The organism is Streptococcus oralis, assembly GCF_001578705.1.
In the GTDB taxonomy this organism is placed as follows: Bacteria; Bacillota; Bacilli; order Lactobacillales; family Streptococcaceae; genus Streptococcus; species Streptococcus oralis_J.
Map to the genome: position 1 here is coordinate 303690 of NZ_KQ969038.1, position 57671 is coordinate 361360.

Consider the following 57671-nt stretch of genomic DNA (forward strand, 5'->3'; position numbering starts at 1 on the left):
TACCTCCGCCTCCCCAAATCGGTAAAGCAATTCCACCACCATTGCCTGGATTAACCACAAGGTTTCCTCCATAAACTGTCTCCAACTCCACTTCTGTTAGTTCCATTGTTTCTGCAAATTGTAAATTCAACATCATTTACACTCCTTCAATTATTTTTATTTGTAAACCACTTCTGCGACCTAGGATTTGCTTCAAATGTCTTACAAGGACAGTATAACACGAAAACTACCCTATCTTAGAAAATCGCATATTTGACATTTTTTCTCATAGAAATCTCTCATTTGCGATTGTGGACTAATCGATCAGGTCTTTGTATTGCTGTAATCGTAGTTCAAAAAGGGCTGTTAATTGGGGATTCTCTAATATTTGTAGAGATTGGATAAAGTGTTCAATCTCTTTTTGATTGCTCCCCTTAGTTTGAAGGAAAATGCTCATCTTCTTTAAAAACTGCCACAATAATTTCTCAAAAACATCGTATGGTCGAAGCATACTCTCCAACTCGGCTTCAAAGATTGGGATATAAGAAAAAAGTTTGCGCTCCATGAGCTCTGATGCGATATTCAGAAAGCCACTTTTCATATACAGTCTATTGTGTGCCAATTCTTTAAATTCCTTGGATTTTTCGAGTAAAGAGGTAGATAAAAAGATCAAATCTTGATTACTCAAGAAGGGCATGGTGTTGCAAAAAAGATAGAGTTCAAACCAGGTCCAAGACTCGATAGCATAGAGATAGCTAGTCAAAAACTCTCGATCCTCCTCTTCGAGCAGATAGCTTTTATCCAAGGAATGAATAGCATTTTTAATCACGACGGCATTCAAACGACGATAAGTCTGCGCCATCTGTTCCTGTTCGACTTCCTTCAACAATTGCTCTAAACCCGCTATATCCTGATGGGCAAAACGATCCACAACCCTTCTACCAAATTTCATATGCGGAGATTCTTGATAGTTGTTGAGCTTATGTCCAAACTCATCGAAGGTCACATTTATACCTTGGATAGCTAGAATCAACTTATCCGCAGACAGCATAGACTGACCTAGTTCAAACTTGGATAGCTGGGACGCTGTCAGTCCATCACAAGCCACATCTGACTGCTTGAGTTTTCTCGCCAGACGCAATTCCTTGTAAAATTCTCCCAATTCTTGCTTTTCAATCATGGCCAAACTCCCTTTACTATTCTATTCGTAAAAACTTTTCATTTTTTAACATATTATAAAATATTTTAGCAAAAAAGCCAGCCTCAAGCTGACTTTCTATTCCATAGTATCAAAGGCGAGACTTGGTTTGGCATTGAGGTCCAAGCTTGCAAAGTTTTCTTTGTTCCACTCGCTGACGCTGGCATAAGCAATCATACCTGCATTGTCTCCACAAAGACGCAGGGGTGGAATGATGACCTTGACATCTGTGATTTCGGCTGCCAGGCGTTCTCTGAGACCTTTATTGGCTGCTACACCACCTGCGACAACTAGAGTTTTAACAGGGTATTTTTCTAGAGCCTTCCTGGTTTTTGCCATGAGAATGTCCATAACTGCAGCTTGGAAGGAAGCTGACAGATCTTCCTTGGACAAGCTTTCTCCCTTTTGCTCGGCATTGTGGTGAAGATTGATAAAGGCAGACTTCAAACCTGAGAAGGAGAACTCCAGATTATCTTCCTTGATCATGGCACGAGGAAAATCATAAATATCCTGTCCCTGATGAGCCAACTCGTCAATCTCACGACCTGCTGGATAGGTCAATCCCATGACACGGCCGACCTTATCATAGGCCTCACCAACCGCATCATCTCGCGTTTCCCCAACAATCTTGTAATCTCCAGCCTCAGAAACATAGACCAACTCCGTGTGCCCACCGCTGACCAAGAGGGCTAGCAAGGGAAACTCCAAAGGCTCCACGCTCTGAGCTGCCATGAGGTGGCCAGCCATGTGGTTAACGGGAATCAGCGGAAGTCCATGAGCCCAAGCAAAGGCCTTAGCAGCTGACAAACCAACTAGTAAGGCTCCAACCAAGCCCGGTCCATAGGTAACCGCCACAGCTGTCACGTCCTCTTCGGTAATCCCTGCTTCTGCTAGCGCCTCCTCAATACAGGCTGTAATAACCTCGACATGATGACGACTGGCTACTTCTGGCACTACGCCTCCAAAACGTTTGTGACTCTCAATTTGACTAGCAATGACATTGGACAAGAGCTCATCGTCGTTTTTCAGGACGGCGGCACTGGTCTCATCACAGGATGTCTCAAATGCTAAAATATATCTATCCTTCATCTACTTCTCTCTTCATGATGATGGCGTCCTCGACTGGATCATGGTAATAGGTCTTTCGCTCAGCGATGACTGCCATCTGTTCTTTCTTGTAAAATGCTTGCGCTCGGTGATTTGACTTTCTAACTTCGAGGAAAAGCTCCTTATCTGTCGGCAATTGAGCAAACAAGGCTGACGCAATTCCCTGACCCTGATAGGCGTTTTTGACAGCGATTTGTAGGACTTCTGCTTCAAATGGATTCTCCTGAACAGCTAGAAATCCTATCACTTCTGCTCCACCATAAGCTACTGCATACCAAGTTTGGTCTTGGGACAGGTCTGCTTGGATTTGTTCCAGCGTCCAAGGACTGACTGGGTAAACAGCTGCCATGACGGCGTAGATGGCTTGAGCTAGGTCAGGCTGTCTTTGGATTCTTTCGATTTCTATCATAGGCGTTTGATGTAAGATTCGCCAGACTCGATGTGGTTCTTGAGCCAGTTTTCCTCAGCCTCAACTCGTTTGAGGTAATTTGGCACAAAGTCGTGCAAGGAGTCTGCTTCCTTGTCCCATGCCCACAAAGCTAGATTAGCTGCATTTGGCAAGGTTTCTTGGTAGCTAGCTTGTGGTAGCTGTTCTTGGATCTGCTCCACAAAGGGGCCAACTTCTCCAACAAAGGTCACTTGTTCAGCATCCTTGACTTTTTCTAGCACTTCCGCAAAGGATAGGTGCGCTTCTGACATGACAGGTTTGGTATTTTCATAAAATCCTGCATAAACATTGTTGCGACGCGCATCCATTAGGGGAACAAATAAGCCTTCTTGTTGGCGTGGCACCAGAGCCAAGAGACTCGACATGCCAACTAACTCAATGTTCAGAGTGTGAGCCAAGGTCTTAGCAGTTGCTACCGCAATTCGCAAACCTGTGTAGCTACCTGGTCCTTCCGCCACCACGATTCGATCCAAATCCTTTGGCGTCAAATCTAGACTGGCCATCAAAAAATCGATGGCAGGCATGAGGGTAATACTGTGATTTTTCTTGATATTAATCATCGTCTCGGCAAGAACCTGCTTGTCCTCCAAAATGGCTAGAGATAGAGCCTTGCTGGACGTATCAAAAGCTAATACTTTCATAACACATTCCTATCTTTTTGTCTGTTTACTATTATACTACAAAAGCCAGCGCATGGGAATTTTCTTTATTTTGAAACAAAAGGGCCTGCCACTTAGACAAGCAACTCTACACAAAAAATTCAAAAAAGTTGTAGCTTTTTTGAATAGAAAAGTGAACAAGGAAATTGAAAGGATCTTCGTAAAAAATTTGGATCAGGCATTTATGTTTCAACTCGATTTTCGATGCGAGAAATCATCATCGAAAACATAAGGATATCACCTGAAAATAGAAAAATCCGCCCCATCTATCAAGACGAGGTGGTTTTTCTGTATATTTAGATGAATAATTGCGCTCAAACATTTAAACCAAAATTAAAAACGAGCCAGACAACATAGGTGACAAGAAGGAGAAAAATTGAATAGAGTGTCACAAAAGCAAGCTTCCAAAGGAATTTTGTTTTGCGGTGTTCTAGATACGTAAAAATAAGATTTCCACCGTATACACAGGCTACAAAAACTATAAACATCAAGAGGCGAACCCCTACTGCAAATTCAAACAAACTAAACATTCTTAATCCTCCTTGTTTAAAAGCTATAGGAAATATTCCCATCCATAAACTTCTCTTTCCATTATAACACCTAAGCGCTCTCCGACCAAATCCTACCTGTCTTTTTGCTCCTTCTTTCCCTCTCGACTTTCTCATTTTCCGTCTTTTACTAATTTTTCATTTTGTGGTATAATTGAAATAATTGTAACGAATCAAGGTCAATCTAGACACAAAATGGAATGAAATCAAGCAAATCTCTGCTAAAAGTTTGGAATAAGCTGACCTGTAAATAGAAAGGAACTATATGATTTACAAAGTTTTTTATCAAGAAACAAAAGAACGTAGCCCACGTCGTGAAACAACACGCTCACTTTACCTAGACATCGATGCCAGCTCAGAGCTTGAGGGCCGTATCGCTGCTCGCCAACTTGTCGAAGAAAACCGCCCAGAGTACAACATCGAGTTCATCGAACTCTTGTCTGACAAATTGCTAGATTACGAAAAAGAAACTGGCGCTTTCGAGATTACGGAGTTCTAATATGGCCTACACTCTTAAACCTGAAGAAGTCGGCGTTTTTGCCATCGGTGGTCTGGGAGAAATCGGGAAAAACACTTACGGAATTGAATACCAAGACGAGATTATCATCGTCGATGCTGGGATTAAATTCCCAGAAGATGACTTGCTGGGTATCGACTACGTCATTCCTGATTATTCTTACATCGTGGACAATATTGACCGCGTCAAGGCTGTTTTGATTACACACGGACACGAGGACCACATCGGTGGGATTCCTTTCCTGCTCAAGCAAGCAAATGTCCCTATCTACGCTGGACCACTTGCCCTGGCTTTGATCCGTGGAAAACTCGAAGAACACGGTCTCTTGCGCAACGCCAAACTTTACGAAATCAACCACAACACTGAGTTGACCTTTAAAAATCTTAAGGCAACTTTCTTTAGAACCACTCACTCTATTCCAGAACCTTTGGGGATTGTCATTCATACTCCTCAAGGAAAAATCGTCTGTACGGGTGACTTCAAGTTCGACTTTACTCCAGTTGGGGAACCTGCGGACTTGCACCGGATGGCAGCCCTTGGTGAAGAAGGCGTACTCTGCCTCCTCTCTGACTCGACCAATGCAGAAGTGCCAACCTTTACCAACTCTGAAAAAGTCGTTGGCCAGTCCATCATGAAGATTATCCAAGGCATCGAAGGACGTATCATCTTTGCATCCTTTGCCTCAAATATCTTCCGTCTCCAGCAAGCAACAGATGCTGCTGTTAAGACTGGACGCAAGATTGCGGTCTTTGGTCGTTCTATGGAAAAGGCCATTGTCAACGGAATCGAGCTTGGCTACATCAAAGCTCCTAAGGGAACCTTTATCGAGCCAAATGAAATCAAAGACTACCCTGCAGGCGAGGTTCTTATCCTCTGTACAGGTAGTCAGGGGGAGCCTATGGCGGCCCTCTCTCGTATCGCTAACGGAACCCACCGTCAGGTGCAACTTCAACCCGGTGATACCGTTATCTTCTCTTCAAGTCCAATCCCTGGAAATACCACTAGCGTCAACAAGTTGATCAACATCATCTCAGAAGCTGGTGTCGAGGTTATCCACGGTAAGATTAACAATATCCACACCTCTGGACACGGTGGTCAGCAAGAGCAAAAACTCATGCTCCGCTTGATCAAGCCCAAATACTTCATGCCTGTTCACGGTGAATATCGTATGCAGAAAGTCCACGCTGGACTAGCGGTGGATACGGGTGTCGAGAAGGACAATATCTTTATCATGAGCAATGGTGATGTGCTTGCTCTTACTGCTAACTCAGCCCGTATCGCAGGTCATTTCAACGCTCAAGACATCTATGTCGATGGAAATCGTATCGGTGAAATCGGCGCTGCTGTCCTCAAAGATCGTCGTGATCTATCTGAAGACGGTGTCGTTCTAGCAGTCGCAACTGTTGACTTCAAGTCTAAAATGATCTTGTCTGGTCCAGATATTCTCAGCCGAGGCTTTGTCTACATGAGAGAATCTGGAGACTTGATTCGCCAAAGCCAGCGCATCCTCTTCAATGCTATTCGTATCGCACTGAAGAACAAAGATGCCAGCGTGCAATCTGTCAATGGTGCCATTGTCAACGCTATTCGCCCCTTCCTCTATGAAAATACAGAACGTGAACCGATTATTATCCCTATGATCCTCACACCAGATGAAGAAGAATAAATCAACAAAACAGCCCCGTCTTCGGAGCTGTTTTTTCTATGCTTTCTTTTCTTGATTCTTAGAAATACTACGGTTTTTACCTTCAAGATACACCATCAAAATAGAAATATCTGCTGGGTTTACTCCCGAAATACGGCTAGCTTGGCCGATTGTTTCTGGATTGATGAGTTTGAACTTCTGACGGGCTTCTGTTGCAATGGAGTCAATATCATCCCAATCGATATTGGCTGGAATGCGTTTTTCTTCCATGCGTTTCATCTTGGCAACCTGATCCATGGCTTTGGAAATATAGCCTTCGTACTTGATTTCTGTTTCAATCAATTCGATAATCTTGTCATCCAAGTCCTCAGCAGCTGGTCCGATGAAGGCCACCACATCTTGGTAAGACACTTCTGGTCGACGGAGAAATTCTTTGGCTGTCACTGCATCTGTCAATGGCTTGAAGCCCATCTCCTCAACCTTAGCATTGGTTTCCTTAACTGGCTTAAGTTTGATGCTGTCGAGACGCTTCATCTCATTGTCAAATTGATTTTTCTTGATTTCAAAACGAGCCCAGCGTTCATCGTCAACAAGCCCAATCTCGCGTCCCATCTCTGTCAAACGCATATCGGCATTGTCATGACGGAGGATGAGACGGTATTCAGCACGACTGGTCAAGAGACGGTAAGGTTCAATGGTGCCCTTGGTCACCAAGTCGTCAATCATCACCCCGATATAACCGTCACTGCGCTTCAAAATCAATTCAGGCTTGCCTTGGATTTTCAGAGCCGCATTGATACCCGCGATAATCCCTTGGCCAGCAGCTTCTTCGTAACCTGACGTTCCATTTGTCTGACCAGCAGTGAAGAGACCTGAGATTTTCTTGGTTTCCAAAGTCGCACGCAACTGGTGAGGCAAGACCATGTCATACTCAATGGCATAACCTGTTCGCATCATCTCAGCATTTTCCAAACCTTTGATGGAATGAACCAGCTCACGCTGGACGTCCTCAGGCAGACTGGTTGAAAGACCTTGGACATAGACTTCCTCTGTATTGCGCCCTTCTGGCTCAAGGAAGAGTTGGTGGCGTTCCTTGTCCGCAAAGCGCACAATCTTGTCCTCAATCGATGGACAGTAGCGAGGTCCCACTCCCTTGACCACACCTGTAAACATAGGCGCACGGTGGAGGTTGTTTTGGATAATCTCATGACTGGTACCGTTGGTATAGGTCAACCAGCATGGCACTTGGTCCTTGACATAGTCCTCATCACGTGAAGTGTAGGAGAAGTGATTAGGCGCTTCGTCTCCTGGCTGAATCTCTGTCACATCGTAGTTGATAGAGGAAGCCTTGACGCGTGGAGGGGTTCCTGTCTTGAAACGACCGATTTCGAGACCCAGTTCCTTGAGGTTGTCAGCGAGGTTAATCGAAGCTAGGCTGTGGTTAGGACCTGACGAATACTTGAGGTCTCCGATAATGATTTCCCCACGGAGGGCAGTCCCTGTTGTCACGATAACAGCCTTGGCAGCATACTCTTGATGGGTGGCTGTACGCACACCGACAACCTTTCCATCTTCCACCAAAATCTCATCAATCATGGTTTGACGAAGGGTGAGATTTTCTTGATTTTCAACTGTCTTGCGCATCTCCTTAGAGTAAAGCTCCTTGTCAGCCTGCGCACGAAGGGCACGGACAGCTGGCCCCTTCCCTGTGTTGAGCATCTTCATCTGGATGTAAGTCTTGTCAATGGTTTTGGCCATCTCGCCACCGAGGGCATCGACTTCGCGCACGACAATCCCCTTGGCAGAACCACCGATAGAAGGGTTACAAGGCATGAAAGCCAGCATTTCAATGTTGATGGTCGCAAGCAAGACCTTACAACCCATACGACTTGCAGCCAAGGAAGCCTCGACCCCCGCGTGCCCCGCACCGATTACAATAATATCGTATTCTTCCGTAAAATTATAAGTCATTTTCTCTCCTATTCTTCAATATGAATGTGTTTTAGTTGGCCGTCCCATTCTGGTAGGGCTGTTTTTAAAAAGGCTGGAACTAGCTGGAACTCCTCAAGCTTATCCAAATCAATCCACTCACAAGGCTGCTTTTTCTCGTCTTCCTGCATGGTCAATGGTGCATCCTCAAGCAAGTTCACCAGATAATGAAACTCGATGTTGTGATAGGAAACACCGTCTTGTTCAAAACAATTTTCGACCACAAAAGCTAGCTGCCCAGCCTGAGCTTTGACACCCAGCTCTTCCCTCACTTCACGGACTACCGCTTCTTCCGTACTTTCATTGACTTGGATCGCACCACCAATAGTGTAAAAGTAATCGCCTTCTTTTGTAACCAAAAGCTGATTATTTTGAACAATCAAGGCTGTCGCCCGAACACCAAAAACCGTATTTCCTACTTTTGTCCGAAAGTCTTGTTGAGTCATTTTTCTCCTTTCCCTTAAACGACACAAAAACAGTCAAAACTCGTAAGGAGTGCAGGACAAAAAAGCCTGCAACATCCATGAGCTTTGACCATCATTTCTATTGCTTTTATTATTGTAGCAAATTAAGAAAATTTGTCAATCTAAATGTACTGACAAACTTGTCCATCGCGGTAGGCATTGTCAATCAAACCGCCACCTAGACACTCTTCGCCATCGTAAAAGACAACTGCCTGTCCTGGTGTGATGGCGCGTTGTGGCTCTGCAAAAACGACCTCTGCCTTGTCTCCTTTGACATGTACTGTCACCTTAGAATCAGGCTGACGATAGCGGAATTTAGCCGTACATTCAAGCGTAAATTCCTCTGGCATCTCACGAGTAAAGTGAACTTGACTGGCCTCTAGGCTTGTTGACATGAGCGAATCATGGTAGAAGCCTTGACCGACATAGAGGATATTCTTGCTCAGATCTTTTCCGACAACAAACCAAGGGGCATTGTCACCGCCGTGTTGGCCACCGATACCGAGACCGCCACGCTGACCAATCGTATAATACATCAGACCTGCATGCTCACCCATATCGCGACCATCCACAGTCATCATGCGACCAGGCTGAGCTGGCAGATAGTTGCTGAGAAAGTTTTTAAAGTTCTTTTCTCCGATAAAGCAAATCCCTGTCGAATCTTTCTTCTTAGCCGTCGCAAGGCCTGCTTCTTCTGCTAGTCTGCGAACTTCAGGCTTTTCCAAATGTCCAAGCGGAAACATAGTCTTTTGCAACTGTTCCTGTGAAAGTTGGCTGAGGAAATAGGTCTGATCCTTGCCATTGTCCACGCCACGAAGCATGTGAACGATGCCACCCTCATCACGCGCCACTCGGGCATAGTGCCCAGTCGCCACATAGTCTGCCCCTAAGGTCATGGCATAGTCCAAAAAGGCCTTGAACTTGATTTCCTTGTTACACATAACGTCTGGATTTGGCGTGCGTCCCGCACGGTATTCCGCTAGGAAATACTCAAAAACGCGGTCCCAATACTCTTTTTCAAAGTTGACAGAGTAGTAGGGAATGCCGATCTGATCTGCCACCGCAGCCACATCCTTGTAATCTTCGGTCGCCGTACAAACGCCGTTTTCATCTGTGTCATCCCAGTTCTTCATGAAGATACCGATCACATCGTAGCCCTGCTCCTTGAGCAAGAGAGCCGTCACCGACGAATCAACACCACCACTCATCCCCACGACAACACGTGTTTTAGAGTTATCACTCATGATAAGTCTCCCATCTATTCGTTTATTCACGATTGAAGGTCGTGTGTGCTTAACGATTGAAGGTCGCTTGAGCAGTATTCATTATAACACGCTTGGTTGGAGAAGACAAGAAAGAGGCTGATAAATCATCTCAACCTCTCTTCCTTACTTTGAAAACGAATCAATTTTCCCCTTTAAGTTCTTTCTTCGCTTGTTCTATCTGGCATTTCACTTGCTCAAAGCCGGTTCCTCCTAAGGAATTCCGTCTCTGAACAGCGGTTTCTGGGCGCAAGTAGATATAAATATCCTCTTCAATCAAGGGATGGTAGACTTGCAACTCCTCCAAATCCCAATCTTGGATATTTTTACCATTCTTGATAGAGTCTAGAACCAATTTCCCTACTATTTCATGCGCTTCTCTAAAGGGGAGGCCTTTTTCAGCCAAATAATCTGCCAGTTCGGTCGCATTCGAAAAATCATTCTCTGTGGATTGCTGCATTTTGATCTTATTAACCTGCATGCTAGATAGCATACCTGCCAACACATCCAGAGAATTTAAAATCGTTTCTACTGTATCAAACAGGCCTTCCTTGTCCTCTTGCAAATCCTTATTGTAAGCCAAAGGCAAAGACTTCATGACGGTCAATAGTCCAAGCAAGTTCCCGTAAACCCGTCCTGTCTTCCCTCGAATCAATTCGGCCATATCAGGATTTTTCTTCTGGGGCATGATAGATGAACCCGTTGAGAAGCTATCAGACAAGCTAATGTACTGATACTCAAAACTGCACCAATTGATGATTTCCTCACAAAAACGGCTCATATGCATCATCAAAATGCTGGCATTTGATAGAAATTCCAAGATAAAATCACGGTCACTCACTGCGTCCAAGGAATTGGTATAGGGTTGTTGGAAACCCAATAAATCACTCGATAATTGACGATCGATTGGAAAAGTTGTCCCCGCCAAAGCAGCCGCACCCAGTGGAGATAGGTCCGTATGTTTCAGGTTAAATGCAAAACGCTCGCTGTCCCTTTGAAACATATTGTAATAAGCCATGAGATGGTGGGCAAAACTAATCGGTTGGGCGTGTTGCAAATGGGTATAGCCTGGCATGATGGTTTCCACATATTTTTCAGCCAAATCCAGCAAAACACTGTTCAGATTCGCCAACTTATCCAAAACATGGCCAAGCTGCTCCTTTAGATATAAGTGCATATCCGTTGCGACTTGGTCATTCCGAGAACGAGCCGTGTGTAGTTTCCCAGCCAGAGGACCGATTTTCTCTGTCAGCAACACTTCCATATTCATATGAATATCTTCATTTGCAATATCAAAATGAAGCTCTCCTGACTCTAAATCTCGCAACAAAGCTTTCAGACCATCTTGGATCTGCTCCGCCTCTTCCAAGCTCAAAATGCCAGTCTGTCCTAGCATTTGAACATGAGCTAAGGAGCCCATCAAATCAAATTTTGCCAGCTGGTGGTCAAAGGAAATGCTCGCACCGAACTGTTCTACCCAATCTTCCACAGTGCCTTCAAATCGACCGCCCCATAATTTTGTATTTTTCGACATATCCTGTCGTCCCTTTCTATCGCGTCACTACTCTACATTTTTCTGAACTTCTGAATAAACCTTAGTCGGAAGCCCCCAAAGCTTGATAAATCCAACAGCCGCATCTTGGTCAAAAGTATCCGCACTAGTATAAGTCGCCAAATTTTCATCGTAAAGAGAATTTGGTGATTTCCGAGCCACTACCTGAGCGTTCCCCTTATAGAGTTTAACTTTTGCAGTTCCATTGACAACTTTCTGTGTCTCCTTGATATAGGCAATCAAAGCCTGAGTTGCTGGGCTAAACCACAAGGCATTATAGATGAGATTGGACAACTCATTTTCGATAATAGGTTTGAAATGAGCCACTTCTCTCACGAGAGTCAAGTCCTCAATCTCCTTATGAGCTGCCAATAAAGTCACAGCGCCTGGGCACTCATAAATCTCTCTTGACTTAATACCGACTAGGCGATTTTCCACATGGTCAATACGACCAACACCGTGTTTACCCGCAATTTCATTTAGCTTTTGAATCAAAGCAGCTACTTTCATCTTCTCTCCATTAAGGGAGATGGGCACCCCGCAGCTAAACTCAATGTCAATAAATTCAGGACTGTCTGGCGCCTCTTCTGGAGAAGATGTGATTCCAAATGCTTCTTCTGGCGCTTGGTTCCAAGGGTTTTCCAAAACACCACATTCATTTGCACGTCCCCAAAGATTTTGATCGACAGAGTAAGGATTGTCAAGGTCAGCAGGAACTGGGACGCCGTTTTCTTTGGCATATTGGATTTCTTCTTCACGAGACCATTTCCACTCACGAACAGGCGCAACTACCTTTAGATTGGGATCCAAAGCTGCAATAGAGACTTCAAACCGAACTTGGTCGTTTCCCTTGCCTGTACAACCATGGGCAATTGTGGTTGCCCCCGTCTGATGAGCTATTTCAACAAGTTTTTTTGAAATAAGAGGGCGACTCAGAGCAGATACCAAGGGATACTTCTGTTCGTAGTAGGCATGAGCCTGAAGGGCCACTAAAACATAGTCATTAGCAAATTCGTCCTTAACATCAATGACATAAGACTCAACAGCCCCAACCTTGAGAGCTTTGTCGTGGATGAACTCCAAATCTTTTCCTTCCCCCACATCCATACAAACAGCAATCACATCATAGTCTTTTTTTAACCACGTAATAGCAACTGATGTATCCAATCCACCTGAATAGGCTAAAATAACTTTTTCCTTACTCATTTCTCTTCCTTCTTTCTATTTTTCGATAGAGGCTTTAAAAGCATCGTCAATCAATTTGTCCAATTCCCCAGAATCCTTCAACTTCTGGATGGTTTTGTCAACCGCCTCTTTCAATTCTTTACTGTCTTTTTTCATCGCAACAGCGTAGGAATCTTCTTTATCATTGTCAACATCAAACTCAACGATGGCCAGGTCTGGATTATTCTCTACATATCCTTTCGCCACTGGTTCCTCAAAGATAACCGCATCCAGTTGCCCTGATTTCAAGTCTGTTATCAAATTTCCATTTTTAGGAAGTGAAACGAGAGAAGAATTCTGCAGGGTTTCTTTGACCAAAGTTTCCTGGATAGAACCTTTCTGCGCTCCAACCTTTTTCTGAGCCAAATCCTTGACTGATTGGTAATTCGTTAATTCAGATTTTCTTACGATAACCTTATTTTCCGAAGTGTAGTAGGGAATTGAAAAATCGTAAACTTGACTTCTCTCCTCCGTTTTAGAAACACCTGATATGGCAAGATCAGCCTTGCCCGAATCAAGACTAGCCAGTACATTGTCAAAACTCATTGGAGAAAACTCCACTTCCACACCTAGTTCCTTTGCGATGGCTTTGGCTAGCTCAACATCTGAACCTACAATCTGATTTTTCCCATCAACCAATTTCTGGTATTCAAATGGAGCAAACTCTGGATTTAGAGCTACCACCAATTTTCCTTTCGCTTTAATGGCTTCAACACCTTGAGACTGACTGTTACTGCAAGCAAATAATAAGGGGAACATGAGCAAACCAAACATCGCCATCAGCACCTTCTTTACTTTATTCATAGAAAACCTCCTCTTATTTTTATACTTTTGAATTGTATAAATAATACACTTCTCGCCCTCGTTTGTCAAGAGAAAACTGTATTTTATCTCATTTTATTCAAGAAAAAAGCTTATTATTTGATGTATTTTTACATATAATAAGTTTATTTATACTATTTGAGTTTTAAAACAATTCAAAACATTGCATTGAATTCATACAAAAAGAGTATTCCTGAAAAGATATTTACACTTTTTGTTCTAGCGAAACAAAAAAGAGTCCTAAAGGACTCTCAGAACGTAGACAAACCCTATCAGAGTTGCAAAATTGCTCTTTTGAAGGTTGGCTATTATATAGTAGAAACTCTTAGGAATGCTGATATAATGCTATTTTTAAGAGTTTTCTACTTTCTCTAGCAAAGAAAAAGATTGAAGAAAATTGTCCAAAATGGACTTTTTCTTCAATCTGGACACTTTTCAAATCCAAACTATTCTTTATAGAAAAAATTCCTATAAATTCGAGCAATAGTTAAAATACAAACAAATATAATACCCAAAATAGATAATACTATTTTCACAAAGCTCATTTCAGAGCCTATGATATATATATGAAAAAGAGGGGCTAGTCCTACACATAGAGACAATAGATAACTAATAAATCTTATCTCACCAATTCCTGCAAAAAAATGTTTCATGTAACGATTCTCCATTTGCTCCATTAAATCAGTTTTATTTTAGAGTAGCATAAAATAAGCAATCCTTCAATAAAATCCATTGGCAAAATACTATTCTAAAGCATTGATAGCTCAGATTTCTCAGAATAGAGCTGTCCAAACTATCGAACAGCTTAAATACATATATATCCATGCAATTCTAAGCTTAGCACTGCTATAAAATAAATGTTTTATGAGTATTCTAGGTCTTTGACTGCTTAAAATTTTGCGTTCTGAAGGATTCTAAAGCTAGAATAGCTCAAAAATCACGAGAACTAAGGTATTTAAATCTTAAGAGTCAAACTATTTCCATAGGAATTATCTTTTTTAATAAGTGTGGTTAGGAGGTAATTTTAGGGAATCTCCTAAAAACAACCGATTTTCTATTTTTATCAATCAAAAAATGTTGATAAATGAGTGTTTTAAAATTAAATTTTAAAGGTGTCCTTAAGTTTAAAGATTTTTGATAAGATTTCTGTATTTTTTACAATTCAATAACTCGATGGCATTGTTGAGCCACATAGGCATCGTGGGTAACGATAATGACCGTTTTCCCTTCCTTGTTCATATCTAAGAGAAAGTTTAAAACCAAATCTCGATTTTCAGGATCTAAAGAACCGGTTGGTTCATCTGCTAAAAGGAGCTGGCTGGGTTTTAAAATGGCTCTAGCAACTGCGATTCGCTGCTGTTCCCCTCCAGATAACTCTGAAACCTTTTGATGTAGAGTTGATGGCAACCCCACTCTCTCTAAAATTTCTTCTATCTTTTTGACTTTGTCTTTCTTGGACAATTTCACATACTTTAGAGCAAGCATGAGATTATACTCTACCGTTTCATTGTCAATCAGAGCAAAGTTTTGAAATAGATAAGAGATATGTTCGCGGATAATCGCTTGCGACTTAACAGAGTTGACAGGTACATTTTGCTGACCGAAAATTTCATAATGTCCACTGTAATCGCCATCTATCAAACCCAATAGATTTAACAAGGTTGACTTGCCACTACCACTCTTTCCAACTATCGCAACTAAATCCCCTTGGTTAATTTTTAGAGATAAGTTCTCCAAAATAACTTTTTTCCCAATGGTTTTCGTAACATTTTCCAACTTTATCATAAGTGATCCCCTTTCAATAACTGCACTACATTTCGTTTTTCCATCTTAGAACCCAAGAAAAGCACAAACAGGATATCTAAGCCTGTAAATCCTGCAAAAAGTAGGAGCGGGAAAAGTGCCTGTGTAAAGAATAGCAAAACCATAAAAGGAAGGCTATAAACAGCTAATAGAAGACCCAGCAAGGAGCGATACCGATCTATCAATTTCCAGCCCATAAACTTCTTGGTGATAATATCTGTTCGCTTCAATAAGAAAGTTGTTACTAGTAAGAAGTAGGAAATCATCATACTAAGAAGAGCAACCAAAGCAAAGAGTATATTGAAATTCCGAACAGCATCTCGATAAGAATCTACTTTATCTTGTTGAATGACTTGAATAGATGAAAATTTTAAATAATTCCCATCTGATAATTTCTCAACTAACGCTGTCACCTCTTTTTGATGTTGAGCCGTATTTTCGATTTTAATCGGATTATTTAAACCTGTTGTAGACAGGGAGGCTTTTTCATCCCACATCATATCGGAATCATTGACCAAGCTAATAATTGGATTGTAGAGATTTTCCTTTCGTTTCTCGTTATAAGGGAAGAATGACCAATCACCTTCATAGTAAGCAATCTCGATATCCATCTCCTCTATCGTTCGTTTTTGCTGCTCTTCATACTTCATAGAAAGATAGGCAATTAATTTCCCCAAGAGCTGATTTTTCTCCTCTTCACCTTTCGTACTTGCTGGCATCAAAATAACTTTTTTAGTGCCGGTATCTGGTAGCTTGAATCCCTGACTTTCTAAAAAATGACGGTTTGCATAGTAAACATCCATCGTATCTGTTAACTGATATTGCTGAATCTGTTCTGATTTGACAAAATTTTTTACAGGAAGACTGCTACTTTGCACATAGCCCGCCTGCGTTTTTTCTACCAAGTCTTGATAAAATCGATAGAAATAATCCACAGCCTGCCCTGAGCCCGCCAACTGCTCTTGCCACAGGTTATCATTGAGTTGGAAAGTTTCCAAGGTCAGATAATTTCCCTGACTGATCCACTGTTTCTGGTAGTCCAACTCCTTGTTTTCTTGTTCCAAACTTTTTCCCACCCCAATCAGCAAGACCGTCAGCAAAATCGTTGTCCCAATTTTCATCAAATAATTAAAGAGCAAGACAAATTTGAAAGATGAAAAACCTTTCAACAGAGAACTGATTGTCATTTTTTGGATTAAGAGATAGGTCAACCAACTGATAAAGAGATAAAGCTGCAAAAGCAAAAAATGAGACAACCATAGCATAGGAAACAAATCTTTCGGCTTGTAATCAAGCAAGAAAAACACTCCTAGATTGATCACAAGCGCCCCACCTAGGAGGAGGTAGAGGTTGCCTTTGACAACATCAGCTAAAACAGCCCGATCTTGAAAACCAAGTAACTTTTGTACCCCCACTCTTTTCATCTCCATCATCGGCTGATATACCGTCACTAAGACAAGAAGCAAAATAGCCATGACAAAAATAATAGCAGATAAGAGCAAATCACGATTGATAACTTCCACTGCACTTTTGTAGGTCGGCTCTAGCAAGGTAGTCTGGTCTATCTTGAAAAAATCGCTCCATTTCTGTACAATCCTATCCTTGTCGATCTCTTGTGTAGAAGTTATCGTATAACGACCATTTAAACTACGAGATGTATCCTTGATATAGGTTTGAAAAGTCATAAGCTGAATAGGCTTGGCTTTTAGAAAGGTCGGAATCGTACCAAGTTTATCGGGAGTCTCTTTATTACTATAGACTCCCTCGCCATCTGTGCTAAAATCAAGGGAAGAAAGCCCAAACTCTTGGTAGGGGAAGGTCTCTTTATCAAAAACACCAGCCTTGATCACCTCATCACCGCTGTCTGTTTTGATGATGGAGACTTTGTACTCCTTTGATACATCCTCAAAAAATCGAAGAACAGATGCTGCTGGTTCATTAACATCTTTCAAATATACATCCAAAGAACCCGCTGTCTTTCCCATTTCCTGAATCCGAACCACTTCTCGTGTGTAGTTTACATTAAAAACAAAAAAAGTGGTACACAGCAACAGCAGAAACATACAAAGATGACTGATTTTTTTCATAAAGATACCCCCTTAGTACTTCATCATCTTTATTATAAAATACAATATACCTTGTCGTAAAATTTGTTAACCTTTTTCACAAATTTATTTTAGATTTCTTTTTTACTTTTTATATTACTATGATACAATATTTTTAATCAATTTCTATTTTTTGTTAACTTTTTTCACAAATAAGGAGGAAATCATGCGCTACGATTTTGGCAATGTTTATAAAGAAATCCGTGAGTCAAAAGGGTTAACCCAAGAGGAGGTCTGTGGAGATATTCTCTCAAGAACCAGTCTATCAAAGATTGAAAGTGGCAAGACAACCCCAAAATATGAGAATATGGAGTTTCTTCTCCGACAAATCAATATGAGCTTTGAAGAGTTTGACTATATCTGCCATCTCTACCACCCAAGTGAGCGATCAACTATCATGCAGACTTTTTTAAAAATGGCTTCTATTAGTGGTACGAGTGACTTAAGTCAATTGCTCAAAAAATGCCAGGATTATCTCAAAATACACCATGACTTCCCCATCCAGCAGTTACAAGATATGCTCGAAATCGTTATCTACATCCGTGAAAATGGAATAGATAAATTGTCAAGTAAAGTTGACAACATTGTAAACAGACTGTGGGATAAAATAGAGAAACAAGATACTTGGTATGAGTACGACCTAAAAGTCCTTAATACCATTCTCTTTGCCTTTCCTATGGAGTATATCCATCTGATTACCGAAAAAATCCTCGAACGACTAGAGGTTTATAAATACTATAGTCCTGTCTTTCGACTTCGTATGATGTTGCTTTTGAACCTCTCAACTCTTTATCTTTACAATGGGGAAAAGCTGATTTGTAAACAACTTTGCTATACTCTCTTGGAGGAGGCAAAAGTAAGCAAACAGTATGATACACTTGCATATTCCTATATTCGTATCGGCATTTGTACCGATGATGCTCAGCTGATACAAAATGGACTCTCCTTAGCTAAACTAGTCGAAGATGAACACTTACTAACAGAGCTAGAGCGAGAAGTTGACATCTTTGTAAACAAAAAAGAAAGTCATTAAGACTTCCTTTTCTATATTATCTTAATACCAACCGTTGTTAAGCCAGAAGTTCTTGGCGGCCGTCCATGATCCGTAACGTCCTGCAACGTAGGCATCTGCTACACGTTCTTGGTTTTCAGCCGAGTAGTCACCGTTCAAGTACGAATCTGTCAATTGGTAACGCCCAATGTAACGTCCGTTTGTCGCTGTGTAGCTACCACCTGATTCTTTTTGAGCGATCCATTCTTTGGCTTCTGCTTCAGAACCACTTACAGTTGAAGCTGTGTAGCTTTCTTCTTCATAAGAAGTGCTTGTTGTAGCAGCTGGCGCTTCGTAAGTTGTTGTTTCAGTTATTTCTTCGTAAGTCGTAGTCTCTTCGATTGTTTCTCCTGCTGCAGCTGGTGCTTCATAAGTTGTCGCAACTGGAGCTGTCCCTTCGATGACCAAAACTTGGTTCACAAAGATCAGATGAATATCCTCTATCTTGTTTTTTTCAGCCAATTTTTCAACAGTGGTGTTGTACTTCTCAGCGATTTCTGAAAGAGTGTCACCTGGTTTAACTGTATAAGTGATTGTTTCATCTGCAAAAGCAAGTGATGGTGCAAGGAAAGCAAGGAAAGTTGCTGCTCCTGCAAGAGTTAATTTAATTTGTTTAGTTGTTAATGTCATTTCTAAAAATTCTCCTTTTTACTATGCTTCTATCATACCGTTTGAATATTACCGTTTCTTGACGGTTTCGTGTAGAAATATTACAAAAATATTTTATATTTACTGAAACATTGATATTTTTGTCATAAAAGACAAGATTTTATACTCTTTTTATCCATTTTTCCAGTTTTATAAGGAAAATAAGCACAGAACTTCATTCTTTGATATAATAGAAACAAGAATCTTTGTAAGGGGAAACAGATGCACTCACTTCGTTTTCAATCTGTCTTTGATATTATCGGACCAGTTATGATTGGCCCATCAAGTAGCCATACTGCTGGAGCTGTTCGTATTGGGAAAATCGTCTCTTCCATCTTTGATGATACGCCGACAGAAGTCGAATTCCAATTATTTAACTCATTTGCCAAAACCTACCGTGGTCATGGAACCGACCTTGCTCTCGTCGCTGGTATATTAGGTATGGATACGGACGATCCCGACATTCCAAATAGCCTAGAGATTGCCCATAAACGTGGCATCAAGATTGTCTGGACCATTCAGAAAGACAGCAACGCGCCTCATCCTAATACCACTAAAATTACTGTGAAGAATGAACACAAGTCCATCAGTGTGACAGGAATTTCCATTGGTGGGGGAAATATCCAAGTTACGGAGCTTAACGGCTTTGCTGTCTCTCTCAACATGAACACACCAACCATTATCATCGTGCATCAGGATGTTCCAGGTATGATTGCCCATGTTACTGAAGCCCTCTCTCGTTTCGATATCAACATCGCTCAGATGAATGTGACTAGAGAAAAAGCTGGAGAAAAAGCCATTATGATTATCGAAGTCGATAGTCGAAGTTGCGAAGAGGCGATTGAAGAAATCCGAAAAATCCCTCATCTCCACAATGTCAATTTCTTTAAGTAGGAGGAAACATGTTTTATTCTATCAAAGAATTGGTCGAGCAGGCAGATCTAGACTTCCAAGGAAATGTCGCAGAACTCATGATTGCGACAGAATATCAATTAACCGGTCGAGAGCGCCCAGAAGTTCTCCTCCTCATGGAACGCAATCTAGAAGTCATGAAAGCCTCTGTCGAGCTCGGTCTCAGTGAAAATAAATCCCGTAGTGGCCTAACGGGTGGAGACGCAGCCAAACTAGACCGCCATCTCAAAAGTGGCAAGGCCTTGTCTGACTTTACCATCCTATCAGCAGCCCGTAATGCCATCGCGGTCAATGAACACAATGCGAAAATGGGCTTGGTCTGCGCTACTCCAACCGCAGGAAGTGCTGGCTGTCTGCCAGCTGTTCTCACCGCTGCTATCCAAAAATTAGACCTTAGCCACGAAAAACAGCTAGATTTCCTCTTTGCTGCAGGTGCCTTTGGACTAGTCATCGCAAACAACGCCTCTATCTCAGGTGCTGAAGGTGGCTGTCAAGCCGAAGTCGGCTCTGCCTCTGCAATGAGTGCTGCAGCCTTGACCTTGGCTGCAGGTGGAACCCCCTATCAGGCCAGTCAAGCCATTGCCTTTGTCATTAAAAATATGCTGGGCCTCATCTGCGACCCCGTCGCTGGTTTGGTTGAAGTTCCCTGTGTCAAACGAAATGCCATGGGAGCTAGCTTTGCCTTTATCGCGGCTGATATGGCCTTGGCAGGTATCGAGTCTAAGATCCCTGTTGACGAAGTCATCGATGCCATGTACCAAGTCGGATCGAGCCTCCCAACTGCCTTTCGTGAAACGGCCGAGGGGGGACTCGCAGCCACCCCGACTGGTCGTCGCCTACAAAAAGAAATCTTCGGAGAATAAGCTTATCTATATCTATTAGGAGAAACTATGTCCTCTATCTCAGCAATCTTTTTTGATCTAGACGGAACTTTGGTTGACAGTTCCCTCGGGATCCACAATGCTTTTACCCATACCTTTAAAGAGCTAGGAGTTCCAAGCCCTGATGCCAAAACCATTCGTGGTTTTATGGGACCGCCACTTGAAAGTAGTTTTGCAACGTGTCTTCCCAAGGAGCAAATCTCGGAAGCTGTGCAGATCTATCGTTCTTACTACAAGAAAAAAGGGATCCACGAAGCCCAACTCTTCCCCCGAATAACGGAATTGCTTCAAGAACTTTCACAAAACTACCCTCTCTATATCACCACAACAAAGAATACCCCTACTGCTCATGATATGACTAAAAATCTGGGAATCCATCATTTCTTTGATGGCATTTACGGTTCTAGTCCTGAAACGCCACACAAGGCAGATGTCATCCGTTTTGCCTTGCAAACGCATCAACTCCCTACAGACCAAGTCCTCATCATCGGAGATACTAAGTTTGATATGATCGGAGCCCAAGAAACTGGCATTAAAAAGTTTGCTGTTACTTGGGGATTTGGAGAAGAGGCTGATTTGCTCAGCTATCAACCTGACTGGATTGCCCGTACCATTGATGATATCATTAAGCAACTATAAATAATACAACAATTTGAAATTACAGAGTAAAAAGGCCAAGGTCCTGTACAAACAGAACCTTGGCCTTTTATTTATAATTAATTTGTTAGACACTCTTACTCAGCATGGGTTGTTTCATTTGCAAAGGAAATGATGGCTTCTTTGAGCTCATCTCCACTGAGTGAACGGAACTCTTCAATCTTTTGATCAATAGCTTCTAGAGGCATGACGTTTACCTTACCAACGAAAATCTTGTCCATGACTTGATTATCAACCAATTCGGTCGAAACCAAGAGTTCTTCATAGAGTTTTTCACCCGGACGAATACCGACTTCAACGATTGGAATTTCACTTTCCGTGTGCCCACTTAGAAGAACCATTTTCTTAGCCAAGTCATAGATCTTAACCGGTTTGCCCATATCGAGGATAAAGACTTCTCCGTCCTTGGCATAAGCGCCAGCATGGATTACTAGACGGCTAGCCTCTGGAATGGTCATGAAGTAACGTGTCATACGGAAGTCTGTCACCGTTACAGGGCCACCTTCAGCAATCTGACGTTCAAAGACAGGAATCACACTACCACGGCTCCCGAGAACGTTCCCAAAACGAACTGCACAGTAGGTTGATTTGCTACGTTGGTTAAAGCCAGTAACAATCAACTCCGCCACGCGCTTAGTCGCCCCCATAACATTCGGTGGATTGACCGCCTTGTCTGTCGAAATCATAACCATCTTAGGTACTTTGGCTACATCAACAGCCTTGGCAACATTGTAGGTTCCGAGGATATTGTTCTTGAAGGCTTCTTTTGGATTGCGCTCCATCATCGGAACGTGTTTGTGGGCTGCAGCATGGTAGACGATGGCTGGTTTGTACTGTTCAAACACTTGTAAAAGACGATCATAATCCTGAATATCTGCAATAACAGGAACATAATCAATTCCTTGGAATGTACGGATCAATTCATGATAAACGAGGTAGATGGAGTTTTCACCATGTCCAAGCAAGACGATGCGCTCTGGATTGAAGCGGCTGACCTGACGACAAATCTCCGAACCAATCGAACCACCTGCTCCTGTCACCAAGATAGTCTTACCTGTAAGCTCTGCACCAAGACGCGATTCGTCAAGACGAATTTCTTGACGGCCCAAAAGGTCTGTGATATCAATCTTCTGGAAACCACTACCTGGTTGATGAAGTCCCTGAACAACGGTCTCAACCTTGGGCATCTTATAACATTTGATACCTAGTTTATTACACATCTGCAAGATGCGTTCGTACTCTGATGGGTCAAGCGAAGGGATGGCTACGATGACACGCTCGATTTGGTGACGTTTAGCCAAGTCAGGCAGATTGTCATAAGAACCCAAAACTGGGATTCCACCAAGCTTTTGCCCCTTTTTCTTTTCATCATTATCCAAAACTCCCACTAGCTCAAGGTCGCTAGTCGGATGTTGGTAGCTGTTCATAAAGAGGGCACCACCATCACCAGCACCGATCAAGAAGGTACGACGATGCTCTCCATCTCCACTACCTTGCTTGCGCTTAGAATAAATCAGCTGCCAAGTGATTCGAGGGAGCAAGATCAGGAAGGTACTCAATAAGATAAAGAGTATGATGAACCGGATAGAAAATAGAGGAAGAAAGGCGTAGCAAAGTCCGTAAGAGACAATGCTGCTGACGGTTACGCCAAAAAAGATTTTTAAGAAATCTGTGATTTTACTATAGCGACTAATACTCGCATTGAGCCCCCAAAATCCAATCATGATTTGATAGAAGAGGAAAGCCAAACCAGTATAGATAACATAGTCCACAGGCGCAGGATTTATAAGGCCATAAAACAAGATATAAGATACGATGATGGAAACCACCATACTAATAATATCAAATACACCCCAGAACACCTGTTTTTGCTGTTTATTTAAAATTTCAACCAGATCAATCACATAATCTGTTAGTTTTTTATTCATAGGAATTTACTCTTTCTTAAAAGAATGCAAATAAATATACTGTCATTATAACATCTTTTGGCTATTTTATCTTTTACAAGCCTATTTATTTTTTCTTAGTAATTTTACAAAAATAAACTGACGTACAAAACCTGGACAAAGTGCCACAACCGCCTGAATGGCAATGCTTTTCGCATATTCCATGTAGGAAATTTGCCCTCTTTCAAACATGCGCTGACGAGCCTGGCGATAGAGTTTAAGGTAACGCAAGCCACCTCGACGCTCAAACATCCCTGCACCGACACGAACTTTACACAAGATTTGATCCAGGTTTCCAGTCTTGGCACCTGCGGCAATCATATTGAGCCAGAGAAGATCATCTTCCATATAAAGCCCATCTTCGTAGTTGCCCGCCTTGAGGACCATGTCCTTTTTAAACATGACTGTCATATGGTTAAAGGCGCTTCTCATTCTCTGATAAACCACAATGTCCGCATGTTGAGTCGGAACACGACGATAAGACACAATCTCGTCAGGATTGTCAATGAACTCTGCGATATGCCCACCTAAGAGATCGAGATTTTCCTGCTCCATTAGTTGAATCTGTTTCTCAAAACGATCCGGAACGGTTAAATCATCTGTATCCATGCGAGCGATGATATCGTACTGACACTGTAAAACACCGTATCGAAGGGCCAAACCTAAACCTTGATTTTCTTCTAAGGGGCAACGCTTAACTGGAATCTCTGACTGAGCTTCCACTTCATCTATCACCTGATAGAGTTCTGGTGTAAGAGGCCCATCCTCTACGAGAACAATCTCACTTGGTTTCAAGGTCTGGTTTTGAACACTTTTGATGGCATCTCTCAAAAATGTCGGATTTTCCTTTACATAGACCGACATCAAGACGCTGATTTTTTGCTTTTCAGACACAGTTTTTCTCCAATTTATAGATTTCCTTCCACTATTTTATCACAAAATTTCCTAGTTTCCTATTTTTATATCAAATCAAGAAAAATTCTAGTAAAGAGATCCGTCTCCTTTCACTCTATTTTCAGTTAAATCGTTCTAGCTTTCTTAGCAGTCCTCTCCTTGACATTATAAGAAAAAAAACTTAAAATAAGCTGTTATTAAAATCATCTTATCGAGGTTTTCATGAAAAAACAATCACTCTTTTTTGTTCTAGGAATTGTCTTAATCGGAACTGTTTTACGCTCTCCTTTTACTGCTCTTCCAACTATTTTAGGAGACATTGCTCAGGGGCTAGGAGTCGAGGTCAGCTCTCTCGGGATTTTAACCAGTCTCCCTCTCTTGATGTTTGCTCTTTTCTCTGCTTTTGCGAGTCGCTTGGCGCAAAAGATTGGACTAGAGCATCTCTTTACTTACTGTCTCCTTCTCTTAACTATTGGCTCTGTCATTCGTATCTTTAATCTTCCCCTTCTCTATCTAGGGACCTTGATTGTCGGAGCGAGCATTGCTATTTTCAATGTTCTTCTCCCTAGTATGATTCAGGCAAATCAGCCTCAAAAAATCAGTCTCCTAACGACACTCTATGTCACTGCTATGGGGATTTCCACAGCTATTGCCTCCTATCTATCAGTCCCTATCACCCAAGCTAGTTCTTGGAAAGGCTTGATCCTCGTTCTCAGCTTTCTCTGCTTGGTCACTCTGCTAGTCTGGTTGCCAAATCATCGCCACAACCACTATCTAGAAGGCCAGCAAGAAAAGAAATCGAAAGAAAATATTCTAAAAAGCAAATCTGTCTGGGCCATCATTGTCTTTGGTGGCCTTCAGTCCTTACTCTTTTATACAAGTATGACCTGGTTGCCAACTATGGCTATTAGTGCTGGTCTTTCTAATAGCGATGCGGCTCTTCTGGCTTCTATCTTCTCGCTGATCAGCATTCCTTTTTCCATGACCATCCCAAGTCTGACGACTCGTTTGTCAGACGGCCACCGTCGAATCATGCTAACCATTATCTCTATCGCTGGTATGATAGGAATTGCCATGCTCTTGTATCCAAGCAACAACTTCCTCTACTGGCTAGTCGCCCACCTCTTGATTGGGACTGCATGTAGCGCCCTCTTCCCTTATCTCATGGTTTGCTTCTCGCTTAAGACCAGCTCGCCTGAAAAGACTGCGCAACTCTCAGGTCTGGCGCAAACAGGGGGCTACATCTTAGCGGCCTTTGGTCCTACCTTGTTTGGTTATAGTTTTGATCTTTTCCAATCTTGGACCCCAGCTGTCCTTGCCCTTCTAGCCATTGATATCATCATGACTATCTCACTCTTTATGGTGGATCGCGCGGATAAGATCCTTTAATTATTCTAAAATACTTCTCAGATATAAATAATGCAAAGCCAGACAGAATCTGGTTTTTTTGGTGCTTATACCAACAAAAAGCGCCCTCCATCTGTTAGCAGAAAGATAGTATTTTTGATATAATAAGATGTATAGAAACTAATTGTCATGCGAAAAATAAATTGGTTTATAAAATAGCTACTATTTTAAGTGAGGTGCACAGGATGGATGAACAGAAATACAATTTGGATCAAAGTTTAGCAGAGTTAAATAACCTTGTTGACTTATTGGCAGGACAGACTGATGAAGCATCTTGTAAAGCTATAGTAGAGAAAGCGGAATCTATTTATGAAAAATACGCCAGCTCAGTAGAGATTACGTTAGTATATGCTAAAGTTTTGGTCAATTTATCAGCTAAGCAACCGACTGTGGAGGACTGTGAGGCTACTGCAGAGAAAGTACATGTCTTGTATGAACTCTTTTCAGACTCGGCAGACATCGCATTCCTGTACGCTATAATTTTGATCAATTTATCAACCAAGCAATCGGTTATGGAGGATTTAGAGACTACAATAGAGAAAGTATATATCCTGCATAAGCACTTCCCAGACTCGGCAAATATCGCAGAAATGTATGCTAGGATTTTGTATGATTTATCACTCAAGCAACCGGCTATGGAGGATATAGGGGCTACTGTAGAAAAAGTATGTATCCTGCATAAGCGCTTTCCAGACTCGGCAAACATTGCAGAAAGATATGCTGTAATTTTGTACAATTTATCACTCAAGCAACCATCTGTGGAGGATATAGAGGCTACTGTAGAGAAACTGAAAACCATCCATGAGCACTTCCCAGAATTAGAAAACATTGCATTTGGTTATGCTACCCTTTTATTCAATTTATCAATTAAGCAACCAGTGGAAGCGGCTTTAGCACCTACTGCAGAGAAATTACACATTCTACATGAGCGCTTTCCAGATTCGTCAGGCATCGCATTACCGTATGCTAAGGTGTTGTTCAATCTGTCAATTAGACAAACAGAGGTTGCAGAAAGGGAGAATATTGCTAAAGAATTACGTATCCTGCATGAGCGCTTTTTAGATTCGCCTGATATTGCAGAAGCATATGCTAAGATTTTGTTTAATTTATCAATCGAGCAGACTGAGTTGAAGGAACTGGCAGTTACTGTTGAGAAATTACAGGCCTTGCAAGAACACTTTCCAGATTCAGCTGATATAGCAGAAGCGTTTGCTATGATTTTGGTTAATTTGTCAATCGAGCAGACTGAGTTGAAGGAACTGGCAGTTACTGTTGAGAAATTACAGGCCTTGCAAGAACACTTTCCAGATTCAGCTGATATAGCAGAAGCATTTGCTAGGATTTTGGTTAATTTATCAATCAAGCAGACTGAGTTGAAGGAACTGGCAGTTACTGTTGAGAAATTACAGGCCTTGCAAGAACACTTTCCAGATTCAGCTGATATAGCAGAACCATTTGCTAGGATTTTGGTTAATTTATCAACCAAGCAGACAGAGGTTGCGGAAAGGAAGAATACTACTAAGAAATTGCTTGCCTTGCAAGAACGCTTTCCAGATTCACCTGACATAGGACTCCAGTATGCTAAGATTTTGTACAATTTATTAATTGAGCAAACAGGGGTTGCGGAACGACAGATTGCTGAAAAAAAAATGCATATCCTGCATGAGTGTTTCCCAGATTCACCTGATATCACAGAGATGTATGCTATGAGTTTGCTTAATTTGTCAACTGAGCAAACAGAGGTTGCAGAACTAGAGGCTACTGCTGAGAAACTGAAAATAATGTTGAAGAACTTCAAAAATCCTAAAGAAACCGCTCTCGCATATGCTGGGATCTTAGCGAGCTTATATGATCATCAAACGAAGGTAGGTGAACGTCTTCAAACAACAGAAACAATCAAAAAACTTTATGAACAATTCTCTAAAGTTATGTTACAAAGTTTTGATGATCTATTTTTTCATAATGATAATATTTGTGATAGTAAAGAATATAAGCTATTCAATTTTATCTTAAAAGAAGGTCTTTTAAAGAATACTAAATATGCTATTTTACAAACATGGGCAGAGCATTATAAAGAAGACTCGGATGAACTAAAGAATCTGCTGTCGATTTATCAATATGTTCAAAAAATTAAGTATCAACTGGGATTGAAAGACGAAGATAAAAAGAAAAATATAAAGTTTGGTCATTACACTAAAGGAAGCGTACTTCAAATTTTGTTGGATCAGGATCAGAGGGAGGAATCAAGCTTTTCTATAGTTGGAAAAACTCGTTTGAATAATGCGAATTATATGAATGATCCTGAAGAAGGTATCATCATAGAAAAGATCTTAGGCTTAGATAGACGAGATGCTTTGGAGCCAAGCTCATGGTTTTTAATGAGCTTTACGATTAAAACAGATGATTTAGCTATGTGGTCCCAGTATGGTGATGATGCCAAAGGTGTTTGTCTTGTACTTCGGGAGGATGACTTTTCTAGATTTTCATCTTTCAATGATGTTTCTTGGCGTCGAGAAAAAGTCTCTTTAGAATTTTCTGATAAGATGTATTTAATGAAATCTGAATTAAATATTGGTTTTAAAAAATCTGCCTTTCGGAGTGAGAGTGAGAATTCCGTCGATACTGTTAATGATGAAGGAACTGAACCGAATTCTGAAGAAAAAGATAGTGTTTCAAAAGGAAATGTGGATTATCTCTACCGAATAGCCTATGTCAATGACTCAGGTGGTAAGTTTAGCATAGAAAAAACAGAGCTCTTTAACGAGTATGAAATCAAAAAATTAGAAGAATTCTTGGAAGCTTTAAAGGAAAAAATAGATAAGGATTTGAACAAAGGAGATGATTTTTATCAAAAAGCGATTTCTGACTGTATAGAGGAAATTCGTTACTTGTTTAAATCTGTAGATTACAAATATGAGGACGAGTTGCGTATCTTGCGCTATGCTAATCTAGACCCAAGTAATAAGGAAATCAAAATTGACAAAACCTCTGGGATAGGCAAACTTTATGTAGAACGTGAAAATTCAATTCAAATCGATGAAGTCATTTTTGGTCCTAAGTTTCCAAATCCTGAATACGTTACCCCTTTATTGAAACTTTTGGATAAGGAAATTAACTATAAGAAATCTACGATAAAATTTAGATAAAGGCTAACAACAACCTCTAAACTTCTAGTTTTTACTAGGAGTTTTTTTATATATAAAATTTTTACACATATTTCTTGACAGGGCTTTCAACTTGAGATACAATATATTTGAAAAGAGTATATATAAAATTTTTATATAATTTAAAGGAGGTTTCCCATGTACTTCCCAACATCCTCTGCCTTGATCGAGTTTCTCATCTTGGCTGTACTGGAGCAGGGAGATTCTTATGGTTATGAGATTAGCCAAACCATTAAGCTCATCGCCAATATCAAAGAATCTACGCTCTATCCCATTCTCAAAAAATTGGAAGCCAGTGGCTTTCTGACCACCTACTCTAGAGAGTTTCAGGGGCGTATGCGCAAATACTACTCCTTGACCAATCGGGGTGTAGAGCAGCTCGTTACTCTAAAGGAAGAGTGGACGCTCTATACCGACACCGTCAACGGCATCATAGAAGGGAGTATCCGCCATGACAAGAACTGACTATCTGACTCAGTTAGAAACCTATCTCCATAAACTACCTGAAGCTGACCGCATCGAAGCCATGAACTACTTTAAGGAACTATTTGACGATGCAGGTCCAGAGGGCGAAGAGGAGCTCATTGCTAGTCTAGGAACACCAAAAGAAGCGGCTCATGATGTCCTCTCTAACCTCCTCGACAAAAAAGTTAATGAGGCACCAGCTCAAAAGAATGACCGTCAACTGCTACACATTGCTCTACTTGCCTTACTAGCAGCCCCTATCGGAATTCCTGTTGGAATTGCAATTATTTTAACCATTATCGGGCTTTTTATCGCGGCGGCCGCTGTCATTCTAGCCTTCTTTACCGTCTCTGTGACGGGTATCCTACTGGGCGGACTCTTTATCGTAGAGAGTTTTAGTGTCCTAGTCGAAGCCAAATCCGCCTTTATCTTGATTTTTGGTGCTGGTTTGCTTGCTATCGGTGCTTCTTCTCTTGTTCTACTAGGCATCTCCTATGTAGCTCGTTTCTTTGGCCTCCTGATTGTCCGCTTGGTGCAATGGATTCTTAAAAAAGGAAAGAGAGGTGACAGACATGCGTAAATTGACGAAAGGATTTCTCATCTTTGGTGTGGTTTCCACAATCCTCGGTTTTATCATGATCATTGTAGGCACCCAGTCCAATGGTATTCAAAGTTTGCTTGCCATGTCAAAAGACCCCGTCTATGACAATCGTATCGAAGAAGTGACCTTTGGAAGTGAAGTGGAAAAACTTGATCTGGCCCTTGAAGAACACAGCCTAACCATCACAGAGTCTGTAGATGACAAGATCCACATCACCTATCATCCTTCGGTGTCTGGCCGTCACGATCTGACCACTGGCATGAGTGACAAAACACTGAGCGTCACTGACAAACAAGCCTCCCAACATCGTTTTCTCGGTTCAGGAATCGAAGGCCTACTTCGTATCGCTAGCAACTATTCTAATCGTTTTGACGAAGTCGTTCTCTCCCTACCCAAAGGAAGAAAGCTGCAAGCTATCACCGTCTCAGCCAATCGTGGACAAACTAATATTCGTCAAGCCAACCTTGAAAATGCAACCATCAAAACAAAAGGCTATCTCTTAAGACTAACAGAAAGTTCTATCAAGAACAGCACATTAACGGCACCTCATATCATCAATATCTTTGATGCCGAATTGACAGATAGTCAGGTCAAGACGGAGGGAGCACACATCTATGCTGAAAATATCCAAGTTCACGGCAAGGTCGAGCTAGAGGCTTATTCAACTCTACAACTCATTCTCTCCCAGAAAGAGACCGACCGTATCAATCTAGAAATTTCTTCTCAGCATGGTGGTATCTATCGTCAACCCAAAGAAGAACATCGTGGACAAAAAGAGAATGTACTTGCCAACCCTTATAAAACGGAAAAAGCAGATATCAAGGACCTACTCATTGCAAAAGCCAACCAAGATATCTACCTACCAAAAGAAGAGTACTCTTCTCCATCTAGAAACCATTGACAAAAACGCTTTCATCTGCTAATCTAAAAATAGAAAACGATCATAAAAAGGAGGTTCCACCATGACACAAGAATGGTTTGAAAGCGCCGATCTTGAGAAGAAATCAGCTCAGACGAAATCGGAAATACAGCCCGACCAACCAGAGACTCCAGAAACTGTGGAGACCGAACCACAAGTAAGCGAAGAAACATCTGTCTCACCTAAAGAGTCGGAAACGCATGAGGAGGAAACTCCCGAAACGATAGAAGAAATCCAAACCGAGGAAGAGGGAGAAGGGAAAGAGGAACGCAACCAAGAAAACTCTGTAAAAGAGAAAAGCATCCTCAGCAAAGCTTTAGAGAGCCCCTATATCCCAGACATTGACCCCCGTAAAACTGCCCGATTAAAAGAAGAAATCGCACTATTTTGGTCTTGGCTACTGGATGCTATCCAAGAACCAACTGCCAGCAAGACTACGGATCAAAAACATCGTTATAGTGTCTTTGCCCTACTCACCTTGCTGTCGTCAATCAACCTTTTCTTTAGTATCTATCATATCAAGCGCCTCTACTATGGCTATATGATTTCTATTGCTAATAGTTCTCCTAACCAGCTCCCACCTTTGGATCTCTTTGCTGGGCTTTCGATTCTGGTCGCTAGCGCTCTATTTTACTTTTCCATCATTTTGGGAGGCTTTACTGTCCGACGTGTGCTGGACCAGGAGAGCGACTTTACATTCCAAGAAGCCTTCGATCGGTACAGCAGACTCTTTGCTATCCCACTTGTCCTAACAGCTCTAGCAAGTTTCTTTGCACTCTTTGGTGGCTTACGATTTGCTGGCATCCTCACTCTTCTAAGCATGGCCATCTTTGCCCTTGGCAATCTCTTTGTGATTAGCAAGCCTAATAATACTAGTAGCCTTGACCCATTTTATCGTTTCCTGCTAGCCGTCTTACTTGATGGCGCCATTCTCTTACCCTTCTTCATTGCAGAGCTTGCGCTGACAGTGGACTACCTTCGCATCCTGACCTTCTTTTAACCAAAATCCCTGCCATTTATTAATGACAGGGATTTTTATGTTTACTCTTTTTTGAACTGTGTCTACTTGATGGTTGCCAATCCTTCAAAGTCTTGTCCTAGGATGGGTTGTACTTCTAATTGATTGGCATCTAATTGCTGGTAAAATGCTTTTGGTAATGACTCTAGGAATTTTTCATAATCCAAGCGAGCGATGGCTTCATAGTCTTCTGCTTTTGAGCCATCACCAGAAATCTTCACTAGGTCAATCTCCCAAACAAGCTCCTTGCCTGCCAGCTGCTCGGTATAAGGCACTGGTACAACGGGTTCCTTTGACAAAATCGTTTTGACTCCCTGGGCTAGGTGGTAGATACCGTGCACCCTACCTTGGGCGTCTGGGTAAAATTTCACACCGGCAAGGTAGGCATCAGAGCCTTGAACTTTCTTGACCAGCTCTTCAAAACGTACCAATCCATCCTCTGCTAAAAAGCTCTCGAGGTATTCCTTGTTGAGATAGATAGGGGACAAGAGTCCTTGGCAATATACTAAACGAACCGCCTTATCCGCTAAATATTGCTTAACCGTTTCTCGGAAATAAGCTTCAAAGTCAAAGTCTTCTAGCCCTTCTACCGCTTCCCCTAATTTGCCAGATAGGGCCTGGAGGAGAGTCTCCACAATCTCCCAGTCCACTCTAGTAAGGAAATCTGGAATCACCACTTGATAACCTTTTCGACTATCCGCATAGTTGACCTTGAAGAGGAATTGCGACTGGCCTACAATCCCACACTCCATGTATTCGAGACGATTGAGGGGCTGTCGGAGATAGACGGCATCATAACTATGCGACTCCAAACCATCTACCAAGGCTAAGATGGACTTGGCAGTCAAGACCTCCTGTTGTCCTAGAATGCTTTCTTTATTTGGGATAAAAAATGTTTTCGCCATAACTGGCCTCCTTTGAAATCGTTTACATACAGTATACCCTATTTTCCTGAAAGATACAGAAACAAATTTTAGATTTTTAGATAAAAAGCATAGAAAAACAGCCCCTGAAGGCTGTTTACTTTATACTGTAGCGACTTGATCCAAGCTTTCACCGATAGCTGCTAGGCGCTCAACAACTTCAGCTTGTGTCAATTCATTTTCTGAAACATAGCGGTTGCGTGGGTGAACACGACACTCGTGTGAGCATCCACGAAGGTACTTATCTTCATTTTCTTCTGATGTTAAGATACGACGGTTACAGAAGGGATTCCCACAGTTGACATAGCGTTCACATGGTGTTCCATCAAACCAGTCTTTTCCTACGATGGTTGGGTTGACATGGTTAACATCTACGGCAATACGCTCGTCAAAGACGTACATTTTCCCATCCCAAAGCTCACCTTGGACTTCTGGGTCTTTACCGTAGGTTGCGATTCCTCCGTGCAATTGGCCAACATCTTTGTAACCTTCACGGACCATCCAGCCTGAGAATTTCTCACAGCGAACGCCACCTGTACAGTAAACCACAACACGCTTGTCCATGAATTTTTCCTTGTTGTCACGAACCCATTGTGGCAACTCACGGAAGTTGCGGATGTCTGGGCGGATAGCCCCACGGAAATGTCCTAGGTCGTACTCATAATCGTTACGCGTGTCAAGGACAACGGTATCTTCGTCAAGAAGGGCTTCTTTGAACTCTTTTGGAGACAAGTAAGCACCTGTTGTTTCAAGCGGGTTGATGTCGTTGTCAAAGTCGTTGTCTTCCAACCCAAGGTGGACAATTTCTTTCTTGTAGCGAACAAACATCTTCTTGAAGGCTTGTTCACTTTCTTCGTCAATCTTGAACCAGAGGTCTTCCATGCCTGGGAGACTGTGAACGTAGTCCATGTATTTTTGAGTTGTTTCGTAGTCACCTGAAACGGTTCCGTTGATTCCCTCGTCAGCGACTAGGATACGACCTTTAAGGCCGATTGATTTACAGAAAGCCAAGTGATCTGCCGCAAATTGCTCTGCATTTTCAATTGGGGTATAGAGGTAGTAAAGTAAGACACGAATATCTTTTGCCATAAGATTTGTTCTCTTTTCTATTCTTAAATTTTCAGAATTTTTCATTCAACTATTCTAGTATACCCACTTGAGAAAACGAATGCAATTTATTTGACCGGAAATTAAAAAGGAGCTAATCCCAACGAATGTCTACTCCAATTTAAAAAATCCTTGGATAATCCAAGGATTCATTTTTAAATTTTTTTAGCTTTAGCCATATAGAAGAGTTGGAGCAGAATACCAATGATAGCCATACCGATAACGATAAAGAAGGCCATTGTATAATCTCCTTGGTTTGCCTGTGCAAGACGTGCCCCTAACTGAGGACCAGCAATAGCAGCTACTCCATAAGCAGTAAACATCCATCCATAGTTTGTCCCTACGTAGGTCACTCCCCAGTTTTCAGCAGTAATTCCTGGGAAGGAACCGAGGAAGCCACCAAATGACAAGGCAACCATCATGATTCCAAGGATGGCCAAGATGCTTCCAGGACCTTTGAATAAGGCTGTGAGCAACAAGCCAGTAGCGACCGCTCCAAACATGGCAATAACGGTAGGATAGCGACCAATCTTATCAGATACCGTACCCCAGAAGATACGACCAAATGTATTTGCAATGGATACCAGCATAACAAAGAGGGTCGCTTCTCCAACAAGTTGATATTGGTCTGAGATTGCTGCTGCAGTTCCGATAATCATCATTCCGCCTGTAGCACCAAGAACATAAATCAACCATAGAAGCCAGTAATTTCCATCACGGAGCATTTCTTTATAAGTTTTTCCTTCTGGTTGAGCATTCCCCGCTGCTGGAGCAACAGTAGGAGCTTTGGCCATAACTAGGGAAGATGTACAGATCACTAGTAAAAGGACAATACCTAATACCTTAAAGGTAGAGTAAATCCCCATAGAAGCAATCAAAGATTTTGCAACCGGACCAATAATTAGTGGACCCAAGCCAAACCCTGCCGCTGTCAATCCACCAGCTAGGCCTTTTTTGTCAGGGAACCACTTTGTCGCAACGGACGTAGATGCCCCATAGGCAGAGCCGATACCAAGTCCTAGGATGACACCGTACGTTAGATAAAGCACAGGTAGTGAGTTCGCAAAACCAGTCGCAAACATCCCTGTACCAAAGAGAATACCACCTAGAAAGACAAACTTTTTAGGTCCAACCGAATCTACTTTGGGACCGAAAAGAATCATTCCAACAGGTACCATAGCAAAAGAAATACTAAAGGCTAAGGAAGTCTGAGCTTGAACCCATCCTTGACTAGCATTGGTTTCTAGGAGTGCCTTCTGAAAGACCGACCAGGCGTATCCTGCACCTAGAGAGAGATTCGTTAAAATGGCCGCAGCCAAAATTAACCATCGATTGGGTGTTTTTTTCATATGAATAACCTCATGTAATATTTCTTGTTCCCAAAAGGGATAGCAAACAACTTTTTATCGGATTTTCACTTGCTGTGTTTCACTTGAATCTTTCATAAGTTACAAAATATGAACAAACTGAAATCAGACATAAATGAAACATTTAAGAAGGAATCCTGTTCACTTCTTAAATCAAAATCCAGTTAAATTTCACAATGTTAAGCGCTTTCATCGTACTCTTATTATAAGCTAGTTCATTCTAAAAATCTACTTAATTAAACTAATAGAGGTATTAGTCCAATTAATCGATATCTATATTTTATACTGGTATTTCACAAAGTTTTTAACAAGATTTTTTTACTTTTAGCTACTCTAATAAAAAAACCACTACCTCCCCCGGGAGTCCCAGAGGAGGTAGTGATAACATTTTTTAGGAATGAATACACGAAATCAGTTTGTCTTATGATTTTTTGCTTTTCAAAAATTCGTCGTATTGTTTTTTAATTCAGTAAAAATTTATTTTATGAGTTGACACTCTAAAAATGAAATAGTATAATATATATGAAATCAGTTTCAATAAAGTATAAAGGAGGTATTGTGATGAAAAATTTGAAAAAATGCATCGTATTAGGACTGGGAGTCACCTGCTTACTCCCCTTAGCTAGTCAGACTGTTTCTGCTGAGATGGTGTATTTCAATCTTCATGTTACACGCGAAGACTATTCCGTTAGTAGCCGAAAAACTGAAAAAACAGACGGCTCCCCTGCTGTTGCTAATATCACAGGTGGTCTTGGCTGGGGAAAAAAGGTCAGAATTCGCGCTTGGACTGCTGCTGAGGATGAACCTGCAACTGAGATGAAAATAGCTGATTCAAATGGTCGTTATAATCTTCACTATAACTACGGTTATGGAACAATTGGACGCTATTATTATCTCAACGCCTCTAAATATGGTTGGTTCGATTCGAATATTACAGGACGTTTTGACCCTTAATTCGTCTCAAAACAAAAGTAGCAAACATTGGGTTATTCGCTAGTTTATCATTTGAGCGCTCACTAGCCTAACGCCCCCTTCTAAGAGTGGAGGCATTATCTTTAAAGTATCATGCCTCCGCTCCTTTTTAAAAGGAGCTTTTTACTATGAAAAAATACCTATTATTTCTACTTATTCTTCCCTTTATCTTTTTAACAGCTTGTCAATATAACAAAAAGCAAACAACTGAGATAAATAAGGAAAATCTTCCCATAAAAGAAGGTTATAAAGAGATAACAGAGCAAATCTATCTCGCAGACCAGATAGATACCTCCTATGAAGAAGAATTACCTTTTTGGAACTCAAAAAAAGGAGACAAAGAAACATTGGTAACAGCTATCCAAAATTTTATGGGAAGTGATAGTGAAATTAGTGAAATTATTGCCGATAAGAATCCTTTAACCAGACTCCAAAAAGGAAAGACGAGAGCAGATATTACAGTCAATAAAACTGGGTCATGGATTCGATTAACATCTGACCAAACATCAGATTTATCACATATTTTCCACAACCTACGATTAGATGCTATTGAAAATAATCTAAATCTAACCGACTTTAAAGAAGAACTTCCATTTTCAAAAGAAGACAGTGTTAACAAAGTTAAACAATTTCTAAATACCCTCCAATTAGGATTTGACGATTATGATTATCTCATCTACGCTATCTCAAAAGAAACACTCCTTGAGTATCTCCCGACCTACGAAAGAAATGCCAAAGAATTAAAAGGAACAAAGATAGCTAAAGACAATCTGACAGATATGTACTATATTACTGTTTTTCCAAAACTTTCTAGTAAAAGAGTTATTGATGGCGAAACTCAGCTAGGTTCATCTGGAGAAATTAATTTTGTTCATGGTCCTGACCTAAACTTTATCATCACCCAAACAGGGATTCAAGGAATTGACTTAGCTGGTGTTATCTTACCAACTCAAAAAACAGATAAAATGGCTACTCTTTCTGTCCAAAAAGGATTAGATGTTTTAAAAGAAAAATACGAAAATTTGATTTTGGACAGTCCAATTTATATTGAGTCATTTACAATCGAGTATATACCTATTCCCAATCAAGAAAAAGAACTCTATGGAGGAAATCTCTATCGTCCCTTCCTAATCTTTAAAATCAAAGAAAAAGATCGTATAGATAAAGTAGTTATCGATCCCGCAAACTGGAAAGAGGTAAGTTAAATGAAAATACTTCTCCCCTTTAAATATACGCTAAAAGATTGGAGGATTTGGATTGGATTACTCTTTTCCTTAGTAGTTGCATTGATGATGTCCTATACAGATCTAACAATAAAATTAGACGGAGGAAATTCACTAGCAGTCCTTGATTATTTCATGCTCTCTTTCTCTAGAAATCTGGCAATGTCATTATATATTTTAACAGCAGCTTCCACTGTAGTAACAGATTTTTCACAAGACTACCATCAAAATAGACTCCCTTTTTTACTTAGTCGTATGTCTCTGCGACAATACGCTTCTTCCTTCGTAAAACGGTTAATTTTCCGTTCTTATTTTGTAGGACTGACCTTAGGATTCTGTTTTTTAATTCTCCTCTCATTTTATTTTCCCCTCACTAATTCTCACTACTTATCTACTTTTAGCAATCAGTGGTTGTTAAATCAAGGATTTATATTCCTTTTCTACTTCCTTCTCATTAGTCTAATTGGACTCTATTTTGCATTCTTTACTCTATTAGGTGGAGTCCTCTCCGTTTTTTACCCTAATATATTAATGGTCTATCTTCTTCCAAGCATGACCTGGTTTGTCCTCACAAAATTCGGTTTAGAGAGAGCGCTCCCTTTTTTTACCCTGCCACATATCGTCTTAACGACAGATGATTATTTACGAGAAGGGCTAGCATATTTCCAAGTAGGTGACGAAAACTTTCGAAATATTTTTTCGTTACTTTATCCTTATATTTTCTTAACTCTATGGGCACTTTTGGCAATAGAGATCATTCGACTAGCTCTTAAAAAACATTGGCATTTTTATGATAAGGAGTAATCTTATGGAGATTATACGTGTAGTAACTATTCTCTTAAAACAACAATTCACCTTTAAACGATTGTTGCCTATCTTAATTTTCTTTCACCTCTATACTTTGATTTTAATGCTACCTTTTTCTAATTTAGCTAATCACTTCAAAGAAACTTATCCTGTCAGCATTGTAACCGTTCTCTTCACGAGTCAATGGTTCACTGCGATTGCTATTTTATCTGTCATACTACTATTTAGCAACCTTCCTTTAAAAGATACTTTCCAGTTTTGGTTAATCTTAAAGATCGGACAGAAAAAGTGGATGGTCTGCCAGTTTATTTATCTGATTATCGCGAGCTTAATCGCTTCGATTTACCAAATCATCAGCATTTTAATCACTTTTCTCCCTACACTACACTTTTCAAATCATTGGGGACGTCTCCTACCTTCCCTAGCTCAAGGGCGTATTTCATTTCCAGAAGGCGTTGATAGCATGACACATTTACGCTCAATTATACTACAATATTATTCTCCTTATAGAGCTTTTTTTCAAATATTCTTATTGTTGTTCCTTATATTCATATTGATTGGAGGAGTGATTTTCGTTTTCAATAGTCATTATTCTAATTTAGGAAATACCTTAGCCTGTGGATTAGTTATTGTAGAATTATTTATTACAGAAGCTTCACGTTTCTGGATTAAATTTTTATCTCCTTTAACTTGGCTAGACTTTCATTATATTAAATACGAAGCCCATTCTGGTTTACTATCCCTACCAGAAATAATTACTCGTATCCTACTTTTATACCTTTTGCTCACCATAATCCTAGTGGTGATGAAAAAAATAAGGAGGCAATAGATATGACAGACCTACATTTAAAGTCTATTCGTAAAAACTATAAACACAATGTAATTTTTGAAGACCTTTCCTTTGAGTTTTCCAGTGGGAATATATACGGAATTGTTGGATATAACGGTTCAGGAAAAACAGTTTTACTCAAGTGTTTAGCGGGATTAGAATCTATAACTGAAGGAGAAATCGAATTAGATGGAAGCATACTTGGAATCGATTTCCCCTTCTTACCCAGTGTAGGTGTTATTATTGAAACTCCAGGATTTCTGGAAGGTTATTCTGGTTTTGATAACTTACATCAACTAGCTCTAATCAAAAATGAAATAGGCGAGAAAGAAATTATCCAGAGTATGATAGATGTAGGACTCGATCCTAGTTCCTCTAAAAAAGTGAAGCACTACTCTTTAGGAATGAAACAAAAATTAGCTCTAGCACAGGCTTTTATGGAAAATCCAGATATATTACTTTTAGATGAACCAATGAACGGACTTGATAAGCAATCTGTTCAAAAAATTCGAGAAAAATTACTCCACCTAAAAGAAAAGGGTAAACTCATTATTCTAGCTTCTCATATAGAGCAAGATATCGAATGTCTCTGTGATGAAGTTCTATACTTGGGATAAGAGTGATTTATTACAGAGCCAATACTCCTCATAAAATAGCACTTCTATACAAAAAAGACCAACTATACCTAAATTATAGTAGTTGGTTTATTTTTCATTTCAAAAAATCACTACCTCCCCTGGGAGTCCCAGAGGAGGTAGTGATAACATTTTTTAGGAATGAATACACGAAATCAGTTTGTCTTATGATTTTTTGCTTTTCAAAAATTCGTCGTATTGTTTTTGCATTTCATCCAATACTTTTTGGTAGGCACCTTCAGATTTCAATTTTTCCATTAATTCTGGGATTGCTTTATCTGGGTCTACAGTACCAGTGTTGATAGCTGTATCGAATTGTTGCATTGTGTTAGAGATTGCTGAAATTTCAGATTTCACACTGTCAGTGTTAAAGATGAATCCAAGCGCTGGAGATTCTTTAGCTTCTGCCAATTGTTTCTTAGAATCTGCAATTTGTTGGTCTGTAACGTTTTCGTTGATGTAAAGAATCCAGTTGTTACCAGTGTTCCAACCTGACATGTGAGTGTTTCCTTTATATCCATCAAGGACGCGGACACGGTTTTCTTTACCTTCAACTTTTTCCCAGTTCTTGCCTTCTGGACCGTAAACAAGACCGTTCAAGAGTTCTGGGTTAGTGTTCAAGAGGTTCAACACTTCCATTGATTTTTCTTTGTTCTTAGAGTTGTTTGAGATGACAAAGTTAGCAACTTGTGTTGTTTGGTTTTTCTTGATGAAGTTAGTGATTGGTTTGATTTGGATATCTTTGTTAGCAACACGTGAAAGCAAGCTGTTACCGTAGTCAGCTGGTCCTACTGTTTCTTCACGAACGAACCAAGTATCTTGTTGAAGGTCAAATGAAGTGTCGCTTGTTGCTACGTCTTTTGGAATGTATCCTGCTTCATAGAATTTGTGAAGAGTCTTCAAGTGTTCTTTGAAACGAGGTACTTCGTAACGGTTTACGATCTTAGTAGTATCTCCTTCAAGGTCGATAACAAATGGAAGTCCGTTTGGTACTGGATAGTCAAAGTTATCAGATGGGATAAAGTTCTTCGTAACTGCAAATGGTACTACGTCTGGAGCTTTCTCTTTGATTTGTTTCAAGACTGGTTCAAGTGTTTCGTATGAAGTGACACCTGAAATGTCGATGCCATATTTGGCAAGAAGAGCGCCGTTGAAGGCAAAGTTTTGAGATGATGCAACGTTGGCTGCAACTGGAACAGCGTAGATCTTACCATTTACAGTGTTCCCTTTGATGTAAGCTGGGTCAAGTGCTTTGTAAAGCTCTGCTCCTTCTTTCTTGTACAAATCAGTCAAGTCAGCGTAAGCACCTTTTTGAGCATTTACAACATAGTTATCTGCAAAGGCGATATCATAGTTTTCACCAGATGATGTGATAACGGACATTTTCTTGCTGTAGTCACCCCATCCGAGGTATTGGATATCCAATTTAGCACCAACTTTTTCTTCGATGATTTTGTTTGCATTTTCTAGCAATTCATCCAGATTGTCCGGTTTGTCACCGATTTGGTACATTTTAAGAACAGGTTTTTCACTTGAAGCAGTGTCAGCAGCTTTTTTGTTATTACCTGTAAGGTTTCCACAAGCAGCAAGACCTGCAGCCAAAGCGACTACGCTAGCAGATGCAAAAGCATATTTTTTCCAGTTTTTCATGATAAAAACTCCTTTTTTTATTTTTAAACTTATAAACGATTTAATGATTTTAACTTCAGTTACTAAGATGAAGTTGGGAAGAGAGAAACGGTATTTCTCAGCAAATGCTATTCTTTCACACCACCGATCGTCAAACCTTTAACAAAGTAGCGTTGGAAGAATGGATATAGAATGGCGATCGGAAGGGTTGCAACGACAACCATGGCCATACGTCCTGTTTCCTTTGGAAGAGCGACTCCCAGTTGACCAGAAAGGCCGACTGCTTTGGCGATGTAGTCCATATTTTGTTGGATTTGCATGAGCAAATACTGTAATGGATACAAGTTGTCACTCTTGATGTAAAGAAGGGCGTTGAACCAGTCGTTCCAGAAACCAAGAGCTGTCAAAAGCGTGATGGTTGCGATACCTGGTAGTGACAATGGCAAACAGATTTGGAAGAAGATCCGGGCTTCACTAGCACCATCGATACGAGCGGACTCGAGAATGGCTTCTGGAATGGTCTTCTTGAAGAAGGAACGCATCAAGATGATGTTAAATGGTGAGAGAAGCATTGGAACAATCAAGGCCCAAACTGTGTCACCCAGTTGAAGCAAACGAGTGACCACGATATAGCCTGGAACCAAACCAGCGTTGAACAACATACTAAGTAGAACGAAAATCGTAAAGAATCTGCGGTACTTGAAGGTTGTCCGTGAGATGGCGTAGGCATAAGTTGTGGTGATAAAGACGTTTGTCAAGGTTCCGACTACTGTTACAAATACTGAGATAAAGAGCGCTTGTAATATCTTATCTTTAAACTGAGCCAAAAACTCGAAACCATCTAATCCAAACTGTGATGGGAAAAAGCTATATCCATGTTGAAGGATGCTCTTTTCATCTGTGATGGAAATCATGATGACAAAGATAAAGGGCAAGATGCAAGAGAGAGCAATCAATCCAGAAATAATACTGAAGAAGATATCTGCCTTCTTACTAAAGGAGTGAATGCCGACATTATCAATTTTTGCTTTTTTAATTTTTTCTGCCATGCTTTCCTCCTTTCTAGAATAGTGCTGAATTTGGATCCACTCGTCTTGCAAGCAAGTTTGATAGGATAACCAGTATCAAACCGACAACGGACTGATAAAGACCAGCTGCTGACGCCATACCAATGTCCGCTGTCTGAGTCAAACCATTATAGACATAGACGTCTAGTACATTGGTTACATTGTAGAGCTGACCAGCATTGTGAGGGATTTGGTAGAAAAGACCGAAGTCTGCACGGAAGATGTTTCCGACTGCAAGGATAGTCAAAACAGTTATCAGCGGTGTCAACTGTGGAATCGTTACATTGCGAATCCGTTGCCACTTGCTAGCCCCGTCCACTGTTGCTGCTTCGTAGTAGGTAGGATCAATTCCCATGATCGTCGCGTAGTACATGACACTGCTATATCCAAAACCTTTCCAGATACCTAGGAAAAGGAGAAGATATGGCCAAATACCTAAGTCTGCATAGAAGTTAATCCCCTTCACACCAATGGTTTCCAAGAAACGGTTGATCACCCCTTTGTCGATGTTTAGGAAAGCATCTGTAAAGAAACTGATGATAACCCATGACAGGAAGTAAGGGAACAACATAGACGTTTGGAAAATCTTAACCATTCTCTTAGAGCGAAGCTCGCTGAGGATAATGGCAATCCCTACTGATACAATCAAACCGATAAAGATAAAGCCGAGATTGTAGAGAACGGTATTACGAGTGATGATAAAGGCATCTTTTGAACTAAACAAGAATCTGAAATTATCTAACCCGACCCATTTACTATTCACAATACTATCTATGAAACCATTACTGGTCATATGGTAGTCTTTAAAGGCGACCACATTCCCAAATACTGGAATGTAAAAGAATAGAATCAACCAGAGTGCCCCTGGTAAAACCATCAAGAGAAAGATCCAGTTATCTCTCAAGGTCTTTGAAAACTTTTTCATAATTTCCTCCCTTTTTATTCCTAAAAACTGATTTCATCGAATTTTTAGGTTTGATAACGATTACATTATTAGTATACTCCTATTTGAAGGTCAGGTTAAACTACTAATTATAGAAAAAACTCCACAAATTATTTTATGTGGAGAAGTTTTTTATAAGAAATAGGTTTCACGAGAAACACTCTGCATGCGATAAATGTATTTCCGCTTTACTAATTGAAAACTTGTTCTAATATTGGGTGATGAAACTCGACAAAATGAACCTGAGCATTTATGATAGCCTCTGATTCATTTTTATCAATCTCTGGTCTTCCTTCTGTGTGTAAAAGAGCAGGATTACCATCCTTGTAGCCAAAGAGAATCACCTCTGTCTCTGCTTCATTCACATAGCAAGCTAGGACATCAAACCGCCCAGAACCAGAACCAGCAATATAGCCATACCATTTAAAAGTACAGTTCATTCCATCCACTTGTCCAAATTGCATTATCTGGTCTGGCACTGCAAGTCCGTAGTAGCGACCATATGTTGCTAGGTTAGTTGACTTAAATCTTTCACCTTTACTATCTGAATAGGATTCCATGGCTGTTTTTATCTTGTCTATTAAAGAACTATTATCTGTATCTGGCTCGCTCTCTGTAGTTACACTTGTTTTTAATAGAAATTCCTTAAAACGTTGCGCTAAGTCTGTATTCTCAGTCTCTTCAAAATTTGCAGTAGGGATAGTTTCCAGTGTCTTATCGGTATGCAAGACCTGTGCTTGCCCATCCTTCAGTGTAAATAGGTAGAAATGTTTGTCCTGATTGTCATAGTAGGCATCCAAAACCAAGTAATCATAGGCATTGTCACTCGATACTCCAAAAACATTCCATTTGACACTTTTCTGAGAGACAGTTGTTGTTTCTAATTTTTTGATGAGGTCATTCTTTTCATCAAAGTTTGTATGCTCTAGTCTATGATAGGACTGCCCCATAGAAGAAGCCCAGCTTGCAAACTCTTCTTCCCACTTTTCGGTGTTGTATTGGATTAGCTTCTGAAAATCTGAGTAGTTCTTCATAATCAAAGCTTGATCAGTCGGATTAGATAACTGGAGTTCTTCCATGGCTGCAACTGTGGCAGCCATAGGTGACTGAACAGTTGTATCCTTGGATCCTTTTTCGTGCGAAAGAGCCTTTTGATAGGAATCTGCTAAATAGTGAAAATAGTTGGTTGTTTCCTTGGTTTGTTGCTCCCTTGGTATTGACGGACTAGTTACGCCGTCCTCTGTCGCTCTGTGGCAGGCAGATAAGACTAGCATACTAGCACCTAGGACCAGTAGTAACTTTTTCATGGTCATACCTCCAAACTATCCTTATACTTTCATTATACTCCTTTCCTATCTCCAAATCAAAAAACATCTCCATGTATTTAAAAGGAGATGTTTAATTGTTTGTGATAAACGCCTATGTCGTATAAATCGTCGAAGCTGTCGCAATGGTATGCCACTGATTAGCTGTAGTTGCTGCGAAGTCCTTGTCTGCGTAAAAGTCAGTAAATGGTAGGATTTCAACTTCTAGCTCATCGATGCGGTCAATCTGTCCTGCCAGATAAGCCTCGATGCGGCTTTCTGCTCGTTTGATACGTTGCAAGAGTCCGCCCATACGGATATCGACCGTATCCAAGCCAAAGACCTTGTTTTCTTTCAACCATTGACGGCTAAAGAGGGCATGGAAGTGTTCGATTTGGCTTCTGAGTTCTGGTAATTCTTGTCTTGCGATTTCTTTCAGACTTTCTTTATCGTTTGCTTGGTAGGCCTGACGGATGCGTCGTCCCACATCCACTTTACTACTTAAAATCTGGTTCAACTGGGCCTGAGTTTCAAAGAGGTAGGCATAGTTTCCTGCTTTTTCTTTGATTTCAGCAAGCGTTTCAGCAGCCTGAGCGAAGTGCGGTTTGTCCTGTTCAGGTGTCATGTGTCTATCAAGAATTGGGCAGAGAACATCTTGATAAAAGACATAGCGGTTGGGATTGATGCCACTGAGATTGTCTGGCAGGTCTGGCAAGAGGTTGGCAAGGTCAATCTGCATGAAGTCTTCTACTGATAAACCTGTATTGGTCTTGAAGCGAGCAGACAAACGCTCTAAGTCATTGCGGTAGCTGAGTTCTGCCCAGATTTGCAAGCTGGGTAGGATAGAAAACTGGGCAGTCTCGCCACCGTTGTCTCCCCAACCCGTCACAATGACTTCTTTGATGTCATTAGCACGACAGGCTTTATTGGCTTCAAGAGCGATGAGGCGACTGAAATGGTTGTTGGGTGTGAACCCAATCCACTTCCAAGCCCCCCCTGCAAAGGCGATATCCTGGCTAATCTTGTGGTGGTTGCGGAAATTGCGGTTGTATTTTTCCTCGCTATCCTGATAATAATCCCAGTAAACCAAGGTTACACGGTCTTTGAGACGGTCTAGGTAGACACGAGTTTCCTCTGGAATTTCCACATCACGGTCGTACTGACCATCTGCTGACATGAGCTTAAAGAACATATCGCTCCACATCTGGCAGTGGAAACCATACTTGTCAGCAATATCCAGCACGCGCTCCAAGTGTTGGCACATGAGAAGACTACGATCCACTACTCCATTCAAGATGAGGTAGCGTCCCAAGCCAACCAAGTGGGCCTCGTCCATACCGATATTGACCTTACGGGTTTGCAATTTAGACAGAGTGGCAAACATGCCATCAATCAGATCATAAACCTTTTCTTCGCCGATGAGGAGAATGTCCTCTACATCACGAAGCTCCTGCACTTCCTTGACACCCCATTTGACAAAGGCCGACAAGTGGGCCAAGGTCTGGATACAGGGCACAAAGGTCATATCAAACTGCTGGGCATAGGCTTCGATTTCCTGCAGCTCCTCTGCTGAATAGGCGCCACGGAAATAGCCAAAGTAAGGCTGCCCCTCAATCTGGTAGGTGTCTTCCATGTAAAGCTCAAAGGTTGAGTAGCCCATGAGAGCCAAGATCTCAATCATCTGCTTGGCAGAAGCCACATTCAGCACCGCATTTCGGGAACAGTCTGCCATGTAGGCCAAGTCTTCGTAAGCCGCCTGCTCCTCAATCGCTACTTTGTCAGCTTCTACTAGAGCTGTTGCTAACAAAGACAAGGCGCGGTAGAGTTGGTGAGGTTTGCGATAGGTTAGTTGATAGTGTCCACTTTCACCCTTGAGAGAGATAGAGGCTTGGTCAGACTGAGCGACTGTCACCTCCACATCTGGTAAAGAAATGTGATTTTTTAATGCTTCAATAGCTTGCGCTTGTTTGGGACTAAGTCCTGTAAATGTTACCACTGATTTTCCTCCTGTAGCCAGTTAACAAGGGCACCGTAGAGATTGGCATCTGCATGATAGGTGCAGGCCTGGATAACAGGTGCTACCGTGTATTCTTCGTAGATTTCGACAAATTCATTGACGGCTTTTTTGACCCCTTGGATAAAGTCGGGGTTTTGGCTGATAGAGCCACCCAAACTAATGACATCTGGGTCGATGAGATACTGGATATTGAGCAAGCCTTGAGCCAGATTGCGATTCATGCGCAAAATAGCTTCTTGACAAAGAGCATTGCCTGCTGCGGCCTCTTGGTAAACCTTGCGTCCGTCCCAGTCAGTCTGACCAGATTTTTCAATCACATATCGCACCATATTTCCAGTTGACGCTAGTTGCGACCAGTTGTTGAGCTTTTCTGCTGGTTCAATGGTTGTCATGTAGCCAAACTCTCCACCCAAGCCGTGTCGACCCCGGTGAAGCCTACCATTGATAATCATGGCTCCGCCGATTCCAGTCCCAATTACGACACAGGCTGCATTTTCAATCTCTGGATGAGCTAGCAATTCACTAAGTCCAACACAGTTGGCATCATTTTCCAGGTGGACAGGTAGTTGATGATGAGCAAGTGCCTCATACCAAGAAAAGCCGTGAATATAAGGTACGGCACTAATTCCCTCAATCACACCTGTTTCTTGATTGACCGCGCCTGGAACACTCATAGCGATCCCACTATAATCTTGTTCTGCCAAGCGTTGGTCTAGCCAAGCCAGCAAATCCTCCAAACTTTCTGGCGTTGGAGTGCTTGTCTTATCCAATGTTTTCCCATCAGGAGTCAGACTGGCAAACTTAATCCCAGTCCCTCCGATATCAATAGTTGCAATGGTCATTGTTCTTCCTATAAAAAGGGGCGAATCAGTAGTTAATCCTTACTCTTTCGCCCCTCCTTTCTATCTCATAGTATTAGTTATCAAACGCCTTAAAACTGTTAAATGTCTTCTTTTTTGATCAATTCTGTACGAATTTCTTGTGGCGCTAAGAGTCCTGAATGAACTGGATATGGTCGCTCAAGCAAGTCCAAAATGGTTTGTTGGTATTCTGATATGCGTACATTTTCTTGACTCATATTGTAGTAACGAAGTACATATCCTTCTTCATTTTCAGCAACTTTAAAGGCTGTCGGGCAGACTTGTGGCAAGCTGAGCGCTGCATGGCTCAAGAGGCTACCAGTCGCTGCCACACTTCCTTCTTGTTTAGCAACCTGAAGACTAGTGAATGGTGTTTGGAAGGCTTTGGCACGACGGAAAGCGGAGAAGCGTTCCCCTGCTTGGTGGCACTCAAGAGCAAACTCGACTTCAAACTCACGCAAGCACTGAGCCTCTGGTGTCGGGAAGTAACCCCAGTCACCTAGCTCACCTGAGGCACGAAGAATGGTCACTGCAATGGTATCATCTCCAAGGATTTCATACTCATGCAGCCCTTTATTGGCCACCGTTACCCCTTTTTCATCATCATACAGACTAACAAAGGCTTGTTGGTGTTGAGGATTTTCAGGATTTTCCCATGAAGGCGCTGGTTTATTTGGTCGTGTCACCACCTCATAAATGCTTTCCGAATCATTGCTTGGACGCGTATTATGAGTCTTGACCAAGAGACGGATACGGTGATCCTTAGCGGTGTTGGTAAAGCGAGTCTTGAAGCGGATTTGAGGATTGTCAACAAAGATGGTCATCTCTGTTTCCAGAGGAAGGGTTGTCCATTCTTCTGAACGTCCAGCTTCACGTGTCATAAACTCAATGATGCCTCTTTGTTCCGCATCCAGTTTTTCGTCTGCACTTACTGGAATTGTCAATTCATGCTTGAGCAAGATCTTGGCAAAACGAGCTGTATTTTCCAAGACTTCATAGCCTGTCAGCTCGGCGTAGATAGGCTCTGTTCCTTTTGGTTGGAAGTAGATATACTCATTCCCGATGTCCCCACGGTCTTCAAAGCGAACAACATCCTCATAAGCTTCATGAGTTGTCTTGTCGTAGACTGTGATGCTGTCATCCACACTGACCGTTACAAATGGCGTATCAATCACTCCGTTTTGGTAAATACCGTCACGGTGTTCTTGTTCTCCTTCCAGCAATTGGAAAGTTGTCCAAGAAAGCGGCGCTAGGTGAACGGGAACCGTCACACGCACTTGGCGAGCGATACGAGCTTGACGGAACTTGTCTTTTGGCAAATCATACTCAAAATTAGCTCCCAAATCTTCGATTTTCGCCTCTACAGCATGCCCTTCCAAGTCTTCGACACGGTAGCTTGGCAAGGTAAGAGCGTCCATCTTCTTATAGCCTTCTGTTGGGTGCAATTCTTTGAAGTCACAAGTCGCAACATCAATCACGGTGCTGACAGTATCGACCTTGTCATGCAAACCTGTATTGATGACTGTAAAGAGAAGGTCGCTTTGGGCTTCGTGGGTTGCAATTTTACCCTTCCACTCGTTGAGAAGGTTCGTCTTAACGAAGTTTCCAACTTGGTTGACCTTGGCAAAACGTGTCTCCATCTCACGGTGAACTTCGTCAATACTACAGCCACAGATACTGTCATGGGGCGCATTTTGTAGAAGAACTTTCCAAGCATAGGTCAACTGGTCCTTATGGTTGTGCCCGCCAGTGATGACAGTTAATGGCTCCACCACTTGTTCTAGGAGGTTGCTATTTTCTTGGAAGGCTTGTTTAAGGTAAATCCGTGATGAGGAGGTGTTAGCAAGCGTGTACCAACCATCTGTTTCTTGACTGGTCAACTCACCCGTAACCGTAGATAGTTGCTCCGGTAGAGCACTTTCTACTGCATGGACATAGTCGTCAAATGAACTATGCACAAAGGTCACATCTGGGAAGAGTTCATTTGCCACACGAATGGCTTCGCTCAGATTTCGCTGTACAGGCTGGTGGTCACATCCATTCATCATTAACCACTGGTTGGTCGAAGCATAGTCACGCACGTCTGACAGTTTTTGTTTCCAAAAGGCCAGGGCTTCATCCTTATCAACTGGGATTTCATTTCCGTTACTGTACCAGTTGGCAAAGAGGATACCGAGAACACGACTTCCGTCTGCACCCTGCCAGTACATTTCTGAAAACTGGGATGTGAACTGCTCATCTTCGAGGACTTGGTTGTCAAATCCAATCGGCTTCACACCACGACCAAAGGCTGCCACGTGAATGCCTGATTTTTGAAGGATTTGAGGAGCTTGTCCCATATTTCCAAAGGTATCTGGGAAGTAACCAATCTGGGTCGAGTTGCCCCATTTTGCACATTCTGCTTGACCAATCAAGGTATTGCGAACATTGGCTTCACTAGAAATCAAGTAATCATCCTGCAAGATGTAAAAGGGACCAATTTTGAGTTTGCCTTCGTCAATGTAACCTTGGACTTTGTCGCGATTTCCAGGGCGAATTTCCAAGTAGTCATCTAGGACAATAGTTTGTCCATCCAAGTGGAAACTCTTGAACTCAGGGTCATTTTCAAAGAGATCGAAGAGATTGTCAAACAATTCCACCAACTGCATACGGTGGCTTTCAAAAGGCAAGTACCACTCACGGTCCCAGTGACTGTGTGAGATAATATGTACAACAACATTTTCCATGAGTAAAACCTCATTCTAACTTAAATTTTTATTTCTATCTAACTAAAGAACTGACTAGCGGATATCTAGATAATCCAAGACCAATTCACAGAACATCATGTTGGCCCAAGAGAACCATTCACGTGAGTAGAGCGTTGGGTCGTCCACGTGGAAGCTTTCATGCATGACACCTGTGCCACCATCGCAGGCAACCAGCTGATCGAGCAAGTATTTTTTCTCTGCCTTATCTCTTGTTGTCAAGCCTTGGATAGAGAGGGCAATGGGCCAGATATAGCGATAGAAGGTATGAGAACTTCCTAGGCCACTTGCGTATTCACCTTGGTAGAAATATGGATTTTCAGGGCTTAGAATGGTGCGACGAGTTGCTTGATACACTTCGTCTTCAATGTCGCAATAGCCCAGATAAGGCGCCGCCAGCAGACTTGGTACGTTTGGATCATCCATGATGCTAGCATTTCCTAGACCATCCACTTCAAAGGCGTAAATCTTTTCGCCCTTGCTGTTGGTCGTATAGGCATAGTTTTCGATGCCTTCTTGAATTTCAGACTGGAGACGCTCAGCGTCTGCCACGATGTTTTGGCAATCAGCTAGATCCAGTTCTGCAAAGATTTCTTGCACATATCCCAAGACAACGACTGCAAACATATTTGACGGAATCAAATAGCTATACTGACAGCAGTCATCACTTGGACGGAAGGCTGACCAGGTCATACCTGTCACTGCAAAGTCAGGTCCAAAACCATCATTTATCAGAGTGTCTTCCTTGCGGTCTGTATCCCGAACGAAACGATAAGGTGAATTCTTGTGGTCTTGTTCCACCGTCCACAGATAAAGAATTTCCTTGGTCGCTGCGACAAAAGTCTCATCAAACTGACTGGTCTCGCCAGTTTCTTTCCAGAGGAGATAAGCCAGCTGCAAAGGATAGCAAAGCGAGTCCACCTCATACTTACGTTCCCAAATCCAGCCATTAAGCTCTGTGTGGTCAGTCTCATGGTGACCCTTCCAGTTTTCCTCAATGTTAAAGGAGTTGGCATAAGGATCCTTGAGCACCAAGGTCATCTGACGCTTGACCAAACCAGCAATGGTCTGACGCAAGAGAGGATCTCTTTTAGCCACATGAAGGTAGGGTCTGAGTTGGGCTGTCGAATCCCGAAGCCACATGGCAGGAATATCCCCAGTCAAGACAAAAGTTGAGCCATCTTCTAAGATTTCAACCGTATTGTCCAAGGTGTCTGTATAGCAACGCTCAAAGACATCTACCCACTCCGGATGGTCCTTAGCCCGCTCCGCTACTTCGTCCAGCCATTCTCTAACAATTTCTTTCGAATAAATCATCGTGCAGTTTCCTCTTTCAAACAAGTTTCATGTTCAGTATATAGTTTTTGAGACAGAAAATACATACACAAATGATAGTCATTTTTCTACAAAATTGCTTACTTTCGAACCCCATATCTAAAGGCCTCATTTTTCTGATATAATGTAGAAAAACAGCTAAAGGAAAGACTATGAAACCACTACTTGAAACCATTGATACCCGCTTTGGGACTGCTAGCAAGCATGCCTTTTCTCGGGGAAATACCCTGCCCTACACAGGCGTCCCTTTCGGGATGAATTATTTTGTTCCCCAGACCAGCGATCAGGAGGGTGCTTGGTTTTTCGATCCGCATCTGCCCATCTTTCAGGGAATTCGCTTAACCCACCAGCCCAGTCCTTGGATTGGCGACTACTCTTGGCTCCTCCTAACACCTGTCACAGGCCAGCTGGGTGGAGATAGCCTCTTTCACCGTCAATCCTCCTATGATATGGATAAGGCCTCTTTCCAACCTCATTATCTGAAAATTTTCTCCCTGCGCTATCAGATTGAAAGCCAGCTCACACCGACTTGCTACGGCGCTTCTATTCGTTTGGAGCAAAAGCAAGGCAAAGCCCTCTCCCTCTACCTTCACGCAGCAGATGAACTGACAGTCAAGCAAGTAGATAAGCGAACTCTTTCCCTACGACAAGAAGGCAAAACTGAAACCAACAAAAATCCGCTAAAACTATTCACAGCTCTACAAATGAATACGAATATTCTTGCTGTCAGCCAAGAAGGCGGGGACTGGCGAATTGACTTAACAAGTAGTCACGTCGAAATCCAGCTAGCAACTTCTTTTATCTCTCCTTCTCAGGCTCTGCTTAATCTACCTCAGAAGGACTTTGATAGCTGTAAAGCCAGTGCACAAGCAGACTGGGAAAATCTTCTCCATCGTTTTGATGTGCTGGAAACAGGAGAGGCTGACCGAACCTTCTTTGATCACTGCCTTTACAGACTCTTCCTATTTCCTCAGACTTTTTATGAGGTTGATGAATCAGGGCAAGCCATCCACATGGATCTAGCTACTGGTACTGTCAATCCTGGCGTCCTCTTTAGCAACAATGGCTTCTGGGATACCTTCCGCACCACCTTCCCCCTCTTTGCCCTTATCATACCAGAACATTATCGTCTCTTTTTAGAAGGCTTTCTCAATAGCTACCGCGATACTGGATTCCTTCCAAAATGGCTAGCCCCAGATGAACGTGGCATGATGCCTGGTACCCTTTTAGACGGCATTATCACAGATAGCGCCTGCAAGGACATGGCTCCCGACTTGGAAGAAGAACTCCTCCAGGCTATGCTTGAAACAGCCAGCAAATCCGACCCTCTCGGCATCAATGGTCGCCACGGACTAGCCCAATACCAAGAACTGGGCTATCTCTCTACCGACCACCACGAAAGCGTCAGCCATACCCTAGACTATGCCTATAGTGACTTTTGTATCGCTAGCTGTGCCGAGAATCTTGGTCAGAATGACATCGCTGAGACTTATAAGGTTGCGTCACAAAATTACCGCCATCTATTTGACACTGAGACAGGCTACATGCGAGCGCGAGACAGTCAAGGCAACTTCCGCCCTGACTTCTCTCCTTATGGTTGGGGACGCGACTACGCCGAATGCTCTGCTATTCAAGCGACTTTAGGTGTCCTACACGACATCCCAGGTTTGTGTCAACTCATGGGCGGAAAAAAAGCCTTTAGCAACTATCTTTTGAAAGCCTGTCAGGATGCTCCCCTCTTTGAGACGACTGGTTATGGTTACGAGATTCATGAAATGAGCGAGATGGCAATAGCTCCCTTTGGACAACTTGCCATTTCCAACCAACCTAGCTTTCACATCCCTTATCTCTTTCGCTACAGCAACTACCCTGACTACACTGCTCTACTCATCAAAACCTTGCGTCAGAAAACCTTTCACCCAAGCTGGGAAGCCTATCCTGGCGATGAGGACAATGGTAGTCTCTCTGCTTGGTACATCTGGTCAGCTCTTGGATTCTACCCGACCTGTCCAGGCAAGCCCAGCTACGATCTCGGAATTCCTCTCTTTGACCACCTCCGTATCTACCTGGCTAAGGAAAATAAGTGGCTGGATATACATGCCGAGCAAAACTACAGCCATTTCAACTTTGTCAAAGAATGCCGATTGGACAAGACCCCAGTATCTAACATTCAACATCAAGACCTCTTAAAAGCTGAGCAACTGATCTTCACACTTAGCTGGTTGCCAAGTCACTCATAACCAAAAGAACCTTTGCATCGCGCAAAGGTTCTTCTTTTATGAAACTTGTACTTGAAGCTGGTCAACCAGCTGCCCATCTACCGTCAAATTCAGATAAAAGTCCAAGGTTTTATCTCCTGCAAAATACAAGGTTGGTAGCGTTAGCCTTTTTTCAGTCTCGCCAACTTGAAACGTAAGAACTTGAATTTCGTCCCGATAAGCGACACCATGCACACCCGTCCCTGGTTGAATCGAAATCTTAGCTTCCAAAGGACTGCTAGATTCTCTGCGCCTCACTGTAAAGTGGTCATTTTCTCCCTTTGCCACAGCTAGACTTTTTTCTAAGAACTCTAGTTGCTGAACAGCTTCTTTTCTCGACAAGGTAGGTGTTTTATAGAGTGAAATCTTGGTCAACAAAGGCAAAGCCTGTGCCTCTGTAATGGTCACACGTATCTTCTGCGCCTCAACGACTGATCCTCGTAAGAGACGTTTGTAGCCAACAGTATAACCAGATCCAAACTCCTGCCAGGCACCATCCAACTCTACCTGAACACGGAAAGCAGCGATGCGTTGCCCCAGCTTCAAATCTTCCCTCAGCTCAATTACATCAAAAGTTTTAGGTGCCCCTAAATCGAGCTCTAATTGGATTGGCAACTCTGCATCACTTGCCCAAGAACTAGCCTCCAGCCCATCTGTCAGGTGAGAACAGGCAAAGTCTGGTGATAGAGCCGGACCAGATACCTTGGCTCCCAAAGCCAAATCTTCTTTATAGAGTTCATCACGATAGGCAGCAAATTCATAGAGTCGCTGGATATCCTTTTCGTCAAAGAGACCATCTTGGTTCGGTGGGATATTGAGCAAGAGAGGGGTTCCCCGCCCTACTGAGCGAAAATAAATCTCGACCAATTCCTCGAGAGACTTAGGATCCTGATCCTCATGGTAAAACCAGCCCGGGCGAAGAGAAACATCTGCCTCACCGATTGAAAATAGCGTCCCAGAGGGGTCTCCGTGCTGCAGGTAATCTAATGCAGCTTCAGTCCCTAACTGGTCTGGTTTGACTTTTTGCCACAAGGGATCCCCTGCATAGCCACGTTCATTTCCAATCCAGCGAATACTAGTTCCCTCAATTGAGAAAATCAAACAATCGCCCTGCAAGCCACGAATGGTTTCAAACCAAATCTCAAACTCATAGTTGACCTTCTGGGCCCCTTCCCCTCGAGCACCATCCATCCACACCTCAGTGAACTTACCGGCATTCCCATAGGCAGGATTTGACAAGATTTCCTTCAATTGAGCCAGATAGTAGGCATTGTAGTCCGCTTCTTGGTCCACGTGATAGAGGGGACTGTGAGCATCCCAAGGAGACAAATACACTCCCATATCCATGTCAAACTCAGTCGCAGCTTTGGAGATCTCAAGGAGCAAGTCCCCCTTGCCATCCCTCCAAGGGCTAGCCTTGACCGAATAATCTGTGTGGGCTGTCGGGTAGAGGACAAAACCATCGTGGTGCTTAACCACCAAAATCAGCTTTTTAAAACCTGTTTCTTTGAGTACCCGAACCCATTCACGCGCAGCCAACTTGGTCGGGTTAAAACGCATAGGATCCTCTTGCCCACTTCCCCATTCCTGGTCATAAAAGGTATTGGGACCAAAATGGATAAAGGCAGCTAATTCATCCTCTAAATAAGCTAGCTGGGCCTGACTTGGCAATGGTTCATGTGGTTTTATTTTCGTCATCATCTCGTATCTCTTTCTCTTGTTCACAAAGTTATCCACAACTTGTGGATAAGAAAACATTCCTAAAAACTAGCTTTTCTAGACTCCAGCTCTTTGACTTTGAACCTATCACCTTCAGCAAACTCTGCTCAAATCCCCACTGCACTAGGATTTCTACTAGAAAGCTGGCCAGTTACTAGTTGCCGGTACTATTATCAAGACCCCTCTAGGATATTAGCTGAATGTCCTGCTCTGCCCAGACTTATCCACAACTTGTGAATAAACCCTTCTTCCTAGTTCTTACCTCGTTGACTATAACAAAAAATCTAGGTACCGTCAATAAGACAAGGCTGTCTTCCTAAATACTCAGAAAAGATTCTATAATTTGTACAATATACATTTTATGCCATTCAAAAGAAAGGCTTTCAGATAGATTTCATATAATTTTCTAAATGACTTTCAATCACTGCTCCTCTCAATTCCTCGTCAGAACTGAATTAAAATCTGGACATTTCTTCTTAAAATGTGAAATTTAGCATAATTTTTTCAAAAAATATTATATTCTTTTTAGTAGAAGTTTATACATTTATTTCCTCTAATTCCTTTTGCCATCGTATAATAACATAAAATACTACTAAAACCTTGTTTTGTCCGAATTTTTAATCATTTTTTACTATTGACACGCCTCTGAGAATATGATATAACGTAAATGTAAGCGGTACCAAAAAGGTGCCACCGTTAAAAATTTTTAAGGAGGAAAACACATGTCTTCACATCCAATTCAGGTATTCTCAGAAATTGGGAAACTGAAAAAAGTTATGTTGCACCGTCCAGGCAAAGAGTTGGAAAACTTGTTGCCGGACTATCTCGAAAGGCTTCTTTTTGATGACATTCCATTCTTGGAAGATGCTCAAAAAGAACATGACGCATTTGCTCAAGCTCTTCGTGATGAAGGAATTGAGGTCCTTTACCTAGAGCAACTGGCTGCTGAATCATTGACTTCCCCAGAAATCCGCGATCAATTTATCGAGGAATATTTAGACGAAGCTAACATCCGTGGTCGTCAAACCAAGGCGGCTATTCGTGAATTGCTTCACAGTATAAAGGACAACCAAGAATTGGTTGAAAAAACTATGGCAGGGGTTCAAAAAGTTGAATTGCCGGAAATTCCTGAAGAAGCAAAAGGCTTAACTGACTTGGTTGAGTCAGACTATCCATTTGCTATCGACCCAATGCCAAACCTCTACTTCACTCGCGACCCATTTGCAACTATTGGTAATGCCGTATCGCTTAACCACATGTATGCAGATACTCGTAACCGTGAAACTCTTTATGGTAAATACATTTTCAAACACCATCCAATCTATGGTGGAAAAGTAGAATTAGTCTACAACCGTGAAGAAGATACTCGTATTGAAGGTGGAGATGAGCTCGTTCTTTCTAAAGACGTTCTCGCAGTAGGTATTTCTCAACGTACAGATGCAGCTTCGATTGAAAAACTCTTGGTGAACATCTTCAAGAAAAATGTTGGCTTCAAGAAAGTATTGGCATTTGAATTTGCTAACAACCGTAAATTCATGCACTTGGATACTGTCTTCACCATGGTTGACTACGACAAGTTCACAATTCACCCAGAAATCGAAGGCGATCTTCGTGTGTACTCTGTCACTTATGAAGATGAAAAACTCAAGATTGTTGAAGAAAAAGGTGACTTAGCTGAACTTCTTGCGAAGAACCTCGGCGTAGAAAAAGTTCATTTGATCCGTTGCGGTGGTGGCAATATCGTAGCAGCTGCGCGTGAACAATGGAATGATGGCTCCAACACTTTGACCATCGCACCTGGTGTAGTTGTCGTTTATGCCCGCAATACCATTACCAATAAGATCCTAGAAGAATACGGGCTTCGCTTGATTAAGATTCGCGGAAGCGAATTGGTTCGGGGCCGTGGTGGACCTCGTTGTATGTCTATGCCATTTGAACGTGAAGAAGTATAATCGCTGTTCAGTATTTGTCAATAAAAAATGTAAAAAATAGAAAGAGGAAATAATAGAATGACACATTCAGTATTCCAAGGACGCAGCTTCTTAGC

The 57671-nt window shown here is 41.8% G+C and carries 49 protein-coding genes (1 of these 49 only partly in view); 20 read left to right on the plus strand and 29 right to left on the minus strand.

Annotation, left to right across the window (positions count from 1 at the left end; all coding sequences use genetic code 11):
- Positions 1-295 precede the first annotated feature (295 nt).
- From SORDD05_RS07435 to SORDD05_RS07460, 5 genes are all read right to left on the minus strand, one after another.
- Positions 296-1159: an XRE/MutR family transcriptional regulator gene (locus SORDD05_RS07435; RefSeq protein ID WP_061418519.1), complete on the minus strand. Its 864-nt coding sequence runs from the start codon at positions 1157-1159 to the stop codon at positions 296-298.
- Between the two features lie 96 nt (positions 1160-1255).
- The gene (tsaD, locus tag SORDD05_RS07440) at positions 1256-2266 is read right to left on the minus strand and encodes a tRNA (adenosine(37)-N6)-threonylcarbamoyltransferase complex transferase subunit TsaD (protein ID WP_061418520.1); all 1011 of its coding nucleotides are present in this window, start codon (positions 2264-2266) and stop codon (positions 1256-1258) included.
- Entirely contained in the window at positions 2256-2693 is a 438-nt protein-coding gene (gene rimI, locus SORDD05_RS07445; RefSeq protein ID WP_061418523.1) for a ribosomal protein S18-alanine N-acetyltransferase, read from the minus strand. Before rimI ends, tsaD begins: the two co-directional genes overlap by 11 nt.
- A complete protein-coding gene (gene tsaB / locus SORDD05_RS07450) occupies positions 2690-3373 on the minus strand; it encodes a tRNA (adenosine(37)-N6)-threonylcarbamoyltransferase complex dimerization subunit type 1 TsaB (protein ID WP_061418526.1) in 684 nt (227 codons plus the stop codon). Before tsaB ends, rimI begins: the two co-directional genes overlap by 4 nt.
- A 332-nt stretch (positions 3374-3705) precedes the next feature.
- Positions 3706-3921 (minus strand): hypothetical protein, encoded by a 216-nt coding sequence (locus SORDD05_RS07460; protein WP_061418531.1) that lies wholly within the window; start codon positions 3919-3921, stop codon positions 3706-3708.
- A gap of 283 nt (positions 3922-4204) precedes the next feature.
- On the opposite strand from SORDD05_RS07460, the gene SORDD05_RS07465 reads away from it, so the two are divergent.
- Together SORDD05_RS07465 and rnjA are read left to right on the plus strand one after the other, a co-directional pair.
- Positions 4205-4438 (plus strand): DNA-dependent RNA polymerase subunit epsilon, encoded by a 234-nt coding sequence (locus SORDD05_RS07465; protein ID WP_000639585.1) that lies wholly within the window; start codon positions 4205-4207, stop codon positions 4436-4438.
- 1 nt (position 4439) lies between these two features.
- Entirely contained in the window at positions 4440-6122 is a 1683-nt protein-coding gene (gene rnjA, locus SORDD05_RS07470) for a ribonuclease J1 (protein WP_000331971.1), read from the plus strand.
- Between the two features lie 36 nt (positions 6123-6158).
- Here the strand turns inward: rnjA and mnmG are convergent, their stop codons facing one another.
- From mnmG to SORDD05_RS07515, 9 genes are all read right to left on the minus strand, one after another.
- Positions 6159-8072, minus strand: a complete 1914-nt coding sequence (gene mnmG, locus SORDD05_RS07475) for a tRNA uridine-5-carboxymethylaminomethyl(34) synthesis enzyme MnmG (RefSeq protein WP_000221914.1) — start codon at positions 8070-8072, stop codon at positions 6159-6161.
- An 8-nt stretch (positions 8073-8080) separates the two neighbouring features.
- Positions 8081-8536, minus strand: coding sequence for an NUDIX hydrolase (locus SORDD05_RS07480; RefSeq protein ID WP_061418533.1), 456 nt, complete (start codon positions 8534-8536; stop codon positions 8081-8083).
- Positions 8537-8676: 140 nt separating this feature from the next.
- Positions 8677-9798, minus strand: a complete 1122-nt coding sequence (gene mnmA, locus SORDD05_RS07485) for a tRNA 2-thiouridine(34) synthase MnmA (protein WP_061418537.1) — start codon at positions 9796-9798, stop codon at positions 8677-8679.
- Between the two features lie 160 nt (positions 9799-9958).
- A complete protein-coding gene (gene argH / locus SORDD05_RS07490; RefSeq protein ID WP_061418540.1) occupies positions 9959-11350 on the minus strand; it encodes an argininosuccinate lyase in 1392 nt (463 codons plus the stop codon).
- A 27-nt stretch (positions 11351-11377) separates the two neighbouring features.
- Complete coding sequence (locus tag SORDD05_RS07495) at positions 11378-12574, minus strand: argininosuccinate synthase (protein WP_000031899.1); 1197 nt, start codon at positions 12572-12574, stop codon at positions 11378-11380.
- 15 nt (positions 12575-12589) lie between these two features.
- Positions 12590-13396, minus strand: coding sequence for an ABC transporter substrate-binding protein (locus tag SORDD05_RS07500; RefSeq protein WP_061418542.1), 807 nt, complete (start codon positions 13394-13396; stop codon positions 12590-12592).
- A gap of 464 nt (positions 13397-13860) precedes the next feature.
- On the minus strand, positions 13861-14067 hold the full coding sequence (locus tag SORDD05_RS10275) for a hypothetical protein (RefSeq protein WP_061418545.1): 207 nt from the start codon (positions 14065-14067) through the stop codon (positions 13861-13863).
- 502 nt (positions 14068-14569) lie between these two features.
- Positions 14570-15199: an ABC transporter ATP-binding protein gene (locus tag SORDD05_RS07510; RefSeq protein WP_061418548.1), complete on the minus strand. Its 630-nt coding sequence runs from the start codon at positions 15197-15199 to the stop codon at positions 14570-14572.
- Positions 15196-17304, minus strand: coding sequence for a bacteriocin-associated integral membrane family protein (locus SORDD05_RS07515; protein ID WP_061418551.1), 2109 nt, complete (start codon positions 17302-17304; stop codon positions 15196-15198). The genes SORDD05_RS07510 and SORDD05_RS07515 overlap by 4 nt, the downstream gene beginning before the upstream one ends.
- Positions 17305-17488: 184 nt before the next feature.
- Here SORDD05_RS07515 and SORDD05_RS07520 point away from each other — a divergent pair, with 184 nt between their 5' ends.
- On the plus strand, positions 17489-18355 hold the full coding sequence (locus tag SORDD05_RS07520) for a helix-turn-helix domain-containing protein (RefSeq protein WP_061418554.1): 867 nt from the start codon (positions 17489-17491) through the stop codon (positions 18353-18355).
- A gap of 21 nt (positions 18356-18376) precedes the next feature.
- Here SORDD05_RS07520 and SORDD05_RS07525 read toward each other — a convergent pair whose 3' ends face one another.
- Complete coding sequence (locus SORDD05_RS07525) at positions 18377-19003, minus strand: aggregation-promoting factor (RefSeq protein WP_061418556.1); 627 nt, start codon at positions 19001-19003, stop codon at positions 18377-18379.
- A 240-nt stretch (positions 19004-19243) separates the two neighbouring features.
- Here SORDD05_RS07525 and sdaAB point away from each other — a divergent pair, with 240 nt between their 5' ends.
- Genes sdaAB through SORDD05_RS07540 form a run of 3 tightly spaced genes read left to right on the plus strand, consistent with a single transcriptional unit; the run spans position 19244 to position 21453 of the window.
- Complete coding sequence (sdaAB, locus tag SORDD05_RS07530; RefSeq protein WP_000555868.1) at positions 19244-19915, plus strand: L-serine ammonia-lyase, iron-sulfur-dependent subunit beta; 672 nt, start codon at positions 19244-19246, stop codon at positions 19913-19915.
- Positions 19916-19923: 8 nt separating this feature from the next.
- Positions 19924-20796 carry an L-serine ammonia-lyase, iron-sulfur-dependent, subunit alpha gene (gene sdaAA, locus SORDD05_RS07535; RefSeq protein WP_061418558.1) on the plus strand — a complete coding sequence of 291 codons (873 nt, stop codon included), beginning with the start codon at positions 19924-19926 and terminating at the stop codon, positions 20794-20796.
- Between the two features lie 27 nt (positions 20797-20823).
- The gene (locus tag SORDD05_RS07540) at positions 20824-21453 is read left to right on the plus strand and encodes an HAD-IA family hydrolase (protein ID WP_061418561.1); all 630 of its coding nucleotides are present in this window, start codon (positions 20824-20826) and stop codon (positions 21451-21453) included.
- 95 nt (positions 21454-21548) lie between these two features.
- Here the strand turns inward: SORDD05_RS07540 and SORDD05_RS07545 are convergent, their stop codons facing one another.
- Positions 21549-23399 (minus strand): nucleoside-diphosphate sugar epimerase/dehydratase, encoded by a 1851-nt coding sequence (locus tag SORDD05_RS07545; RefSeq protein WP_061418564.1) that lies wholly within the window; start codon positions 23397-23399, stop codon positions 21549-21551.
- A gap of 81 nt (positions 23400-23480) precedes the next feature.
- Positions 23481-24311, minus strand: a complete 831-nt coding sequence (locus SORDD05_RS07550; protein ID WP_061418568.1) for a glycosyltransferase — start codon at positions 24309-24311, stop codon at positions 23481-23483.
- A gap of 222 nt (positions 24312-24533) precedes the next feature.
- Here SORDD05_RS07550 and SORDD05_RS07555 point away from each other — a divergent pair, with 222 nt between their 5' ends.
- From SORDD05_RS07555 to SORDD05_RS07580, 6 genes are all read left to right on the plus strand, one after another.
- Entirely contained in the window at positions 24534-25700 is a 1167-nt protein-coding gene (locus SORDD05_RS07555) for a CynX/NimT family MFS transporter (protein ID WP_061418571.1), read from the plus strand.
- Between the two features lie 203 nt (positions 25701-25903).
- The gene (locus tag SORDD05_RS10280) at positions 25904-28864 is read left to right on the plus strand and encodes an outer membrane protein assembly factor BamD (protein WP_231077328.1); all 2961 of its coding nucleotides are present in this window, start codon (positions 25904-25906) and stop codon (positions 28862-28864) included.
- 156 nt (positions 28865-29020) lie between these two features.
- Positions 29021-29347, plus strand: coding sequence for a PadR family transcriptional regulator (locus SORDD05_RS07565; protein ID WP_000273860.1), 327 nt, complete (start codon positions 29021-29023; stop codon positions 29345-29347).
- The gene (locus SORDD05_RS07570; protein ID WP_061418573.1) at positions 29334-29927 is read left to right on the plus strand and encodes a DUF1700 domain-containing protein; all 594 of its coding nucleotides are present in this window, start codon (positions 29334-29336) and stop codon (positions 29925-29927) included. The genes SORDD05_RS07565 and SORDD05_RS07570 overlap by 14 nt, the downstream gene beginning before the upstream one ends.
- Positions 29920-30849 carry a DUF4097 family beta strand repeat-containing protein gene (locus tag SORDD05_RS07575; RefSeq protein WP_061418576.1) on the plus strand — a complete coding sequence of 310 codons (930 nt, stop codon included), beginning with the start codon at positions 29920-29922 and terminating at the stop codon, positions 30847-30849. Before SORDD05_RS07570 ends, SORDD05_RS07575 begins: the two co-directional genes overlap by 8 nt.
- A gap of 61 nt (positions 30850-30910) precedes the next feature.
- A complete protein-coding gene (locus SORDD05_RS07580) occupies positions 30911-31867 on the plus strand; it encodes a DUF6574 domain-containing protein (RefSeq protein WP_061418579.1) in 957 nt (318 codons plus the stop codon).
- A 62-nt stretch (positions 31868-31929) separates the two neighbouring features.
- Here SORDD05_RS07580 and SORDD05_RS07585 read toward each other — a convergent pair whose 3' ends face one another.
- The 3 genes from SORDD05_RS07585 to SORDD05_RS07595 form a co-directional block, all read right to left on the minus strand.
- Entirely contained in the window at positions 31930-32790 is an 861-nt protein-coding gene (locus SORDD05_RS07585) for a DUF4299 family protein (RefSeq protein WP_061418582.1), read from the minus strand.
- 120 nt (positions 32791-32910) lie between these two features.
- Complete coding sequence (locus tag SORDD05_RS07590) at positions 32911-33897, minus strand: oxygen-dependent tRNA uridine(34) hydroxylase TrhO (RefSeq protein ID WP_001030025.1); 987 nt, start codon at positions 33895-33897, stop codon at positions 32911-32913.
- 173 nt (positions 33898-34070) lie between these two features.
- Positions 34071-35264: an L-lactate MFS transporter gene (locus SORDD05_RS07595; protein WP_061418585.1), complete on the minus strand. Its 1194-nt coding sequence runs from the start codon at positions 35262-35264 to the stop codon at positions 34071-34073.
- A 579-nt stretch (positions 35265-35843) separates the two neighbouring features.
- On the opposite strand from SORDD05_RS07595, the gene SORDD05_RS07600 reads away from it, so the two are divergent.
- The 5 genes from SORDD05_RS07600 (at position 35844) to SORDD05_RS07620 (ending at position 39730) form a co-directional block, all read left to right on the plus strand.
- Positions 35844-36236 carry a hypothetical protein gene (locus SORDD05_RS07600; RefSeq protein WP_061418588.1) on the plus strand — a complete coding sequence of 131 codons (393 nt, stop codon included), beginning with the start codon at positions 35844-35846 and terminating at the stop codon, positions 36234-36236.
- Positions 36237-36382: 146 nt separating this feature from the next.
- Positions 36383-37459, plus strand: a complete 1077-nt coding sequence (locus tag SORDD05_RS07605; RefSeq protein WP_061418591.1) for a hypothetical protein — start codon at positions 36383-36385, stop codon at positions 37457-37459.
- Positions 37460-38281 (plus strand): hypothetical protein, encoded by an 822-nt coding sequence (locus tag SORDD05_RS07610; protein WP_061418595.1) that lies wholly within the window; start codon positions 37460-37462, stop codon positions 38279-38281.
- A 4-nt stretch (positions 38282-38285) separates the two neighbouring features.
- On the plus strand, positions 38286-39113 hold the full coding sequence (locus tag SORDD05_RS07615) for a hypothetical protein (protein WP_000402861.1): 828 nt from the start codon (positions 38286-38288) through the stop codon (positions 39111-39113).
- Between the two features lie 2 nt (positions 39114-39115).
- Positions 39116-39730 carry an ATP-binding cassette domain-containing protein gene (locus SORDD05_RS07620; RefSeq protein ID WP_000130639.1) on the plus strand — a complete coding sequence of 205 codons (615 nt, stop codon included), beginning with the start codon at positions 39116-39118 and terminating at the stop codon, positions 39728-39730.
- Positions 39731-39913: 183 nt separating this feature from the next.
- Here the strand turns inward: SORDD05_RS07620 and SORDD05_RS07625 are convergent, their stop codons facing one another.
- The 8 genes from SORDD05_RS07625 to SORDD05_RS07660 all read right to left on the minus strand — a co-directional run bounded on the left by SORDD05_RS07625 (position 39914) and on the right by SORDD05_RS07660 (position 51629).
- The gene (locus SORDD05_RS07625) at positions 39914-41398 is read right to left on the minus strand and encodes an ABC transporter substrate-binding protein (protein ID WP_061418597.1); all 1485 of its coding nucleotides are present in this window, start codon (positions 41396-41398) and stop codon (positions 39914-39916) included.
- Positions 41399-41505: 107 nt separating this feature from the next.
- Complete coding sequence (locus tag SORDD05_RS07630) at positions 41506-42426, minus strand: carbohydrate ABC transporter permease (protein ID WP_000818290.1); 921 nt, start codon at positions 42424-42426, stop codon at positions 41506-41508.
- A gap of 13 nt (positions 42427-42439) precedes the next feature.
- The gene (locus SORDD05_RS07635; RefSeq protein WP_061418600.1) at positions 42440-43369 is read right to left on the minus strand and encodes an ABC transporter permease; all 930 of its coding nucleotides are present in this window, start codon (positions 43367-43369) and stop codon (positions 42440-42442) included.
- 209 nt (positions 43370-43578) lie between these two features.
- Entirely contained in the window at positions 43579-44694 is a 1116-nt protein-coding gene (locus SORDD05_RS07640; RefSeq protein WP_061418603.1) for a DUF4767 domain-containing protein, read from the minus strand.
- A gap of 112 nt (positions 44695-44806) precedes the next feature.
- Positions 44807-46687, minus strand: a complete 1881-nt coding sequence (locus SORDD05_RS07645; protein WP_061418606.1) for a beta-N-acetylhexosaminidase — start codon at positions 46685-46687, stop codon at positions 44807-44809.
- A complete protein-coding gene (locus SORDD05_RS07650; protein WP_061418609.1) occupies positions 46681-47550 on the minus strand; it encodes an ROK family protein in 870 nt (289 codons plus the stop codon). Before SORDD05_RS07650 ends, SORDD05_RS07645 begins: the two co-directional genes overlap by 7 nt.
- A gap of 98 nt (positions 47551-47648) precedes the next feature.
- Positions 47649-50294, minus strand: coding sequence for an alpha-mannosidase (locus SORDD05_RS07655; protein ID WP_061418613.1), 2646 nt, complete (start codon positions 50292-50294; stop codon positions 47649-47651).
- A gap of 54 nt (positions 50295-50348) precedes the next feature.
- Complete coding sequence (locus SORDD05_RS07660; protein ID WP_061418616.1) at positions 50349-51629, minus strand: glycoside hydrolase family 125 protein; 1281 nt, start codon at positions 51627-51629, stop codon at positions 50349-50351.
- Between the two features lie 170 nt (positions 51630-51799).
- On the opposite strand from SORDD05_RS07660, the gene SORDD05_RS07665 reads away from it, so the two are divergent.
- A complete protein-coding gene (locus tag SORDD05_RS07665; RefSeq protein WP_061418619.1) occupies positions 51800-53887 on the plus strand; it encodes a GH92 family glycosyl hydrolase in 2088 nt (695 codons plus the stop codon).
- Between the two features lie 36 nt (positions 53888-53923).
- Here the strand turns inward: SORDD05_RS07665 and SORDD05_RS07670 are convergent, their stop codons facing one another.
- Complete coding sequence (locus SORDD05_RS07670) at positions 53924-55603, minus strand: alpha-L-fucosidase (RefSeq protein ID WP_061418841.1); 1680 nt, start codon at positions 55601-55603, stop codon at positions 53924-53926.
- A gap of 743 nt (positions 55604-56346) precedes the next feature.
- Here SORDD05_RS07670 and arcA point away from each other — a divergent pair.
- Both arcA and argF read left to right on the plus strand, forming a co-directional pair.
- On the plus strand, positions 56347-57576 hold the full coding sequence (gene arcA / locus SORDD05_RS07675; RefSeq protein WP_061418622.1) for an arginine deiminase: 1230 nt from the start codon (positions 56347-56349) through the stop codon (positions 57574-57576).
- A 57-nt stretch (positions 57577-57633) separates the two neighbouring features.
- Positions 57634-57671: the start of an ornithine carbamoyltransferase gene (gene argF, locus SORDD05_RS07680; RefSeq protein ID WP_061418624.1), read on the plus strand. It continues 979 nt past the right edge of the window; 38 of the gene's 1017 nt are visible here — the first part of the coding sequence; the start codon lies at positions 57634-57636; its stop codon lies off the right edge, out of view.

Bases quoted from the DNA above. Each gene is read 5' to 3' on its own strand.
- SORDD05_RS07435 (WP_061418519.1), bottom strand. From the start codon at position 1,159: ATGATTGAAAAGCAAGAATTGGGAGAATTTTACAAGGAATTGCGTCTG.
- tsaD (WP_061418520.1), bottom strand. From the start codon at position 2,266: ATGAAGGATAGATATATTTTAGCATTTGAGACATCCTGTGATGAGACC.
- rimI (WP_061418523.1), bottom strand. From the start codon at position 2,693: ATGATAGAAATCGAAAGAATCCAAAGACAGCCTGACCTAGCTCAAGCC.
- tsaB (WP_061418526.1), bottom strand. From the start codon at position 3,373: ATGAAAGTATTAGCTTTTGATACGTCCAGCAAGGCTCTATCTCTAGCC.
- SORDD05_RS07460 (WP_061418531.1), bottom strand. From the start codon at position 3,921: ATGTTTAGTTTGTTTGAATTTGCAGTAGGGGTTCGCCTCTTGATGTTT.
- SORDD05_RS07465 (WP_000639585.1), top strand. From the start codon at position 4,205: ATGATTTACAAAGTTTTTTATCAAGAAACAAAAGAACGTAGCCCACGT.
- rnjA (WP_000331971.1), top strand. From the start codon at position 4,440: ATGGCCTACACTCTTAAACCTGAAGAAGTCGGCGTTTTTGCCATCGGT.
- mnmG (WP_000221914.1), bottom strand. From the start codon at position 8,072: ATGACTTATAATTTTACGGAAGAATACGATATTATTGTAATCGGTGCG.
- SORDD05_RS07480 (WP_061418533.1), bottom strand. From the start codon at position 8,536: ATGACTCAACAAGACTTTCGGACAAAAGTAGGAAATACGGTTTTTGGT.
- mnmA (WP_061418537.1), bottom strand. From the start codon at position 9,798: ATGAGTGATAACTCTAAAACACGTGTTGTCGTGGGGATGAGTGGTGGT.
- argH (WP_061418540.1), bottom strand. From the start codon at position 11,350: ATGTCGAAAAATACAAAATTATGGGGCGGTCGATTTGAAGGCACTGTG.
- SORDD05_RS07495 (WP_000031899.1), bottom strand. From the start codon at position 12,574: ATGAGTAAGGAAAAAGTTATTTTAGCCTATTCAGGTGGATTGGATACA.
- SORDD05_RS07500 (WP_061418542.1), bottom strand. From the start codon at position 13,396: ATGAATAAAGTAAAGAAGGTGCTGATGGCGATGTTTGGTTTGCTCATG.
- SORDD05_RS10275 (WP_061418545.1), bottom strand. From the start codon at position 14,067: ATGAAACATTTTTTTGCAGGAATTGGTGAGATAAGATTTATTAGTTAT.
- SORDD05_RS07510 (WP_061418548.1), bottom strand. From the start codon at position 15,199: ATGATAAAGTTGGAAAATGTTACGAAAACCATTGGGAAAAAAGTTATT.
- SORDD05_RS07515 (WP_061418551.1), bottom strand. From the start codon at position 17,304: ATGAAAAAAATCAGTCATCTTTGTATGTTTCTGCTGTTGCTGTGTACC.
- SORDD05_RS07520 (WP_061418554.1), top strand. From the start codon at position 17,489: ATGCGCTACGATTTTGGCAATGTTTATAAAGAAATCCGTGAGTCAAAA.
- SORDD05_RS07525 (WP_061418556.1), bottom strand. From the start codon at position 19,003: ATGACATTAACAACTAAACAAATTAAATTAACTCTTGCAGGAGCAGCA.
- sdaAB (WP_000555868.1), top strand. From the start codon at position 19,244: ATGCACTCACTTCGTTTTCAATCTGTCTTTGATATTATCGGACCAGTT.
- sdaAA (WP_061418558.1), top strand. From the start codon at position 19,924: ATGTTTTATTCTATCAAAGAATTGGTCGAGCAGGCAGATCTAGACTTC.
- SORDD05_RS07540 (WP_061418561.1), top strand. From the start codon at position 20,824: ATGTCCTCTATCTCAGCAATCTTTTTTGATCTAGACGGAACTTTGGTT.
- SORDD05_RS07545 (WP_061418564.1), bottom strand. From the start codon at position 23,399: ATGAATAAAAAACTAACAGATTATGTGATTGATCTGGTTGAAATTTTA.
- SORDD05_RS07555 (WP_061418571.1), top strand. From the start codon at position 24,534: ATGAAAAAACAATCACTCTTTTTTGTTCTAGGAATTGTCTTAATCGGA.
- SORDD05_RS10280 (WP_231077328.1), top strand. From the start codon at position 25,904: ATGGATGAACAGAAATACAATTTGGATCAAAGTTTAGCAGAGTTAAAT.
- SORDD05_RS07565 (WP_000273860.1), top strand. From the start codon at position 29,021: ATGTACTTCCCAACATCCTCTGCCTTGATCGAGTTTCTCATCTTGGCT.
- SORDD05_RS07570 (WP_061418573.1), top strand. From the start codon at position 29,334: ATGACAAGAACTGACTATCTGACTCAGTTAGAAACCTATCTCCATAAA.
- SORDD05_RS07575 (WP_061418576.1), top strand. From the start codon at position 29,920: ATGCGTAAATTGACGAAAGGATTTCTCATCTTTGGTGTGGTTTCCACA.
- SORDD05_RS07580 (WP_061418579.1), top strand. From the start codon at position 30,911: ATGACACAAGAATGGTTTGAAAGCGCCGATCTTGAGAAGAAATCAGCT.
- SORDD05_RS07585 (WP_061418582.1), bottom strand. From the start codon at position 32,790: ATGGCGAAAACATTTTTTATCCCAAATAAAGAAAGCATTCTAGGACAA.
- SORDD05_RS07590 (WP_001030025.1), bottom strand. From the start codon at position 33,897: ATGGCAAAAGATATTCGTGTCTTACTTTACTACCTCTATACCCCAATT.
- SORDD05_RS07595 (WP_061418585.1), bottom strand. From the start codon at position 35,264: ATGAAAAAAACACCCAATCGATGGTTAATTTTGGCTGCGGCCATTTTA.
- SORDD05_RS07600 (WP_061418588.1), top strand. From the start codon at position 35,844: ATGAAAAATTTGAAAAAATGCATCGTATTAGGACTGGGAGTCACCTGC.
- SORDD05_RS07605 (WP_061418591.1), top strand. From the start codon at position 36,383: ATGAAAAAATACCTATTATTTCTACTTATTCTTCCCTTTATCTTTTTA.
- SORDD05_RS07610 (WP_061418595.1), top strand. From the start codon at position 37,460: ATGAAAATACTTCTCCCCTTTAAATATACGCTAAAAGATTGGAGGATT.
- SORDD05_RS07615 (WP_000402861.1), top strand. From the start codon at position 38,286: ATGGAGATTATACGTGTAGTAACTATTCTCTTAAAACAACAATTCACC.
- SORDD05_RS07620 (WP_000130639.1), top strand. From the start codon at position 39,116: ATGACAGACCTACATTTAAAGTCTATTCGTAAAAACTATAAACACAAT.
- SORDD05_RS07625 (WP_061418597.1), bottom strand. From the start codon at position 41,398: ATGAAAAACTGGAAAAAATATGCTTTTGCATCTGCTAGCGTAGTCGCT.
- SORDD05_RS07630 (WP_000818290.1), bottom strand. From the start codon at position 42,426: ATGGCAGAAAAAATTAAAAAAGCAAAAATTGATAATGTCGGCATTCAC.
- SORDD05_RS07635 (WP_061418600.1), bottom strand. From the start codon at position 43,369: ATGAAAAAGTTTTCAAAGACCTTGAGAGATAACTGGATCTTTCTCTTG.
- SORDD05_RS07640 (WP_061418603.1), bottom strand. From the start codon at position 44,694: ATGAAAAAGTTACTACTGGTCCTAGGTGCTAGTATGCTAGTCTTATCT.
- SORDD05_RS07650 (WP_061418609.1), bottom strand. From the start codon at position 47,550: ATGACCATTGCAACTATTGATATCGGAGGGACTGGGATTAAGTTTGCC.
- SORDD05_RS07655 (WP_061418613.1), bottom strand. From the start codon at position 50,294: ATGGAAAATGTTGTTGTACATATTATCTCACACAGTCACTGGGACCGT.
- SORDD05_RS07660 (WP_061418616.1), bottom strand. From the start codon at position 51,629: ATGATTTATTCGAAAGAAATTGTTAGAGAATGGCTGGACGAAGTAGCG.
- SORDD05_RS07665 (WP_061418619.1), top strand. From the start codon at position 51,800: ATGAAACCACTACTTGAAACCATTGATACCCGCTTTGGGACTGCTAGC.
- SORDD05_RS07670 (WP_061418841.1), bottom strand. From the start codon at position 55,603: ATGACGAAAATAAAACCACATGAACCATTGCCAAGTCAGGCCCAGCTA.
- arcA (WP_061418622.1), top strand. From the start codon at position 56,347: ATGTCTTCACATCCAATTCAGGTATTCTCAGAAATTGGGAAACTGAAA.